This is a genomic window from Kluyvera genomosp. 2, assembly GCF_036759865.1.
GTDB classification, from domain to species: Bacteria; Pseudomonadota; Gammaproteobacteria; order Enterobacterales; family Enterobacteriaceae; genus Kluyvera; species Kluyvera ascorbata_B.
The window spans coordinates 115,343-173,013 of sequence record NZ_JAPKIA010000012.1 but is presented as its reverse complement, the minus strand read 5'-3'; the positions used below and the strand labels follow the sequence as shown (position 1 = coordinate 173,013).

Annotated in this window: 51 protein-coding genes and 1 riboswitch (2 of these 52 running past the window's edge); of the genes, 31 read left to right on the top strand and 20 right to left on the bottom strand. The window is 57.2% G+C overall.

The window, feature by feature from the left end; translation table 11 throughout:
• The 4 genes from polB to araB form a co-directional block, all read right to left on the bottom strand.
• A protein-coding gene (polB, locus tag V6942_RS14820) for a DNA polymerase II (RefSeq protein ID WP_333501405.1) crosses the window boundary here: on the bottom strand, positions 1-1,939 show its 5' portion. 431 nt of this gene lie to the left of the window's left edge; only the first 1,939 of its 2,370 coding nucleotides appear in the window; the start codon lies at positions 1,937-1,939; the stop codon falls past the left edge of the window.
• 150 nt (positions 1,940-2,089) lie between these two features.
• Positions 2,090-2,785 carry an L-ribulose-5-phosphate 4-epimerase gene (araD, locus tag V6942_RS14815; protein ID WP_106925353.1) on the bottom strand — a complete coding sequence of 232 codons (696 nt, stop codon included), beginning with the start codon at positions 2,783-2,785 and terminating at the stop codon, positions 2,090-2,092.
• A 109-nt stretch (positions 2,786-2,894) separates the two neighbouring features.
• Positions 2,895-4,397, bottom strand: a complete 1,503-nt coding sequence (gene araA, locus V6942_RS14810; protein WP_333501404.1) for an L-arabinose isomerase — start codon at positions 4,395-4,397, stop codon at positions 2,895-2,897.
• 11 nt (positions 4,398-4,408) lie between these two features.
• The gene (gene araB, locus V6942_RS14805) at positions 4,409-6,115 is read right to left on the bottom strand and encodes a ribulokinase (RefSeq protein ID WP_333501403.1); all 1,707 of its coding nucleotides are present in this window, start codon (positions 6,113-6,115) and stop codon (positions 4,409-4,411) included.
• 327 nt (positions 6,116-6,442) lie between these two features.
• Between araB and araC the strand changes: the two genes are divergently transcribed.
• Positions 6,443-7,288 carry an arabinose operon transcriptional regulator AraC gene (gene araC, locus V6942_RS14800; protein ID WP_106925359.1) on the top strand — a complete coding sequence of 282 codons (846 nt, stop codon included), beginning with the start codon at positions 6,443-6,445 and terminating at the stop codon, positions 7,286-7,288.
• Positions 7,289-7,417: 129 nt separating this feature from the next.
• Positions 7,418-8,185: a DedA family protein gene (locus tag V6942_RS14795; protein ID WP_106925361.1), complete on the top strand. Its 768-nt coding sequence runs from the start codon at positions 7,418-7,420 to the stop codon at positions 8,183-8,185.
• 44 nt (positions 8,186-8,229) lie between these two features.
• Here V6942_RS14795 and thiQ read toward each other — a convergent pair whose 3' ends face one another.
• The 4 genes from thiQ to sgrR form a co-directional block, all read right to left on the bottom strand.
• Positions 8,230-8,928, bottom strand: a complete 699-nt coding sequence (thiQ, locus tag V6942_RS14790) for a thiamine ABC transporter ATP-binding protein ThiQ (protein ID WP_182929477.1) — start codon at positions 8,926-8,928, stop codon at positions 8,230-8,232.
• Positions 8,912-10,522, bottom strand: coding sequence for a thiamine/thiamine pyrophosphate ABC transporter permease ThiP (gene thiP, locus V6942_RS14785; RefSeq protein ID WP_182966227.1), 1,611 nt, complete (start codon positions 10,520-10,522; stop codon positions 8,912-8,914). Before thiP ends, thiQ begins: the two co-directional genes overlap by 17 nt.
• Positions 10,498-11,481, bottom strand: coding sequence for a thiamine ABC transporter substrate binding subunit (gene thiB, locus V6942_RS14780; protein ID WP_182966229.1), 984 nt, complete (start codon positions 11,479-11,481; stop codon positions 10,498-10,500). The genes thiP and thiB overlap by 25 nt, the downstream gene beginning before the upstream one ends.
• A gap of 30 nt (positions 11,482-11,511) precedes the next feature.
• A riboswitch (TPP riboswitch) is annotated at positions 11,512-11,610 on the bottom strand.
• Positions 11,611-11,645: 35 nt separating this feature from the next.
• Complete coding sequence (sgrR, locus tag V6942_RS14775) at positions 11,646-13,301, bottom strand: HTH-type transcriptional regulator SgrR (protein ID WP_182929474.1); 1,656 nt, start codon at positions 13,299-13,301, stop codon at positions 11,646-11,648.
• Between the two features lie 87 nt (positions 13,302-13,388).
• On the opposite strand from sgrR, the gene sgrT reads away from it, so the two are divergent.
• The 5 genes from sgrT to idnR all read left to right on the top strand — a co-directional run bounded on the left by sgrT (position 13,389) and on the right by idnR (position 18,237).
• Complete coding sequence (gene sgrT, locus V6942_RS14770; RefSeq protein WP_106925369.1) at positions 13,389-13,541, top strand: glucose uptake inhibitor SgrT; 153 nt, start codon at positions 13,389-13,391, stop codon at positions 13,539-13,541.
• 90 nt (positions 13,542-13,631) lie between these two features.
• Entirely contained in the window at positions 13,632-14,810 is a 1,179-nt protein-coding gene (locus tag V6942_RS14765; protein WP_106925371.1) for a sugar efflux transporter, read from the top strand.
• 246 nt (positions 14,811-15,056) lie between these two features.
• Positions 15,057-15,821 carry a gluconate 5-dehydrogenase gene (gene idnO, locus V6942_RS14760; RefSeq protein WP_106925373.1) on the top strand — a complete coding sequence of 255 codons (765 nt, stop codon included), beginning with the start codon at positions 15,057-15,059 and terminating at the stop codon, positions 15,819-15,821.
• Positions 15,822-15,879: 58 nt separating this feature from the next.
• A complete protein-coding gene (locus tag V6942_RS14755; protein WP_333501402.1) occupies positions 15,880-17,163 on the top strand; it encodes an MFS transporter in 1,284 nt (427 codons plus the stop codon).
• An 81-nt stretch (positions 17,164-17,244) separates the two neighbouring features.
• Entirely contained in the window at positions 17,245-18,237 is a 993-nt protein-coding gene (gene idnR, locus V6942_RS14750; RefSeq protein WP_182929472.1) for a DNA-binding transcriptional regulator IdnR, read from the top strand.
• A gap of 46 nt (positions 18,238-18,283) precedes the next feature.
• Here the strand turns inward: idnR and leuD are convergent, their stop codons facing one another.
• From leuD to leuL, 5 genes are all read right to left on the bottom strand, one after another.
• Positions 18,284-18,889 (bottom strand): 3-isopropylmalate dehydratase small subunit, encoded by a 606-nt coding sequence (gene leuD / locus V6942_RS14745; RefSeq protein WP_106925377.1) that lies wholly within the window; start codon positions 18,887-18,889, stop codon positions 18,284-18,286.
• Positions 18,890-18,901: 12 nt separating this feature from the next.
• Positions 18,902-20,302: a 3-isopropylmalate dehydratase large subunit gene (gene leuC, locus V6942_RS14740; RefSeq protein ID WP_106925379.1), complete on the bottom strand. Its 1,401-nt coding sequence runs from the start codon at positions 20,300-20,302 to the stop codon at positions 18,902-18,904.
• A 2-nt stretch (positions 20,303-20,304) separates the two neighbouring features.
• Positions 20,305-21,396 (bottom strand): 3-isopropylmalate dehydrogenase, encoded by a 1,092-nt coding sequence (gene leuB, locus V6942_RS14735; RefSeq protein ID WP_182929471.1) that lies wholly within the window; start codon positions 21,394-21,396, stop codon positions 20,305-20,307.
• Positions 21,396-22,967 carry a 2-isopropylmalate synthase gene (gene leuA, locus V6942_RS14730; protein WP_106925383.1) on the bottom strand — a complete coding sequence of 524 codons (1,572 nt, stop codon included), beginning with the start codon at positions 22,965-22,967 and terminating at the stop codon, positions 21,396-21,398. The genes leuB and leuA overlap by 1 nt, the downstream gene beginning before the upstream one ends.
• 91 nt (positions 22,968-23,058) lie before the next feature.
• A complete protein-coding gene (gene leuL, locus V6942_RS14725) occupies positions 23,059-23,145 on the bottom strand; it encodes a leu operon leader peptide (RefSeq protein WP_106925637.1) in 87 nt (28 codons plus the stop codon).
• 603 nt (positions 23,146-23,748) lie between these two features.
• Here leuL and leuO point away from each other — a divergent pair.
• From leuO to mutT, 23 genes are all read left to right on the top strand, one after another.
• The gene (leuO, locus tag V6942_RS14720) at positions 23,749-24,720 is read left to right on the top strand and encodes a transcriptional regulator LeuO (protein WP_106925385.1); all 972 of its coding nucleotides are present in this window, start codon (positions 23,749-23,751) and stop codon (positions 24,718-24,720) included.
• A 387-nt stretch (positions 24,721-25,107) separates the two neighbouring features.
• Entirely contained in the window at positions 25,108-26,832 is a 1,725-nt protein-coding gene (gene ilvI, locus V6942_RS14715) for an acetolactate synthase 3 large subunit (RefSeq protein ID WP_182930668.1), read from the top strand.
• A 2-nt stretch (positions 26,833-26,834) separates the two neighbouring features.
• Positions 26,835-27,326 (top strand): acetolactate synthase small subunit, encoded by a 492-nt coding sequence (gene ilvN / locus V6942_RS14710; RefSeq protein WP_035893016.1) that lies wholly within the window; start codon positions 26,835-26,837, stop codon positions 27,324-27,326.
• A gap of 146 nt (positions 27,327-27,472) precedes the next feature.
• Positions 27,473-28,477, top strand: coding sequence for a catabolite repressor/activator (gene cra, locus V6942_RS14705; protein ID WP_106925388.1), 1,005 nt, complete (start codon positions 27,473-27,475; stop codon positions 28,475-28,477).
• A 599-nt stretch (positions 28,478-29,076) separates the two neighbouring features.
• Positions 29,077-29,535 (top strand): division/cell wall cluster transcriptional repressor MraZ, encoded by a 459-nt coding sequence (mraZ, locus tag V6942_RS14700; RefSeq protein WP_106925390.1) that lies wholly within the window; start codon positions 29,077-29,079, stop codon positions 29,533-29,535.
• 2 nt (positions 29,536-29,537) lie between these two features.
• Positions 29,538-30,479 carry a 16S rRNA (cytosine(1402)-N(4))-methyltransferase RsmH gene (gene rsmH / locus V6942_RS14695; RefSeq protein ID WP_182929469.1) on the top strand — a complete coding sequence of 314 codons (942 nt, stop codon included), beginning with the start codon at positions 29,538-29,540 and terminating at the stop codon, positions 30,477-30,479.
• Positions 30,476-30,841 carry a cell division protein FtsL gene (gene ftsL / locus V6942_RS14690; RefSeq protein ID WP_035893020.1) on the top strand — a complete coding sequence of 122 codons (366 nt, stop codon included), beginning with the start codon at positions 30,476-30,478 and terminating at the stop codon, positions 30,839-30,841. Before rsmH ends, ftsL begins: the two co-directional genes overlap by 4 nt.
• Positions 30,842-30,856: 15 nt before the next feature.
• Positions 30,857-32,623 carry a peptidoglycan glycosyltransferase FtsI gene (locus V6942_RS14685; RefSeq protein ID WP_106925394.1) on the top strand — a complete coding sequence of 589 codons (1,767 nt, stop codon included), beginning with the start codon at positions 30,857-30,859 and terminating at the stop codon, positions 32,621-32,623.
• Positions 32,610-34,097 (top strand): UDP-N-acetylmuramoyl-L-alanyl-D-glutamate--2,6-diaminopimelate ligase, encoded by a 1,488-nt coding sequence (murE, locus tag V6942_RS14680; protein ID WP_182929467.1) that lies wholly within the window; start codon positions 32,610-32,612, stop codon positions 34,095-34,097. Before V6942_RS14685 ends, murE begins: the two co-directional genes overlap by 14 nt.
• Positions 34,094-35,452: a UDP-N-acetylmuramoyl-tripeptide--D-alanyl-D-alanine ligase gene (gene murF / locus V6942_RS14675; protein WP_333501401.1), complete on the top strand. Its 1,359-nt coding sequence runs from the start codon at positions 34,094-34,096 to the stop codon at positions 35,450-35,452. The genes murE and murF overlap by 4 nt, the downstream gene beginning before the upstream one ends.
• Entirely contained in the window at positions 35,446-36,528 is a 1,083-nt protein-coding gene (gene mraY, locus V6942_RS14670) for a phospho-N-acetylmuramoyl-pentapeptide-transferase (RefSeq protein ID WP_106925400.1), read from the top strand. The genes murF and mraY overlap by 7 nt, the downstream gene beginning before the upstream one ends.
• Before the next feature lie 2 nt (positions 36,529-36,530).
• Complete coding sequence (gene murD / locus V6942_RS14665) at positions 36,531-37,847, top strand: UDP-N-acetylmuramoyl-L-alanine--D-glutamate ligase (protein WP_106925402.1); 1,317 nt, start codon at positions 36,531-36,533, stop codon at positions 37,845-37,847.
• Positions 37,847-39,118 carry a cell division protein FtsW gene (gene ftsW, locus V6942_RS14660; RefSeq protein ID WP_106925404.1) on the top strand — a complete coding sequence of 424 codons (1,272 nt, stop codon included), beginning with the start codon at positions 37,847-37,849 and terminating at the stop codon, positions 39,116-39,118. The genes murD and ftsW overlap by 1 nt, the downstream gene beginning before the upstream one ends.
• Positions 39,115-40,182, top strand: coding sequence for an undecaprenyldiphospho-muramoylpentapeptide beta-N-acetylglucosaminyltransferase (gene murG / locus V6942_RS14655; protein WP_106925406.1), 1,068 nt, complete (start codon positions 39,115-39,117; stop codon positions 40,180-40,182). The genes ftsW and murG overlap by 4 nt, the downstream gene beginning before the upstream one ends.
• A 53-nt stretch (positions 40,183-40,235) precedes the next feature.
• Positions 40,236-41,711: a UDP-N-acetylmuramate--L-alanine ligase gene (gene murC / locus V6942_RS14650; protein ID WP_106925408.1), complete on the top strand. Its 1,476-nt coding sequence runs from the start codon at positions 40,236-40,238 to the stop codon at positions 41,709-41,711.
• The gene (locus V6942_RS14645; protein WP_333501400.1) at positions 41,704-42,624 is read left to right on the top strand and encodes a D-alanine--D-alanine ligase; all 921 of its coding nucleotides are present in this window, start codon (positions 41,704-41,706) and stop codon (positions 42,622-42,624) included. Before murC ends, V6942_RS14645 begins: the two co-directional genes overlap by 8 nt.
• 1 nt (position 42,625) lies before the next feature.
• The gene (gene ftsQ / locus V6942_RS14640; RefSeq protein ID WP_106925412.1) at positions 42,626-43,459 is read left to right on the top strand and encodes a cell division protein FtsQ; all 834 of its coding nucleotides are present in this window, start codon (positions 42,626-42,628) and stop codon (positions 43,457-43,459) included.
• Complete coding sequence (gene ftsA, locus V6942_RS14635; RefSeq protein ID WP_035893041.1) at positions 43,456-44,718, top strand: cell division protein FtsA; 1,263 nt, start codon at positions 43,456-43,458, stop codon at positions 44,716-44,718. Before ftsQ ends, ftsA begins: the two co-directional genes overlap by 4 nt.
• A 62-nt stretch (positions 44,719-44,780) precedes the next feature.
• A complete protein-coding gene (ftsZ, locus tag V6942_RS14630; RefSeq protein WP_182928388.1) occupies positions 44,781-45,932 on the top strand; it encodes a cell division protein FtsZ in 1,152 nt (383 codons plus the stop codon).
• A 100-nt stretch (positions 45,933-46,032) separates the two neighbouring features.
• On the top strand, positions 46,033-46,950 hold the full coding sequence (lpxC, locus tag V6942_RS14625) for a UDP-3-O-acyl-N-acetylglucosamine deacetylase (RefSeq protein ID WP_106925417.1): 918 nt from the start codon (positions 46,033-46,035) through the stop codon (positions 46,948-46,950).
• Between the two features lie 251 nt (positions 46,951-47,201).
• A complete protein-coding gene (gene secM / locus V6942_RS14620; RefSeq protein ID WP_197974843.1) occupies positions 47,202-47,708 on the top strand; it encodes a secA translation cis-regulator SecM in 507 nt (168 codons plus the stop codon).
• A gap of 64 nt (positions 47,709-47,772) precedes the next feature.
• Positions 47,773-50,478, top strand: coding sequence for a preprotein translocase subunit SecA (secA, locus tag V6942_RS14615; protein WP_182929464.1), 2,706 nt, complete (start codon positions 47,773-47,775; stop codon positions 50,476-50,478).
• Between the two features lie 58 nt (positions 50,479-50,536).
• Positions 50,537-50,926, top strand: a complete 390-nt coding sequence (mutT, locus tag V6942_RS14610) for an 8-oxo-dGTP diphosphatase MutT (protein WP_106925423.1) — start codon at positions 50,537-50,539, stop codon at positions 50,924-50,926.
• Positions 50,927-51,008: 82 nt separating this feature from the next.
• Here the strand turns inward: mutT and yacG are convergent, their stop codons facing one another.
• From yacG to coaE, 3 genes are read right to left on the bottom strand one after another with little or no spacing between them, the layout of a single operon-like run.
• A complete protein-coding gene (gene yacG / locus V6942_RS14605; RefSeq protein WP_106925425.1) occupies positions 51,009-51,203 on the bottom strand; it encodes a DNA gyrase inhibitor YacG in 195 nt (64 codons plus the stop codon).
• A 9-nt stretch (positions 51,204-51,212) separates the two neighbouring features.
• Complete coding sequence (gene zapD, locus V6942_RS14600; RefSeq protein ID WP_106925427.1) at positions 51,213-51,956, bottom strand: cell division protein ZapD; 744 nt, start codon at positions 51,954-51,956, stop codon at positions 51,213-51,215.
• Positions 51,956-52,576, bottom strand: a complete 621-nt coding sequence (gene coaE, locus V6942_RS14595; protein ID WP_106925430.1) for a dephospho-CoA kinase — start codon at positions 52,574-52,576, stop codon at positions 51,956-51,958. The genes zapD and coaE overlap by 1 nt, the downstream gene beginning before the upstream one ends.
• Positions 52,577-52,801: 225 nt before the next feature.
• Here coaE and V6942_RS14590 point away from each other — a divergent pair, with 225 nt between their 5' ends.
• Positions 52,802-53,845 (top strand): GMP reductase, encoded by a 1,044-nt coding sequence (locus V6942_RS14590; RefSeq protein ID WP_106925432.1) that lies wholly within the window; start codon positions 52,802-52,804, stop codon positions 53,843-53,845.
• A gap of 159 nt (positions 53,846-54,004) precedes the next feature.
• Here the strand turns inward: V6942_RS14590 and hofC are convergent, their stop codons facing one another.
• The 4 genes from hofC to nadC form a co-directional block, all read right to left on the bottom strand.
• Positions 54,005-55,204: a protein transport protein HofC gene (hofC, locus tag V6942_RS14585; RefSeq protein ID WP_106925434.1), complete on the bottom strand. Its 1,200-nt coding sequence runs from the start codon at positions 55,202-55,204 to the stop codon at positions 54,005-54,007.
• Positions 55,197-56,582 carry a type II secretion system protein GspE gene (gspE, locus tag V6942_RS14580; protein WP_333501399.1) on the bottom strand — a complete coding sequence of 462 codons (1,386 nt, stop codon included), beginning with the start codon at positions 56,580-56,582 and terminating at the stop codon, positions 55,197-55,199. Before gspE ends, hofC begins: the two co-directional genes overlap by 8 nt.
• 14 nt (positions 56,583-56,596) lie before the next feature.
• Positions 56,597-57,034 carry a prepilin peptidase-dependent pilin gene (gene ppdD / locus V6942_RS14575; protein WP_106925438.1) on the bottom strand — a complete coding sequence of 146 codons (438 nt, stop codon included), beginning with the start codon at positions 57,032-57,034 and terminating at the stop codon, positions 56,597-56,599.
• 245 nt (positions 57,035-57,279) lie between these two features.
• Positions 57,280-57,671, bottom strand: partial view of a carboxylating nicotinate-nucleotide diphosphorylase gene (gene nadC / locus V6942_RS14570; RefSeq protein ID WP_106925440.1) — the final stretch only. It continues 502 nt past the right edge of the window; 392 of the gene's 894 nt are visible here — the last part of the coding sequence; the start codon falls outside the window, past its right edge; the stop codon is at positions 57,280-57,282.

The window sequence follows — 57,671 nt, the reverse complement described above, 5'->3', positions numbered from 1 at the left end:
AGTCGGTGCGTACGGTCTCCAGCCCTTTATAGAGCATTCGCTGCTCGTCACCGTCCTGAATCATCCCGGCATAGCGCTTCTTGCTGCCGGTATCGGCACCGCGAATGGTCGGCATCAGGAAGCGGCAGAAGTGGGTTTCAAACTCCAGCTCCAGCGCGCTGGTCAGGCCGCTTTTTTGCAGTTCATCGGCCCACCACTGGTTGACAAACGCCACCAGCTCACGGCCAATCGTCGCGGCCTCTTCTTCACCGTGGGCGCGTTTAAGCCAGACGAAGGTGGAGTCGGTATCGCCGTAAATCACGTCGTAGCCCTGCGATTCAATCAGCGCTTTGGTCTGACGCATGATCGCATGGCCACGCATGGTGATCGATGACGCCAGACGAGGATCGAAAAAGCGGCAGGCGCTGGTGCCGAGCACGCCATAAAAGGCGTTCATGATAATCTTTAGCGCCTGCGACAGCGGTTTGTTTTTATGGCGCTTGGCTTCGTCGCGGGCGTGCCAGATCTGGCTGACGATCCCCGGCAGACAGTGTTTCTCGCGTGAGAACCAGGCGTCGAGGAAGCCTTCAGTGCTGTGCACCGCATCCGGGTGCGCCATCCCTTCAATCAGGCCGACCGGATCGATCAGGAAAGAGCGGATGATCGATGGATACAGGCTTTTGTAGTCGAGTACCAGAACGGAGTCGTACAGCCCGGGGCGGGAGTCCATGACGTAGCCGCCGGGGCTGGCCTGCGGCGGGACTTCGCCGAGGTTGGGTGCCACGTAGCCCAGACGATGCATGCGCGGAAAATAGAGATGGCTGAAGGCCGCTACCGAGCCGCCGTGGCGGTCAACCGCCAGACCGTTGACCGTGGCGCGTTCCAGTAAGAACGGCATGATTTCGGTTTTGTGGAAGATGCGGGTGACCAGCTCACAGTCTTTGAGGTTATAGGTGGCCAGCGCGGGCTTATCTTCGGCGAAACGGCGGTCAATTTCATCCATCCTGTCCCATGGATTGTCAATCGCCTTACCTTCGCCCAGCAGCTCGCGGGCGACGTTCTCCAGCGAAAACGAGGTGAAGTTCCAGAAGGCGGACTTAAGCGCTTCAATGCCGTCGATAATGAGCCGCCCGGCGGCCTGAGCGAAGAATATACCGTTCTTGAAACCGTGCTCGCGCCACTCCAGCTCGCTGCCGCCGCGCCCAAGCCGCAGCGGTACCCGGTAGCGCTCGGCGCTTTTTTGCAGCACGCGCAGGTCGAACTGCACCACGTTCCAGCCGATCAGCACGTCCGGGTCGTGCTCGGCGAACCAGGCATTGAGTTTTTCCAGCAGCAGCGGTCGGCTGGCGACGTACTCCAGGTGAAAATCGACCTGCGGCGTCTGCTCGGGTGGGGTGCCGAGCATATAGACGGTGCGCTGGCCGCAGCCTTCCAGACCAATGCAGTACAGTTCGCCGTGGCGGCTGGTTTCGATATCCAGCGACACCCATTTTAGCGGCGGACGATAGTCGGGGTTAGGCTTCATGCGCGCGTTGCGAAGCCCTGCGGCGGTGGGTTCCCCTTCCACCCACACCGGCGCGGTGATAAACCGCTCCATCAGGAAACGTTCCGGTGGACGAATATCGGCTTCGTAAACGGTGATGCCGTTTTCACACAGCACTTTTTCCAGTTTCATCAGCTGGCGATGGCCGCGGCAGTAGAGGCCGAAAACCGGCTGGCGGTGAAAATCTTTGAGCGCGAGTGGGGCAAGGCGCAGGCCGCTTTCGCCCTGAAGCAACCGTTCAACCTGCGCGCGCTGGGCTTCGGGGATAAATGCTACCGATTCCTGCGGTGGCAAGGTAACCGACAGCGGGCCGCCATCGGTCGCCAACCAGAAGGTTAGCTCGGTGCCCAGAGGCGTGTCCCGCCAGTGACGGGTTAACAGAAAACCGGATTGTGGCTGCGTCACGCGCGTTCTCATCGACAAAAAACCAGGCTTGATTATAGCCTGGTTTGGATAAAGAAGCTGGTGTTTTATACAGGTGTTGCACGAGAGCGCAGGCCGGATAAGGCGCTACGCCGCCATCCGGCATGTGCATCGTTCCGCCTGATGGCGCTTCGCTTATCAGGCCTACTGCCCGTAATAGGCTTTGGCGCCGTGTTTGCGCAGGTAGTGTTTATCGAGCAGCGTCTGCTGCATGTCTGGAAGCTGCGGCGCCAGCTGGCGGCAGAAAATACCCATATAGGCAATTTCTTCCAGCACGATGGCGTTGTGCACCGCGTCCTCAGCATTTTTTCCCCATGCAAACGGGCCGTGAGAGTGCACCAGCACGCCGGGCATTTGCGCCGGATCGATCCCTTTTTCGCGGAACGTTTCGACGATCACCGCGCCGGTTTCCCATTCATACTCGCCGTTGATTTCAGCATCGGTCATCAGACGGGTGCAGGGCACCGGGCCGTAGAAGTAGTCGGCGTGGGTGGTGCCGGTGGCGGGGATGGACTGCCCCGCCTGTGCCCAGATGGTGGCGTGGCGCGAGTGGGTGTGCACGATGCCGCCCAGCGTCGGGAATGCCTGATACAGCAGGCGATGGGTGGGAGTATCGGAAGAGGGCTTTTTCGTTCCTTCAACCACCTCGCCGGTGTCGAGGCTGACCACCACCATATCGTTAGCGGTCATGGCGCTGTAGTCGACGCCGGACGGCTTAATCACCATCACGCCGCGCTCGCGGTCGACGGCGCTGACGTTGCCCCAGGTCAGGGTGACCAGATTGTGTTTGGGGAGTGCCAGATTGGCTTCCAGTACCTGGCGTTTAAGATCTTCTAACATGTTAACTCCTGAGTGCCGGATGGCGCTTCGCTTATCCGGCCTACAAACTGGATTTCCCTCACCCCGGCCCTCTTCCTGGGGGAGAAGGTTAGGGTGAGGGGAAAGCGGCTTAGCGTTTAAACCCGTAATACACTTCGTTCCAGCGCAGCGCGTCCTTGAATGCCGGCAGGTGCGTGTCGTTATCGATGACGGCAATTTCGATATCCTGCAGCTCGGCAAACTGGCGCATATCGTCCAGCGTCAGCGCATGGCTGAACACCGTGTGGTGCGCGCCGCCGGCGATGATCCACGCTTCAGACGCGGTTTCCAGATTCGGGTGTGCTTTCCACAGCGCATTGGCGACCGGCAGTTTCGGCAGGTCATGCGGGGTTTTCACGGTTTCGATGGTATTGACCAGCAGGCGATAGCGATCGCCGAGATCGATCAGGCTGGCGACAACCGCCGGACCGGTCTGGGTATTGAAGATCAGGCGCGCAGGATCGGCTTTGCCGCCGATGCCGAGGTGCTGAACGTCGAGCAGCGGTTTTTCTTCGACGGCAATCGACGGGCACACTTCCAGCATGTGCGAGCCGAGGACCAGATCGTTACCGCCGTTAAAGTGGTAGGTGTAATCTTCCATAAATGAGGTGCCGCCCTGTAGACCGGTCGACATCACTTTCATAATGCGAAGCAGGGCGGCGGTTTTCCAGTCGCCTTCGCCAGCAAAGCCGTAACCTTGCTGCATCAGGCGCTGCACGGCGAGACCCGGCAGCTGTTTCAGGCCGTGCAAATCTTCAAAAGTGGTGGTAAAGGCGTGGAAGCCGCCCTCTTCGAGGAAGCGCTTCATGCCCAGCTCAATACGCGCAGCGTCCAGCACGTTCTGGCGTTTATCGCCGTGGATCTGAGTGGCCGGCGTAAAGCGATAGCTGCTCTCGTATTCGTCGACCAGTGCGCTGATTTCACCGTCGGTCACCGCGTTAACCACCTGCACCAGGTCGCCGACGGCCCAGGTGTTGACGGAGAAACCGAACTTGATCTGCGCGGCGACTTTATCGCCGTCGGTCACCGCGACTTCACGCATATTGTCGCCGAAGCGGCACACTTTCAACTGGCGGGTATCCTGTTTGGATACTGCCTGACGCATCCAGGAACCAATGCGTTCCTGCGCGTGTTTGTCCTGCCAGTGGCCGGTGACCACGCTGTGCTGCTGGCGCATACGCGCGCCGATGAAGCCGAACTCGCGGCCGCCGTGCGCGGTCTGGTTCAGGTTCATAAAGTCCATATCGATGCTGTCCCACGGCAGGGAGGCGTTGAACTGCGTATGGAACTGCAGCAGCGGTTTATTGAGCTGAGTGAGGCCGTTGATCCACATCTTCGCCGGAGAGAAGGTATGCAGCCAGACGACCATCCCGGCGCACTTCTGGTCGTAGTTCGCGTCGCGACAGATTGCGGTGATTTCGTCCGGGCGCGTGCCCAGCGGTTTCAGCACCAGTTTACACGGCAGCTTCGCTTCGGCGTTTAAGGCATTGACCACGTGTTCGGCGTTTTGCGTCACCTGACGCAGCGTTTCCGGCCCATACAGGTGCTGGCTACCAATGACAAACCATACTTCGTAATTATCAAAAACGGTCATGTTCGTATCCTTTAATGAGTCAGAGCGGCGCGGCCAGCGGCGGTTTTTTCCGATGGCGCGGCAGGGAGATAGTGTTGTTCGGCCGTCACGGCCCACTGCAGGTAGCGCTGGTAGAGCTCTTCAAAGCGCTGCGCCTGCGCCGGACGCGGCTGTAAGGTGTGTTCGACGCGGCTGGCCATATGCTGCTGCGCGGCAGGAATATCACCGTAAACGCCCGCAGCGACGGCGGCAAAAATAGCGGCCCCCAGCGCACAGCACTGATCGGAGGCGACAATTTGCAGTGGACGGTTCAGAACATCGCAGCAGGCCTGCATGATGACGCGGTTTTTACGCGCGATACCGCCCAGGGCCATGACGTTGTTAACGGGAATTCCCTGCTCGGTGAAGCACTCCATAATGGCGCGCGCACCGAAGGCGGTGGCGGCAATCAGGCCGCCAAACAGCGCCGGCGCGTCGGTCGCGAGGTTGAGATCGGTAATGACGCCTTTCAGGCGCTGGTTCGCATTCGGCGTGCGGCGGCCGTTAAACCAGTCCAGCACCACCGGCAGATGATCCAGCGATGGGTTGGCGGCCCAGGCTTCCGTCAGCACGGGCAGCAGCTGTTTCTGGCTGGCCTTGATCTGTGCTTTCAGTTCCGGATGCTGCGCGGCAAGCTGTTCTAGCGGCCAGCCGAGCACGCGGCCAAACCAGGCGTAGATATCGCCAAACGCGGACTGGCCCGCTTCCATCCCGATGAAATTCGGCACGACGCTGCCATCGACCTGGCCGCAGATGCCTTTTACCGTGCGGCTGCCCACGCTTGCTTTATCGGCAATCAGGATGTCGCAGGTTGAGGTGCCAATGACTTTCACCAGCGCATTAGGCTGCGCGCCCGCGCCAACCGCCCCCATATGGCAGTCAAATGCGCCGCCGGAGATGGTGACCTGCGTGGACAGGCCCAGGCGCTGCGCCCATTCGGCGGTCAGCGTGCCCACCGGCACGTCGGCGGTCCAGGTTTCAGTAAACAGCGGGTGCGGCAGGTGCTGGTTGAGAATGGGGTCCAGTTCGTCAAAGAACGTGGCTGGCGGTAGACCGCCCCAGCTTTCGTGCCACAGAGATTTATGCCCGGCGCTGCAGCGCCCGCGGCGAATATCCTCTGGACGGGTGGTGCCGGAAAGCAGCGCCGGAATCCAGTCGCACAGCTCTACCCATGAAGCGGCAGCCTTCGCCACCGCTCGGTCTGCGCGGGTGACGTGAAGGATCTTGGCCCAGAACCATTCGCTGGAATAAATGCCGCCGATGTAGCGGGAGTAATCTTCTTTGCCCGGCTGATGGCACAGGCGGGTGATGGCTTCGGCTTCTTCAACCGCGGTGTGGTCTTTCCACAGCACGAACATAGCGTTCGGGTTGTCGGCGAATTCTTCTTTCAGCGCCAGAACGTTGCCGTCGGCATCAATCGGTGCCGGGGTCGAGCCGGTGCTGTCGACGCCGATACCGACGACGTCCGCGCGCTGCGCGCTGGAAAGCGCGGTCAGCGCGCCCTTCAGTGCGGCTTCCATGGATTCGATATAGTCGCGCGGGTGGTGGCGAAAACGGTTATTTGGCGCGTCGCAGAAACGCCCTTCCTGCCAGCGCGGATACCACTCGACGTGGGTAGCGATCTCCTCGCCCGTCGCGCAATCCACCGCCAGGGCGCGGACCGAGTCACTGCCAAAATCGAGGCCAATTGCGATTGCCATCGTGTTACTCCATCTCAAAGAAAACGTGATAGAGAAACAGTAGATATCCGCGAAAAAAAACGTCAGGCCGGAACCGCTAATCTTATGGATGATCTTGCTGTGACCTCTCAAAGTGTGACGCCGTGCAAATAATCAATGTGGACTTTTCTGTCGTCTTTATAGACACTTCTGTTGTGGCTGTAAGCCGGGCTATATTCCGTAAGTGCCTTGAAATAACGGGGTTGACAGCGGCGCTGGTTCTGTTATTGATGGCGTGCGGCGGCCGTACCGATAAAAAGTCGAATATGGATAATTGGTTTCTTCAGATATCAATGAGAGCGAGCAGAAATGGCTGAAATGCAAAACGATCCCCTGCTGCCTGGTTACTCCTTTAACGCCCACCTGGTGGCGGGGCTTACGCCGATTGAAGCCGGCGGCTATCTCGACTTTTTCATCGACCGCCCGCTGGGAATGAAAGGTTTCATTCTCAATCTGACGGTGCGTGGAGAAGGGGTGATTGAAAATCAGGGGAAACAGTTCGTCTGCCGTCAGGGGGACATGCTGCTGTTTCCGCCAGGCGAAATTCACCACTATGGCCGTCATCCCGACGCCAGCGAGTGGTATCACCAGTGGGTTTACTTCCGTCCTCGCGCCTACTGGCACGAGTGGCTTAACTGGCCTGCTATCGTGGCGCAAACCGGTTTTTATCGTCCGGATGAAGCGCACCAGGCTGAGGTTGCCGAGCTATTTGGCAAGATTATTGAAGCCGGTCAGGGCGTGGGGCGTTACTCTGAGCTGCTGGCGATTAACCTGCTGGAGCAGCTATTGCTGCGGCGGATGGAAGCGATCAACGAATCGCTGCACCCCCCGATGGATAACCGCGTGCGCGATGCCTGTCAGTACATCAGCGATCACCTTGCCGATAGCCAGTTTGATATTGCCAGCGTCGCGCAGCACGTTTGCCTGTCGCCATCCCGGCTGTCGCATTTGTTCCGCCAGCAGTTGGGCGTGAGCGTACTGAGCTGGCGTGAGGATCAGCGCATCAGCCAGGCCAAGCTGCTGCTGAGCACCACCCGTATGCCCATTGCCACCGTGGGGCGTAACGTGGGCTTTGAAGATCAGCTCTATTTTTCCCGGGTTTTTAAAAAATGTACCGGTGCCAGCCCCAGCGAATTTCGCGCCGGGTGTGAATAAAAAGTAAAGAAAAGGAAATGCGCTGTGTCGGCTTTTGTCTTTGCCAGTAAACTCTATAGACAATTGAAGGCTTGACGATGCGCTGGGTGCTCTGGAAAATCCCCGCTTCGTTTTCAAACCGGGCACTCTATGCAAGCATTTCTGGAACATTTTATTACGCAGTCCACGACCTACTCGCTGATTGCGGTGGCGCTGGTGGCGTTTCTGGAATCACTGGCGTTAGTGGGGCTTATTCTGCCGGGTACCGTAATGATGGCGGGGCTTGGCGCGCTTATTGGCAGCGGCGAAGTGAATTTCTGGCAGGCATGGCTGGTGGGCATTATCGGCTGCCTGCTGGGCGACTGGATCTCTTTCTGGCTGGGCTGGCGCTTTAAGAAGCCGCTGCACCGCTGGTCCTTTATGAAGAAAAATAAAGCGCTGCTCGATAAAACCGAACATGCGCTGCACCAGCACAGCATGTTTACCATTCTGATTGGGCGCTTCATTGGGCCGACGCGTCCGGTGGTCCCGATGGTGGCCGGGATGCTCGATCTGCCGGTTGCCAAGTTTATCCCGCCGAATATTATTGGCTGCCTGCTGTGGCCGCCGCTGTATTTCCTGCCGGGGATCCTTGCCGGTGCGGCGATCGATATTCCGGCCGATGAGAACAGCGCCAGCTTTAAGTGGCTGCTGCTGGCGGCAGCGCTGTTGCTGTGGCTGGGGGCCTGGCTAAGCTGGCGGCTGTGGCGCAGCGCCAAAGAGAACCACGATCGCCTGAGCGCGCTGCTGACGCGCCAGCGCTTGCTGATGCTGGCTCCGTTGATGCTGGGCGTTGGCGTGGTGGCGCTGGTCAGCGCGATTCGTCATCCGCTGATGCCGGTGTATATCGATATACTGCGCAAGGTGGTGGGGGTGTAGGCGTTATTTTGCCGGATAAGGCGCAGCCGCCATCCGGCAGAGCATCAACTCCCGATGCCCAACAGCGCAGAAGCCTCCACTTTACCGCTTAGCAATGCCTGCGTTTCCCCGTCCCAGGCAATCCGCCCCTCCGCGACGACTATCGCGCGCGTCGCAATCCGGGCCGCGTCTTCAATGCTGTGCGATACCATCAGCAGCGTCAGATTCTGGCGCTGGCAGACGTCATCCACCAGCTGCAACATTTCCTGGCGCAGCGCCGGATCGAGCGCAGAGAACGGTTCGTCCAGCAGCAGAATTGGCTGCTCGCGTACCAGACAGCGGGCCAACGCCGCGCGCTGGCGCTGGCCGCCAGAGAGTTCGCCCGGCAGCCTGTCCAGCATGGATGCAATCCCCATTTGCCCGGCAATGGTCTGCATTCGGCGCTGCTGGTCGGCGCTGAGCCTGAGGCGTGGGCTCATTCCCAGACTGATGTTCTGGCCTACCGTCAGATGGCTGAACAGGTTGTTTTCCTGAAACAGCATCGATACCGGCCGCTGCGACGGCGGGGAGTGGGTATGGTCGCGACCTTCCAGCATGATGGTGCCGCTGGCAGGCGTCAGAAAACCCGCAATCAGGTTGAGCAACGTGGATTTCCCCGCGCCGCTCGGGCCCAGCACCGCCACTTTTTCGCCCTGCGCAATGGTGGCGCTAAAGCGCATCGGCAGATGCTGGTACAGCCAGGTGACATCATTCAGTTTTAGCATGGCGTCCGGGTAATTTTTCAATAAGGGTAAACAGCAGGAAACACAGCAGCAGCAGAATCAGCGCGGTCGCCGCGCCGTCCTGGCTGCGGTAGGCGCCAATCTGCTGATAGAGATAAAACGGCAGCGTGCGGAAATTGTCATTACCAAACAGCGCCACCACGCCGAAATCGCCAATCGACAGTACGCAGGCAAAGGCCAGCGCCTGCGCTAAAGGGCGTTTGAGCGCGCGTAGCTCAACGATCCGCAGGCGGTGAATGCCGGACAGACCTAATGAAGCGCACAGCACGCTGTAGCGGGCGGTGATGTCACGCATTGGTGTTTCAAGCACCTTGAGCGCGTAGGGAACCGCCATCAGCGCGTTGGTGAAAATCACGATCCCGTCGGCGGCGTCGGGCAGGCCGACGGTATTATTGAGTAACAGGAAGAAGCCGGTCGCCAGCACGATGCCCGGCATAGCGAGGATCAGCATGCCGCTGAGCTCCATGGCCTGACCAGCGAGCGCTTGGTTACGCGCCCGCAGCTCGCGGCTGCTCCACAGCAGCATCATGGTGAGTACCACGCACAGCAGCCCGGCGGCGAGCGCGATCCGCAGCGAGGTGCCGATGGCCTGCCACAGGATCGGCTGGGCGAAAACGTTCAGCATCGAGGGTTGAAGGCCATCGACGACCACCGCCAGCAGCGGCGGCAGCATCAGCAGCAGCGTGAAGGCGATGAGCACGCCGTCGGTAATGCGGCTATGCCAGCGATCGTCCGGGTCCCGCCAGCCTTGGATCTGGCTAGCGCCAACGGCGATTGTCCGGCTCATTCTCTGACTCAATAACACCAGCGTCAGGCAGCAGGTCATTTGAATTAATGCCAGCATGGCCGCGCGCGCCGGGTCGTAGTCAAAATTCAGCGCCTGGTAGATGGCCAGCTCAATGGTGGTAGCGGAAGGGCCGCCGCCCAGCGACAGCACGGTGGCGAAGCTGGCGAAGCAGAGCATGAAAATCAGCGTGGCAATGGGCAGAATTTGCCGGCGCATCCACGGCCACTCGACGTAGCGGAAAAACGGATAGCCGCGCATGCCCAGTTGGGCGGCCAGCTGGCGCTGCTCGCCGGGGATCTGCTCCAGCGCTTGTAGCAGCAGACGGGTGGCCATGGGCATATTGAAAAAGACGTGCGCCAGCAGAATGCCCTGTAGGCCGTAAGGGGAAAATTGCCACTGCCAGCCGAGCCAGGCGAACAGCTGCGACAGCCAGCCCTGGCGGCCGTAAACGCTGAGGATACCAAACACCGCGACCAGCACCGGGAGAATGAGCGTCATTGCGCACAGCCGCAGCAGCAGCTGGCGGCCGGGAAAACGTCGTCGGTACAGCGCGCGGGCGAGAAAAATAGCGGGCAGCACCGACAACAGCGCCGAGAGAAACGCCTGCCAGAATGAAAAACGCACGACGTGCCACAGGTAGCTATCGCCGAGCAGCGTAGACCATGAGGTTTCCGGGGCGTTGAGCCACAGCGCCAGAAAGGCCGCCAGGGCGACGGCCACCATCAGCGCGGTGGCCGCGAGGCCCGGGTAGAGCCAGCCCGGAATTAGCGGCTGGCGGCGCGGAGCCATGTATTAACCCAGTTCTGGCGTTCGCTGGCGACCTGCTGCGGCGTGAATTCGAGCGCGGTCTGCGGTTTGACCAGACCGTTAAAGCCTTCCGGCAGGGCGACCTGAGTCACCGGGTACATCCAGTTACCGGTGGCGACGGTGTTCTGGAAGCCTGGCGAAACCATAAAGTTCAGGAATTCATCTGCCAGCTTTTGTTGTTTGCTGGCTGCGGTTTTGGCTGCCACCTCAACCTGCAAATAGTGGCCTTCGGCAAACGGCGCCGCCGCATAATTATCTTTCTTCTCTTCGATAATATGGTAGGCCGGCGAGGTGGTATAACTGAGCACCAGGTCGCTTTCCCCTTTCAGGAACAGGCCGTAGGCTTCGCTCCAGCCCTTGGTGACGGTGACGGTCTTCGCCGCCAGCTTGTGCCAGGCTTCCGGCGCTTTGTCGCCGTAGACTTTTTGCATCCACAGCAGCAGACCTAAGCCGGGCGTACTGGTGCGCGGGTCCTGGTAGATAACGCGCCACTTCTGGTCGCTTTCCACCAGTTCTTTCAGGCTCTTCGGCGGGTTTTTCAGCTTGTTTTTGTCGTAGACGAAGGCGAAGTAGCCATAGTCGAACGGCACGAAGGTGTCGTTGTTCCAGCCACCGGGAACCGTCACTGCGCTCGCCGGAACGTTGCTTTTGGCGAACAGTTTGGTGTCGGTGGCCGCCTGCAGCAGGTTGTTATCCAGCCCCAGCACCACGTCCGCTTTGCTGTTTTTGCCTTCCATTCGCAGACGGTTAAGCAGCGAAACGCCATCTTCCAGCGCCACGAACTTCAGCTCGCAGTGACAGTCGGCCTCAAAGGCTTTTTTCACCGCCGGGCCGGGGCCCCAATCGGCGGCAAAAGAGTCATAGGTGTAGACCGTCAGGACCGGTTTTGCGAACGCCGGTACGGCAACCAGCACTAACAGGGGGAGGAATTTCTTGAGCACTTTGCACCTCAGTAAATGGGTGGCAAAGGATTTTGAGTTAGCCTCAAATCCCTTCGCCGGGATTATCCGGATCAGGTTCGACGGGTATCTCTCAGCCACGCATCTGGCGCAGCACCCCGTTGAGAACGGCACATTGTAATGATTACGTGAATAAATCAAAAGCCCTATGGATTCGGCGGCGCAAACCAGGCGGATTTAAAGTCAAACCAGCCCAGGGTATTCATGCGTACGCCGCGCATACTGCGCTGGCCCTGGAGCATCAGCCAGTGATGGATCAGCGGTACCATGCGCTGATTGGCCAACAGCTGCTGGCACCAGTCGGCCTGTGGCAGGTTGCCCGCTCGCCAGCGTCGTGCGTCCTGTTCCCAGTCAATCGGGATGCAGTGGCGGATCAGCGGGACTTCATACAAATAGGCAAACAGTGAAAAATCGAGCGGCAGCGTAAAGTTAGCGCTGTTGAGCCAGATGTCGCTGACCCCTTCGCCGCGGTGCCATTCGTCGTAATCCACCTCCTGAATGTTAAGTTTGACCTGATGTTCGGCCAGCAGCGCCGCCATAATCAGGCTGATGGTGCGGTGCTCAACGTGTTCGCGGTAATAGGTGAGGGTCACCGATTCCAGCCCGGCGGGTTTTTCGCAGGGGCGACTGCGCGCATGGTGCCAGCGCGGTAACAGGCCGTAGGCCGGGAACCAATGGCTCTGGTGCTGCTCTCCTGCCCGATAAAGCAGATTATTGGGATGAAAGACATGGCTGAGCCACTGGCGCACCGCCGGGTTATTGCCGAGCGGGCTGCGGGCGTCGAACAGCAGATAATAGCAGCCTTCCTCAAGGCGGCTTTCGACCGCTTTTTCGCTCTCGGTGGAACCTTCCAGCGTCAGGCCGCCGTTTGGCTCTTCGCTGATTTCCTGAAGCACCCAGACGTTCACTTCATCAATCAGCGCCCGGAAGCCAAAATAATCATCAAAGGCGAGGATCTTCAGCTGGTTAAGATTGTTACGTGCGACCGCGTACGGCCCGGTGCCGACCGGCATCCGCGAGAAATTGGCCAGCGTTTGCCATTCGCGCGGCAGGATCATCGCCGACACCTGGCTTAATAGCCACGGCAGCCAGCGGTCGGCTTCGGCCAGGTGGACATCCAGCACCCAGGCGGTAGGGGAGTGGATGCGCGTGATGTTGGAAAACAGCGGTAGCGTCATGCTGCGCTCCAGAGAGGCGATCACATCCTCCATCTCCAGTTCACGCCCGTGATGGAAGTGAATGCCGGGGCGCACATAAAAACGCCAGTGCAGGGGGGTAATTTCCTGCCAATGGTGAGCAATATCGGCTTCCAGTTCCCCATTTGCCTCATTTACGCGGGTTAACGCATTGAAAATCTGACGGGCGATGTGGGTTTCCGAGCGGCGCAGCGCGGTACCGGGCAGCAGATTATGCATCGGGCGATAGTAAAGAACCCGTAAAATGTGCCGCCCCTGGCGGAAACTACGGCCCAGATGAGACACCAGCATCTGACGGACCGCCGCTTTGTCTCCGACCAACTGCACCAGCTGATCGATCCGATCCTGTTCCAGAAGATCTTCCGCGCGCTGTTGCTGTAATGCCAGCCCGGTATAAAGGAACGTGAGTCTGGAACGCTTGCCGCGTCCGGCCTCCGCCTCCCACGTCAGCCAGCCGCGCGCTTCCATGGTATTTAAGAGCGTGCGCATATGGCGGCGCGAACAGTTCAGCAGCGCGGCGAGATCGTTGAGCGTTGTCTCCTGCGATTTGCCTTCGCAGCACTGCCATAAACGGATGAACTGCTGTTGTAATCGACCTGAAGGCATAAAAGGGGAACTCCTGATAAAAACTCAGCAATTTATTAATCCCTATATTAGGCCAATAATGGATTTCGATGAAGCGAGGAGGTGTCTATGAAGGGGTCTACCATCCATCAGTTCTACCAGCGCTATTTTGCCGCGACGCAGAGTATTTCCTGGCTGGCCCGCCAGGCGACGGCGCAGCGGCTTGACGTTCTGAACGCGCTGATGCAGTGGGAAGTTACGAAACCGACCTCTGAACATTAATTCGCCTAATCATGTGTGACTGAGTATTTGCCAGCAGGTATCATCTGCTGGCTTTTTTTTATTCTTTCTCGCGTGCTTAAAGGATTTCTCATGCTCTGGTTAATGACGATGGGACGACGTCTCAACGGTGTGTACGCCGCTTTTATGCTGGTGGCATTTATGATGGGCGTTGCGGGGGCGCTACAGGCGCCGACGCTGAGCCTGTTTCTCAGTCGTGAAGTGGGGGTGCCGCCGTTCTGGGTTGGGCTGTTTTACACCGTTAACGCCATCGCTGGGATCGTTGTTAGCCTGGCGCTGGCAAGGCGATCCGACAGCCGGGGCGATCGGCGCAAGCTGATCATGTTTTGCTGCCTGATGGCCGTCGGCAACGCGCTGTTGTTCGCTTTCAATCGCCATTATTTGACGTTGATTACCTGCGGCGTGATGCTGGCCTCAATGGCGAACGCCGCGATGCCGCAGCTGTTTGCGCTGGCGCGCGAATATGCGGACAGCTCGGCGCGCGAAGTGGTGATGTTCAGCTCGGTCATGCGCGCGCAGCTATCGCTGGCGTGGGTGATTGGCCCGCCGCTGGCCTTTATGCTGGCGCTGAACTACGGCTTTACGGCCATGTTTTCTATTGCGGCGGTGATTTTTGCCATTAGCCTGATGCTGATTGCGCTCACGCTGCCTTCGGTGGCGCGGGTGGAGCAGCCCGCCGACGTGCTGGAGAAGCCCACAGGCGGCTGGAAGGACAGCAACGTACGTATTCTGTTTATTGCCTCCACGCTGATGTGGACGTGCAATACCATGTATATCATCGACATGCCGTTGTGGATCAGCAGCGATCTTGGCTTGCCGGATAGCCTGGCGGGCATCCTGATGGGGACGGCCGCGGGTCTGGAGATTCCGGCGATGATCATTGCGGGCTACTACGTGAAGCACTTCGGTAAGCGCCGGATGATGGTCACTGCGGTAGCCGCCGGTGTGCTGTTCTACGTCGGGCTTATCTTCTTCCACAGCCATACCGCGCTGCTGATATTACAGCTGTTTAACGCCGTCTTTATCGGCATTGTCGCCGGGATTGGCATGCTGTGGTTCCAGGACCTGATGCCAGGGCGCGCCGGTGCGGCCACCACGCTGTTTACCAACAGTATCTCTACCGGGGTTATTCTTGCCGGGATTGTACAGGGCGCGCTGGCGCAAAACTTTGGTCACTTTTCGGTGTATTGGGCGATCGCGGGGATCTCGCTGGTGACGCTGGCGATGACCGCGCGGGTGAAAGACGTTTAACGTGTGCCGGGGCGGCCCCGGCGCTTGCGTTTTGTTGGCCGGATAAGGCGCTTACGCCGCCATCCGGCACAATGCTTTGACGGTCTGGTGACGCAATGCGTATCAGGCCAACTCTTCTTTTTTTCATCTTGCACGCAAATGCAAACCTGATCACATAACGATCATTTTCTCCTTCCTGGATCTTCTATTTTCTACTGTTACGCGTATACAGTTACGCGTAACAGTTATTAAAAAAGGAGTTTTTTCATGAAAAATCTATTCGATCTTAGCGGCAAACGTGCGCTGATTACCGGCTCCGCGCAGGGGATCGGTAACCTGCTGGCCAGTGGCCTGGCGGCGCACGGGGCTGAAATTGTGATTAACGACATCACCCGCGAACGCGCGCAGGCGGCGGCCGACAAGCTGGTGGCGCAGGGGTATCGCGCCGTTGGCTACGGTTTTGACGTCACGCAGGGAGAGGCGGTGGAGCGCGCCATTGCGCAAATCGAAAAGGAGGTGGGGGCCATTGATATCTTAATTAACAACGCGGGTATTCAGCGCCGCTATCCCTTTACCGAGTTTCCGGAAGCGGAATGGGACAAAATTATCGATGTGAATCAGAAATCGGTCTTTCTGGTTTCACAGCAGGTTTCTCGCTATATGGTGCAACGCCGCCGCGGCAAGATTATTAACATCTGCTCGATGCAAAGCGAACTTGGGCGCAAAACGATCACGCCGTATGCCGCCTCAAAAGGCGCGGTCAAAATGTTAACCCGCGGAATGTGCGTAGAGCTGGCGGAATACAATATTCAGGTCAACGGCATCGCCCCCGGCTATTTTGCGACTGAAATGACCACCGCATTGGTTAACGATGATGCTTTCTCTGCCTGGTTATTCCAGCGCACGCCCGCCGCCCGCTGGGGCAAGCCGGAAGAGCTGATTGGTGCAGCCGTTTATCTGGCTGCCCCGGCCTCTGACTTTGTGAATGGACACCTTCTGTTTGTCGATGGCGGCATGCTGGCCGCGGTTTGATCGCTAACGAGGCCGCGGGAAGCGACCTCATCCTTTAATGATAATCCGAGGAGTGAGTATGAATATGCTCGCAAAACTGCCGGCGCGCCGCTGGTGGTATTTAATGCCGATTATTTTTATTACCTACAGCTTAGCCTACCTCGATCGCGCGAATTACGGCTTTGCCGCTGCCGCCGGTATCGAACACGATTTAGGGATCACCCAAGGCACGGCCTCGCTGATTGGCGCGCTCTTTTTCCTGGGATATTTCTTTTTCCAGGTGCCTGGCGCCATGTATGCCGTTAAACATAGCGTCCGTAAAATGATTTTTTGCAGCCTGATCCTCTGGGGATTTTGCGCCGCGGCAACCGGTTTTGTGAGCAATATTCCGACGCTGATGGCGATCCGCTTTATTCTCGGGATAGTCGAAGCGGCGGTGATGCCTGCGATGCTGATTTATATTAGCAACTGGTTTACTAAAACGGAGCGTTCACGCGCCAACACCTTTTTGATTCTCGGTAACCCGGTCACGGTCCTGTGGATGTCGATTGTCTCCGGCTATCTGATTGAAGCCTGGGGCTGGCGCGAAATGTTTATCATTGAAGGTATTCCTGCGGTCATTTGGGCATTCTGCTGGGTGATTCTGGTGCGCGATAAACCGGCTGATGCGGGTTGGTTAAGCGAGGAGGAAAAACGGGCGTTACAGCAGGCGATGGACCGCGAACAGCGCGATATCAAGCCGATGCGTAACTACGGTGAAGCCATGCGCTCACGTAGCGTCATTATGCTCTGTGCGGTGCATGCGCTGTGGAGCATTGGCGTATATGGCTTCATGATGTGGATGCCGTCAATCCTGAAAAATGCCGCGCGGATGGACATTGTGGCGGTGGGTTGGCTGGCGGCGGTACCGTACCTGGCGGCTATCTGTCTGATGCTAACCGTTTCCTGGCTATCCGATAAGTTTCAGAATCGTAAGCTGTTTATCTGGCCGCTGCTGCTGATTGCTGCTATTGCGTTCTTTGCCTCGTGGATGCTGGGCAACCAGTCCTTCTGGCTCTCTTACGCGCTGCTGGTCGTTGCCGCTGCCTGTATGTACGCGCCTTACGGGCCGTTCTTTGCGCTGATCCCCGAGCTGCTGCCGCGCAATGTGTCCGGCGTGTCGATGGGGATGATTAATAGCTTCGGCGCGTTGGGTGCCTTCCTCGGCGCGTGGCTGGTGGGCTACCTCAACGGCGTAACCGGTGGGCCGGGCGTTTCCTACACGTTTATGGCGATTGCCCTGCTGGCATCGGTCGTGCTGATGTACTGCGTTCGCGCGCAGAATGCCGTCACCGCACCGTCAGGTGAAATGGCCGCGCATTAAGTTGAGCGAGGAGTGCAGTCGCTAACTGGCTGTGATAAGGTTCTCTGCGAGCATATTGGGCTGTTGGTCGTAGAGAACCTCATGAAAAACAATCGGATGACATTACAGGATATCGCTGCGCTTGCCGGGCTGAATAAGATGACGGTCAGCCGTTATCTACGCGACCCGAATCAGGTGTCGCAGCGTAGCCGCGAATTGATTTCGAAAGTGATGGAAGAGAACAACTACATCCCCAATCGTGCGCCGGAAATATTGCTCAATGCGCGCAGTAAAACCATCGGCGTGCTGATCCCTTCTTTTCGTAACCAGATTTTTGCTGATGTGCTCGCGGGCATAGAGTCGGTGACCTCAGCATGCCAGTACCAGACGCTGATCGCGAACTATGAATATGATGCAGAACGCGAAGAACGGGAGGTGCTGAACCTGCTTTCTTACAACATCGACGGCCTGATCCTCACCGGAAAATTGCATACCGACAGGATGGTTCAGTACGTGCGCGCCAGCGGTATTCCGGTGGCGGAACTGATGGATATCAGCGGGCAGTATCTGGATATACAGGTCGGTTTCGATAACGAAAAAGCGGCCTTCGAGATGACCCAGGCGTTTATCGACAGTGGAAAACGTCACATTGCGTTCTTTGGGTCAATGGACGACCCTCGCGATTTGAGTCGTTACCGCGGTACCGAGAATGCGCTGGCTGCGCAGGGGCTGGAGGCGTATCACCTGGCGCCAAAAACCATCTCCTCGGTGGCGTTGGGGCGCAAGATGTTCCAACAGGCAATGGCTGAAAAGCCGGACACGGATGCGATTTTTTGCACCAACGATGATCTTGCGGTTGGCGTACTGCTGGAGTGTCAGGCGCAGCAGTACGACGTGCCGGGAAAAATGGCGATTGCCGGTTTCCACGGGCTGGAGATTGGCCGCGCGCGGTTGCAAAAAATGGCCAGCGTGATTACCCCGCGTTTTGAGATGGGTAAAACGGCAGCGGATATTTTGATTAAACGTCTTGGCGGGAAGGATGCGCCGGGCAGCGTCAATCTTGGCTACCAGATTTACTACGGCGACACGCTGTAAACAGGAAAGAATGGCCGGTCACCGTCCGATGACCAGCCAAAGGCGATTACTGCATAAATGCAGGCTGCTTATTCTCGTAGGCCGAAATGGCGTCTTCATGCTGTAAGGTCAGGCCGATGCTGTCCAGACCGTTCAGCATGCAGTGGCGGCGGAAGTCGTCGATTTTAAAGCTGTAGGACTTATCGCCCGCTTTCACCACCTGCGCTTCCAGATCCACTTCAAATTTAATGCCCGGGTTGGCCTGCACCAGCGCAAACAGTTCGTCGACCTGCGCGTCGCTCAGCGTGACCGGCAGCAGCTGGTTGTTGAAGCTGTTGCCGTAGAAAATATCGGCGAAGCTTGGGGCAATCACCACTTTAAAACCGTAGTCGGTCAGCGCCCACGGTGCGTGTTCGCGTGAGGAACCGCAGCCGAAGTTTTCGCGCGCCAGCAGAATGGAAGCACCTTTGAACTCAGGGAAGTTCAGCACGAACTCTGGGTTCGGCTGCTCGCCTTTGTCGTCGAGGAAGCGCCAGTCGTTGAACAGGTGCGCGCCAAAACCGGTGCGGGTCACTTTCTGCAAAAACTGCTTTGGAATGATGGCATCGGTATCGACGTTCGCGGCATCCAGCGGCACCACCAGTCCCGTATGTTGGGTAAATTTTTCAGCCATGATGGTGTTTCCTTATTTCAAGCTACGAATGTCGGCGAAATGACCGGTAACCGCGGCCGCTGCGGCCATAGCCGGGCTGACCAGATGAGTACGACCGCCGCGGCCCTGACGGCCTTCAAAGTTACGGTTGCTGGTAGAGGCACAGCGCTCGCCCGGGTTCAGACGGTCGTTGTTCATCGCCAGGCACATGGAGCAGCCCGGCAGACGCCATTCAAAACCGGCTTCGATAAAGATCTTATCCAGACCTTCCGCTTCCGCCTGCGCTTTCACCGGGCCGGAGCCAGGCACGACCAGCGCCTGTACGCCAGGGGCAACTTTACGGCCTTTGGCGATTTCCGCTGCCGCGCGTAAATCTTCGATACGCGAGTTGGTGCACGATCCGATAAACACTTTATCGATCGCGACGTCGGTCAGCGGGATCCCCGGTTTCAGGCCCATATAGGCTAACGCTTTCTCGGCGCTGGCGCGCTCAACCGGATCGTTGAAAGAGGCCGGATCCGGAATGTTGTCATTGACGGAAATGACCTGACCCGGGTTGGTGCCCCAGGTGACCTGCGGTGCGATGTCTTCGGCTTGCAGGGTCACAACGCTGTCGAACGTGGCACCATCATCGGTTTTCAGGGTTTTCCAGTAGGCGACCGCATCGTCGAAATCTTTGCCTTTCGGCGCATGCAGGCGACCTTCAACATAGTTAAACGTAGTGTCGTCCGGTGCGACCAGGCCCGCTTTTGCACCCAGCTCAATTGCCATGTTGCACAGGGTCATACGACCTTCCATGCTCAGATCGCGAATCGCCTGGCCGCAGAATTCGACCACGTGACCGGTACCGCCCGCGCTGCCGGTTTTACCGATAATTGCCAGCACGATGTCTTTAGCGGTGATGCCCGGTGCCGCTTTGCCGTTTACTTCAATCTTCATCGTTTTGGCGCGGCCCTGCTTCAGGGTCTGGGTTGCCAACACGTGTTCGACTTCGGAGGTACCAATACCGAACGCCAGCGCGCCAAATGCGCCGTGGGTGGCGGTGTGGGAGTCTCCGCAGACGATGGTCATGCCAGGCAGGGTCACGCCTTGCTCCGGCCCCATGACGTGCACGATGCCCTGATACGGGTGGTTCAGGTCATACAGCTCGACGCCGAATTCGTTGCAGTTCTTAATCAGCTCCTGCATCTGGATACGCGCCATCTCGCCGGAGGCGTTGATGTCTTTGGTCTGCGTAGAGACGTTGTGATCCATGGTGGCGAAGGTTTTGCCCGGCTGACGCACCGGACGGTTGTGCGCGCGCAGGCCGTCAAACGCCTGCGGCGAGGTCACCTCGTGCACCAGGTGACGGTCGATGTACAGCAGCGGCGTCTCGTTCGGCGCTTCGTAAACCACGTGAGCATCAAACAACTTCTCGTATAAGGTCTTCGCCATGATTACACCCCTTCGGCAACGTAGCGGGCAATGATATCGCCCATTTCATCTGTACTGACCGCCGCGCCGCCGCGGGCTAAGTCACCGGTACGTACGCCTTCTTCCAGCGCGCGGTTGATGGCGCTTTCAATAGCGGTAGCGGCATCGTTGGCATCCAGGCTGTAGCGCAGCAGCAGCGCCAGCGACAGGATCTGTGCGATGGGGTTCGCAATATTTTTACCGGCGATGTCCGGCGCGGAGCCGCCAGCAGGTTCGTACAGACCAAAGCCTTCTTCGTTCAGGCTGGCAGAGGGCAGCATGCCCATGGAGCCGGTGATCATCGCGCACTCATCGGAGAGAATGTCGCCGAACAGGTTAGAGCACAGCACCACGTCGAACTGTGACGGGTCTTTAATCAGCTGCATGGTGGCGTTGTCGATATACATATGTGCCAGCTCAACGTCGGCATACTCTTTGCCGATTTCGCTGACGATTTCGCGCCACAGAATGGATGACTGCAGTACGTTAGATTTATCAATGGAGGTCACTTTGTGACGACGTTTGCGTGCAGATTCAAACGCAATACGGGCAATACGTTCAATCTCAAAGCGGTGATACACCTCGGTATCAAACGCTTTTTCGTGCTGACCGCTGCCTTCACGGCCCTTCGGCTGACCGAAGTAGATACCGCCGGTCAGTTCGCGGACGCACAGGATATCGAAGCCGTTAGCGGCGATATCGGCGCGCAGCGGGCAGAACTCTTCCAGCCCCTGGTACAGCTTCGCTGGACGCAGGTTGCTGAACAGCTTGAAGTGTTTACGCAGCGGCAGCAGCGCGCCGCGCTCTGGCTGCTGGTTTGGCGGCAGGTTTTCCCATTTCGGGCCACCGACGGAGCCAAACAGAATGGCGTCGGCCTGGTCGCAGCCGTCTACCGTTGCCTGCGGCAGCGGTTCACCGTGGCGGTCAATCGCGATGCCGCCCACGTCGTAGTGGCTGGTGGTAATGCGAATATCAAAACGTTGACGCACGGCTTCCAGTACTTTCAATGCCTGTGTCATGACTTCAGGGCCAATACCGTCACCTGGTAACACAGCAATATGGTAATTCTTCGACATTACACGGTTTCCTTGTTGTTCTCGTTATTCTTAATTTTGCGTTGCAATTCTTTTTCGACTTCAGCGGCGCGCCAGATGTTGTTCAGCACGTGCACCATCGCTTTGGCGGAGGACTCGACGATATCCGTTGCCAGGCCAACGCCGTGGAAGCGGCGGCCATTGTGGGTGACCACGATATCGACCTGACCCAGCGCGTCTTTGCCCTGGCCTTTGGCGTTCAGATCGTATTTGACCAGCTCGACGTCATAGCCGGTGATGCGGTTAATCGCCTGGTAGATGGCATCAACCGGACCGTTACCATTCGCCGCTTCGGCCTTAGTTTCTTCACCGCAGGCCAGCTTCACGGACGCGGTGGCGATATCGCTGGAACCAGACTGCACGCTGAAGTAGTCCAGGCGGAAATGTTCCGGCTCTTCCTGCTGCTTGTTGATGAATGCCAGCGCTTCCAGGTCGTAGTCGAAGACCTGGCCTTTTTTGTCTGCCAGCTTCAGGAACGCGTCGTACAGGTGGTCCATGTTGTAGTCGGTATCTTTGTAGCCCATCTCTTCCATACGGTGTTTCACCGCCGCGCGGCCGGAGCGGGAGGTCAGGTTCAGCTGAACCTGGTTCAGGCCGATGGACTCCGGGGTCATGATTTCGTAGTTTTCGCGGTTCTTCAGCACGCCATCCTGGTGGATACCGGAAGAGTGGGCGAATGCGCCGGTACCGACGATAGCTTTGTTGGCCGGGATCGGCATGTTGCAGATCTGGCTGACGGTCTGGCTGGTACGCCAGATTTCGTTGTGGTTGATGGCGGTGTGCACGTTCATGATGTCTTTGCGCACCTTAATCGCCATGATGACTTCTTCCAGCGAGCAGTTACCCGCACGTTCGCCGATGCCGTTCATTGCGCCTTCAACCTGACGCGCGCCGGCGTGAACGGCTGCCAGCGAGTTGCCGACCGCCATCCCTAAATCATCGTGGGTGTGAACGGAGATAATCGCTTTATCAATGTTTGGAACGCGTTCATACAGGCCGGTAATGATGTTGGAGAACTCGAACGGCAGGGTATAGCCAACGGTGTCTGGAATATTGATGGTGGTAGCGCCCGCGTTAATCGCCGCTTCAACCACGCGCGCCAGCTGATCGATTGGGGTACGCCCGGCATCTTCACAGGAGAATTCGACGTCGTCAGTATAGTTACGCGCCCGTTTCACCATATAGACCGCGCGTTCGATCACCTCGTCCAGCGTGCTGCGCAGTTTGGTGGCGATGTGCATGGGTGACGTCGCAATAAAAGTATGAATACGGAACGCTTCAGCGACTTTTAATGACTCGGCGGCAACGTCGATATCCTGCTCTACGCAGCGTGCCAGCGCGCAGACGCGGCTGTTTTTAATGTTGCGGGCGATGGTCTGTACGGATTCGAAATCGCCCGGAGAAGAGACCGGAAACCCAACTTCCATTACGTCAACGCCCATACGCTCGAGGGCAAAGGCAATCTGCAGCTTCTCTTTCACGCTCAGGCTCGCCTGTAATGCCTGTTCACCATCACGTAAGGTCGTATCGAAAATAATGACTTGCTGGCTCATGGTTTAGGTCCTTGGTTAACTTGGGAGCGCCTTGCTACGAGCATAAAAAAACCCGCGCAATGGCGCGGGTTTAGAGTTCTACTGATGATGACTAACGCTGAACGTCGCACACCAGCCTACCGCGCACAGAAAAGGCGTTTAGTAGTAGTAGGCCGTTGAAGCGAGTGGTGCGGAACATGGTCATCATTCTCCAGATGAATTCGATATGCTTTTAGTGGTACTGGATATGCTTTCTGATGTCAACCCTGAAGACGGAAAAGGCGGTAAAGAAGGTCGTTAAGCGAGACGGTGAAATTAGCTAATTGTGCTGATGAATGTCTCATTTTATAGCGGATTGTCTTATGTCGGAATTCATGATTTTAATATTTTGACGCATATGAACATGATTCATCGTAATCGATCATGACTTTGTCATGATTAAGCGTTAATGCTATCGATATGATAATACTGGATTTATGTATTTTAACCGTCGGTCAGGTAAATGTAGTATCACTATTTCTGATGCGAAATTGTTAATGTTATTCATGGTAAGAATGGAACAATTTAATAAAACTTAATTCATTGTGTACTTTTTCGGCTGTTGTCTATTTATGTAATCTATGAGTAAACTATCAGTCATTAGCTTGGTGATATAAATTAAGGTTGGCTTTTCTTAGGGAAAGTCAATCTTCTGCATCTTTATATATTCCTATTTTTATTTATTTCTCTTTTTTGGATTTTATATGCATGGTAAATCATATAGCCTCAATATATTACTGCGATTCTGCAAAGGGAGTTTTGTATGACACTGGAGTCTGAGAGCGTTATTAGCGCGCCGGAGAAGCCGCGTGTGACCGCAAATGAAGGGAACAAACCGCAGCTACGGTTGGTGGATTTAAATTTACTGACCGTATTTGATGCGGTTATGCAGGAGCAAAATATTACCCGCGCGGCGCATATGCTGGGGATGTCGCAACCCGCGGTCAGCAACGCCGTGGCGCGGTTGAAGGTGATGTTTAATGATGAGCTGTTCGTTCGCTACGGTCGCGGCATTCAGCCCACCGCCCGTGCATTTCAGCTGTTTGGCTCGATTCGTCAGGCGCTTCAGCTGGTGCAAAATGAGCTACCGGGTTCCGGTTTTGAACCGCTAAGCAGTGAACGCGTATTTAATCTCTGCGTCTGTAGTCCGCTGGATAATTATCTGACCTCTATTATTTTGAATAAAGTGAATGAAGTCGCCCCACATATTCACATGGTGTTTAAGTCATCCTTAAATCAAAATACAGAACATCAGCTGCGCTATCAGGAAATTGAGTTTGTTCTTGGCTATGAAGAGTTTCGTCGTCCGGAATTCGCCTGCGTGCCGTTATTCAATGATGAAATGGTGATGGTCGCCAGTAAAAAACATCCGCGTATTAATGGCCCGGTTTCGGAGGAGGTGCTGTATCAAGAGGAACATGCGGTGGTTTCACTGGATCGTTATGCCTCTTTTAGCCAGCCGTGGTATGACACCCTTGATAAACAAAGCCGCATTGCTTATCAGGGGATGGCGCTGATTAGCGTATTAAACGTGGTTTCTCAAACTCATCTGGTGGCGATTGCGCCACGTCGCCTGGCAGACGAATTTGCTGAACAGATTGGCCTGCAGGTATTACCGCTGCCGATGAAGCTAAATAGCCGTACCTGTTACCTTTCCTGGCATGAAGCGGCGGGGCGCGATAAGGGCCATCAGTGGATGGAAGAGCTGCTGGTTAACGCCTGTCGGCAGCAATAAGATGGCGGCATAAACAGGATGCATATGCATCCTGTTTGTTTTGTATGTTCACGTAAAATTAAAATTTTATTCTGTTGTTAGCTGTCGCCGTCGGCGGTGAGAAAGTGAAAAATGCAGCTTTTGCTGTAATGGCTGCGTTCACCCGAGTATCTACGCTCTCCTTTTCTTATCGTTGAAGTATTCCTCCATCATTTTCCCTTTTCGCTTTATTTTTTCTCTTTTCATGATGGTATCTACGCGGGATGGGTGAATTGCCTGCCTGGTGGCGAGCGGTTATGTTAAGTCATGACCCAATTCAGCGTCGATGGATGGCAGACGCGCCGCCGACGCATGACCGCCGGGACAATGACGTCCCCGGTCATCAAGAAAAAAGCCGGGAGGCAAATCATGGAGATGTTGTCAGGAGCCGAGATGGTCGTCCGATCGTTAATCGATCAGGGCGTAAAGCAGGTGTTTGGCTATCCGGGGGGCGCGGTCCTCGATATATATGATGCGCTGCATACGGTCGGCGGCATTGACCACGTACTGGTCCGCCACGAGCAGGCGGCGGTACATATGGCTGACGGGCTGGCGCGTGCGACCGGTGAGGTTGGCGTCGTGCTGGTGACCTCGGGCCCGGGGGCGACCAACGCCATTACCGGGATTGCGACCGCTTATATGGATTCCATTCCTCTGGTGGTGATCTCCGGTCAGGTCGCGACCTCGCTGATTGGCTACGATGCCTTCCAGGAGTGCGACATGGTGGGGATCTCCCGGCCGGTCGTGAAGCACAGCTTTCTGGTGAAACAGACTGAGGATATTCCCGGCGTACTGAAGAAAGCGTTCTGGCTAGCGGCCAGCGGCCGCCCCGGACCGGTGGTGGTGGATCTGCCGAAAGATATTCTTAGCCCGGCGAACAAACTGCCGTACGTCTGGCCGGATACGGTCAGCATGCGTTCTTATAACCCGACCACCACGGGGCATAAGGGGCAGATTAAGCGTGCGTTACAGACCCTGATTGCCGCGAAAAAACCGGTCGTTTATGTCGGCGGTGGAGTGGTGAACGCCGAGTGCCACGCGCAGCTGCGCACGCTGATTGAAAAGCTGAATCTTCCCGTCACCTCATCGCTGATGGGGCTAGGTGGCTTCCCGGCGACGCATCGCCAGGCGCTGGGGATGCTAGGGATGCACGGTACTTATGAAGCCAATATGACCATGCACCATTCCGACGTCATCTTTGCCGTCGGCGTGCGCTTTGACGATCGCACGACCAATAATCTGGCGAAGTACTGCCCGGATGCGACGGTGCTGCATATTGATATCGATCCAACGTCGATCTCGAAAACCGTTCCGGCGGACATTCCGATCGTGGGCGACGCGGGGCTGGTGCTCGATCAAATGCTGGAGCTGCTGGATCAAGAAAGCGCCGCGCAGCCGTTGGATGATATTCGCGACTGGTGGCAGCAGATTGAACAGTGGCGCGCCCGCCAGTGCCTGAAGTATGACGAAAAAAGTGAACAGATTAAGCCGCAGGCGGTCATTGAGGCCATCTGGAGGCTGACCCACGGCGATGCTTATGTGACCTCCGACGTTGGCCAGCATCAGATGTTCGCCGCGCTGTACTATCCGTTTGATAAACCACGCCGCTGGATCAACTCCGGTGGTCTGGGCACCATGGGCTTTGGCCTGCCCGCTGCGCTGGGCGTCAAAATGGCGTTTCCTGAGGAAACGGTGGTTTGCGTTACCGGCGACGGCAGTATTCAGATGAACATCCAGGAGCTGTCGACCGCACAGCAGTATCAACTGCCGGTGCTGGTGCTGAACCTGAACAACGGTTATCTGGGGATGGTCAAGCAATGGCAGGACATGATTTATTCTGGCCGCCACTCCCAATCTTATATGCAGTCGCTGCCGGACTTTGTCCGCCTGGCGGAAGCCTATGGCCACGTGGGTATCCGCATTACTCGCCCGGATGAGCTGGAAAGCAAGCTGAGCGAGGCGCTGGAACATGTGCGCAATAAACGACTGGTGTTCGTTGACGTCGCCGTCGACGGTAGCGAGCACGTCTACCCCATGCATATTCGCGGTGGGGCAATGGACGAGATGTGGTTGAGCAAAACGGAGAGAACCTGATTATGCGCCGGATATTATCTGTACTGCTGGAAAACGAGTCCGGCGCGCTGTCGCGCGTCATTGGGCTTTTCTCTCAACGCGGCTACAACATTGAGAGCCTGACCGTGGCGCCGACCGACGACCCGACGCTGTCGCGAATGACCATTCAGACGGTTGGCGATGAGAAGACCATCGAACAGATCGAAAAGCAGCTGCATAAGCTGGTGGACGTGCTGCGGGTTAACGAGCTGGGGCAGGGGGCGCACGTTGAGCGCGAAATCATGCTGGTGAAAGTGCAGGCCAGCGGCTACGGCCGCGACGAGGTGAAACGCAACACGGAAATCTTCCGCGGGCAGATCATCGACGTCACGCCGTCGCTGTATACCGTCCAGCTGGCGGGCACCAGCGATAAGCTGGATGCGTTCCTCGCGTCGCTGCGCGATGTCGCCAGAATTGTTGAGGTTGCCCGCTCCGGGGTGGTCGGTCTGTCGCGCGGCGACAAGATTATGCGCTAGCCTGGATCTCATCGCTTTATCGTAGCCCGGCCAGACGTCGGGCTTTTTTTTGCGAAATCAGCAATAAGTGGGAACAAAAGCTATTGCCGATCGGATCATTCTGCGTTTAGATGTTACGGATTATACTTATAAAGCAAGGGGCAATTGTGAAACTGGATGAAATCGCCCGGCTTGCCGGTGTTTCCCGAACCACCGCCAGCTATGTGATTAACGGCAAAGCGAAGCAGTACCGCGTTAGCGACAAAACTGTTGAGAAAGTGATGGCCGTCGTGCGCGAGCATAACTACCATCCCAACGCGGTTGCCGCCGGGCTGCGTGCAGGACGCACGCGTTCTATCGGGCTTGTTATCCCGGATCTGGAAAATACCAGCTATACCCGCATCGCCAACTACCTCGAACGTCAGGCCCGCCAGCGTGGTTACCAGCTGCTGATTGCCTGTTCCGAAGATCAGCCGGATAACGAAATGCGCTGCATTGAGCATCTGCTGCAGCGCCAGGTGGACGCGATCATTGTTTCTACCTCGTTACCGCCGGAGCATCCGTTCTATCAGCGTTGGGCTAACGATTCGTTCCCGATTGTCGCGCTGGACCGTGCGCTGGACCGCGAACATTTCACCAGCGTCGTGGGGGCTGACCAGGACGATGCAGAAATGCTGGCTGCCGAACTGCGTACCTTCCCGGCGGAAACCGTGCTTTACCTTGGCGCACTGCCGGAGCTGTCGGTTAGCTACCTGCGTGAACAAGGCTTCCGTACGGCCTGGAAAGACGATCCGCGCGAAGTGCACTTCCTGTACGCCAACAGCTATGAGCGCGAAGCCGCAGCGCAGCTGTTTGAGAAATGGCTGGAAACGCACCCGATGCCGCAGGCGCTGTTTACCACATCGTTTGCGCTGCTGCAGGGCGTAATGGACGTTACGCTGCGCCGTGAAGGCAAGCTGCCGACCGATCTGGCGATCGCCACCTTCGGCGATAACGAATTGCTCGATTTCCTGCAGTGCCCGGTGCTGGCCGTGGCTCAGCGCCACCGCGACGTTGCCGAGCGCGTACTGGAGATTGTGCTGGCAAGCCTGGACGAGCCGCGTAAGCCAAAACCGGGTCTGAGCCGTATTCGTCGTAATCTCTACCGTCGCGGTAGTCTGAGTCGTCGATAATCTTCCTCGCGATAGGGGCGGCCAAAAAAAGTCGCCTTTATCGCCTAAAACATTATTCTGGTGTGGATATTCAGATAATTCCTCATTTTGATTAGCTTTCTATTTAATAACGCTCATTTCGTTTCCCTTTCCCGTTTATTATTGTGAACACAAAGTAAAAATATATTATTTGTGAATTATTTTGTTACATTCGCACTGCGGATTGCCGAAATAACAAACACTTCTTTAGCCCCCTACCAGAATGGGCGAGCTGTCGGGCTTGAATTCCTCTCCGGGGCGCGCCACGGGGGACTGTTAACGGGCCGCAGAATGTCCTAAAATGCCGCTCGCGTCGCAAACTGACACTTTATATATTCTTTTGATGATATTTAGTCGCGTTAACGTGATGTGAATCCCTTTGTATTTTTCTTGCGGGTATTCATGACGTTAATTTGCCTCGTCTGTTGGATAATTTTTAATCAGAGCTATTGTCGGCCTTAAATAGCGGTATTTTGGGCTCTGTTGGCATTCATGCTGGCTTGACAAGCTTTTCCTCTGCTCCGTAAACTCCTTTGAGTGGGAATTTGTGGGTTAAAGTGGTAATAAGGGGGGAGGCTGGCATGTTCCGAGGGGCAACGTTAGTCAATCTCGACAGCAAAGGGCGTTTAGCCGTCCCTGTCCGATATCGGGACCTGCTGATCGAGAGCGCTACCGGTCAAATGGTTTGTACCATTGACATCCATCACCCCTGCCTGCTGCTTTATCCTCTGCCCGAATGGGAAATTATCGAGCAAAAGCTATCGCGTTTGTCGAGCATGAACCCGGTTGAGCGCCGCGTGCAGCGGCTGCTGTTAGGGCATGCCAGTGAATGTCAGATGGATAGCGCCGGGCGGTTATTGATCGCGCCGGTTTTACGGCAGCACGCCGGATTGACCAAAGAAGTGATGCTGGTCGGGCAGTTTAACAAGTTTGAACTGTGGGATGAGACGGCCTGGTATCAACGGGTCAAGGAAGATATCGACGCTGAGCAATCTGCTTCAGGGGCGCTGTCGGAGCGATTGCAGGATTTGTCCTTATAAATATGATGGAAAATTTTAAACACACTACGGTACTGCTGGACGAGGCGGTTAACGGCCTGAATATTCGCCCGGATGGTATCTATATTGATGGCACCTTTGGCCGCGGCGGACACTCGCGTCTGATCCTCTCGCAGCTTGGCGAGCAGGGGCGCCTGATCGCGATCGATCGCGATCCCGAGGCGATTGCGGTGGCAAAGACCATCGATGACCCTCGCTTTTCCATCGTTCATGGTCCTTTCTCTGCGCTGGCGGACTACGTCGCCGAGCGCGATCTCGTTGGCAAGATCGACGGTATCCTTCTCGATCTTGGCGTTTCTTCACCGCAGCTGGATGACGCTGAGCGCGGCTTTTCGTTTATGCGCGATGGCCCGCTGGACATGCGTATGGACCCGACTCGCGGTCAGTCTGCCGCCGAATGGCTGCAAACGGCAGAAGAGGCGGATATCGCCTGGGTGATTAAAACCTTTGGTGAAGAGCGCTTTGGTAAACGTATTGCCCGAGCCATCGTTGAACGCAACCGCGTTGAGCCGATGACCCGCACCAAAGAGCTGGCGGAAGTGATTTCCGCCGCCATGCCGGTGAAAGACAAATTCAAACACCCCGCAACCCGTACCTTCCAGGCGGTGCGCATTTGGGTGAACAGTGAGCTGGAGGAGATAGAGCTGGCGCTAAAAAGCTCGCTTGGCGTGCTGGCCCCGGGTGGCCGGCTGTCGATCATCAGCTTCCACTCGCTGGAAGACCGCATTGTGAAACGCTTTATGCGCGAACAGAGCCGCGGTCCGCAGGTTCCGGCGGGGATCCCGATGACCGAAGAGCAACTCAAGAAACTGGGTGGCCGTCATTTACGAGCGTTAGGCAAGTTGATGCCGGGCGAAGAAGAAGTGGCTGAGAACCCACGCGCTCGTAGTTCAGTTCTGCGTATTGCAGAGAGGACGAACGCATGATCGGCAGAGTGACAGAGGCCCTAAGCAAAGTCACCGGGTCGTTAGGAAATGGCGAACGTCATGCCTTGCCTGGCGTTATTCGCGACGACCTTTTGCAGTTCGGGAAACTGCCACTCTGTCTGTTCATTTGCATTATTGTTACGGCGGTGACGGTGGTGACGACGGCGCACCATACTCGCCTGTTAACGGCCCAACGAGAACAGTTGGTGCTGGAGCGTGATGCGTTGGACATCGAATGGCGCAACCTGATCCTCGAAGAGAATGCTCTCGGCGATCATAGCCGCGTCGAACGTATCGCTACAGAAAAGTTGCAGATGCAACATGTTGATCCATCAAAAGAAAACATTGTTGTTCAGAAATAAGGATTATTGCAACGCATGAAACCGGCGGCAAAAACGCTTAAGCCAAAACGTCAGGAAGAACAGGCCAACTTTATCAGTTGGCGTTTTGCGTTGCTCTGCGGCTGTATTTTTATGGCGCTCGCGTTTCTGCTTGGGCGCGCGGCCTGGTTGCAAATTATTGCGCCTGATAAGCTGGTACGCGAAGGCGACATGCGTTCCTTACGCGTTCAGCAGGTGTCAACTTCGCGCGGGATGATTACCGATCGCTCTGGCCGTCCGCTGGCGGTGAGCGTGCCGGTGAAAGCCATCTGGGCCGACCCGAAAGAGCTGCACGATGCGGGCGGCGTGGTGCTCAACAACCGCTGGAAGGCGCTGGCCGATGCGCTGAACATGCCGCTCGATCAGCTGGCAAACCGCATTAACACCAACCCGCGCATGCGCTTTATCTACCTGGCCCGTCAGGTTAACCCTGATATGGCTGACTACATCAAAAAACTTAAGCTGCCGGGGATTTATCTGCGCGAAGAGTCCCGTCGTTACTACCCGTCAGGGGAAGTGACTGCTCACCTTATTGGCTTTACTAACGTTGACAGCCAGGGGATTGAAGGGGTTGAGAAAAGCTTCGACAAGTGGTTAACCGGCCAGCCGGGCGAGCGCATCGTGCGTAAGGACCGCTATGGCCGGGTGATTGAAGATATCTCCTCCACCGACAGCCAGGCGGCACACAACCTGGCGCTGAGCATTGATGAACGTCTGCAGGCGCTGGTCTACCGTGAACTGAACAACGCCGTGGCGTTTAACAAAGCGGAATCCGGCAGCGCCGTGCTGGTCGACGTAAGCACCGGTGAAGTGCTGGCGATGGCCAACAGCCCGTCCTACAACCCGAACAACTTTACCGGCACGGCCAAAGACACCATGCGTAACCGGGCGATCACCGACGTGTTTGAACCGGGTTCGACGGTGAAACCGATGGTGGTGATGACCGCGCTACAACGCGGCGTGGTGCGCGAAAACACCGTGCTGAATACCATTCCCTACCGAATTAACGGCCACGAAATCAAAGACGTGGCGCGCTACAGCGAATTGACCCTGACCGGGGTACTACAGAAGTCGAGTAACGTCGGTGTTTCCAAGCTGGCGTTAGCGATGCCGTCCTCAGCGTTAGTAGAGACTTACTCACGTTTTGGGCTGGGAAAAGCGACCAATTTGGGGTTGGTCGGAGAACGCAGTGGCTTATATCCTCAAAAACAACGGTGGTCTGACATAGAGAGGGCCACCTTCTCTTTCGGCTACGGGCTAATGGTAACGCCGTTACAGTTAGCGCGAGTCTACGCAACGATTGGCAGCTATGGCATTTATCGCCCGCTGTCGATAACCAAAGTTGACCCGCCGGTTCCCGGCGAACGCGTCTTCCCGGAGTCTATCGTCCGCACCGTGGTGCACATGATGGAAAGCGTGGCGCTGCCCGGCGGCGGCGGCGTGAAGGCGGCGATCAAAGGCTACCGTATTGCGATTAAAACCGGTACGGCGAAAAAGGTCGGCCCGGACGGGCGCTACATCAACAAATACATTGCTTACACCGCGGGCGTTGCGCCAGCCAGCCAGCCGCGCTTTGCGCTGGTGGTGGTCATCAACGATCCGCAGGCGGGTAAATACTACGGTGGCGCCGTTTCCGCGCCGGTGTTTGGTGCCATCATGGGCGGCGTACTGCGCACGATGAACATTGAACCGGATGCGCTGGCAACGGGCGATAAGAGTGAATTTGTGACAAATCAAGGCGAGGGTTCAGGTGGCAGATCGTAATTTGCGCGACCTTCTTGCTCCGTGGGTGCCGAATGCACCGGAGCGAGCACTGCGAGAGATGACGCTCGACAGCCGTGTGGCTGCATCGGGCGATCTGTTCGTGGCAGTAGTAGGTCATCAGGCGGACGGGCGTCGTTATATCCCGCAGGCAATTGCGCAAGGTGTTGCTGCCATTGTCGCCGAGGCAAAAGATGAAGCGACCGACGGTGAAATTCGTGAAGTTCACGGCGTGCCGGTTATTTACCTCAGTCAGTTAAACGAACGACTGTCGGCGCTGGCCGGGCGTTTTTACCATGAGCCGTCCGAACGCCTGCATCTGGTTGGCGTGACCGGCACTAACGGCAAAACCACCACCACGCAGCTGATTGCGCAGTGGTGCCAGCTGCTGGGCGAAACCAGCGCGGTGATGGGCACCGTAGGCAACGGCCTGCTGGGGAAAGTGATCCCGACGGAAAACACCACCGGTTCTGCCGTTGATGTCCAGCACGTGCTCGCAGGCCTGGTGGCTGAAGGCGCGACGATGGCGGCGATGGAAGTCTCTTCCCACGGCCTGGTGCAGCACCGCGTCGCGGCGCTCAAGTTTGCCGCCTCGGTCTTCACCAACCTGAGCCGCGATCACCTGGATTACCATGGCGATATGGAGCACTACGAAGCGGCGAAATGGCTGCTCTACTCCACTCACCACTGCGGTCAGGCGATTGTGAACGCCGATGACGAAGTGGGCCGTCGCTGGCTTGGCCGCCTGCCGGATGCGGTGGCGGTGTCCATGGAAGACCATATCAACCCGAACTGCCACGGCCGCTGGCTGAAAGCCACTGCCGTTAACTATCACGACAGCGGCGCCACGATTCGCTTCGACTCCAGCTGGGGTGAAGGCGAGATCGAAAGCCGCCTGATGGGCGCCTTTAACGTCAGCAACCTGCTGCTGGCGCTGGCAACGCTGCTGGCGCTGGACTATTCGCTCAGCGATCTGTTGAACACCGCGGCCCGCTTACAGCCGGTCTGCGGCCGAATGGAAGTGTTCAGCGCGCCGGGCAAACCGACGGTGGTGGTCGATTACGCCCATACGCCGGATGCGCTGGAAAAAGCGCTGCAGGCCGCACGTCTGCACTGCACGGGCACGCTGTGGTGCGTCTTTGGCTGCGGCGGTGACCGTGATAAAGGCAAGCGTCCGCTGATGGGCGCGATCGCCGAAGAATTCGCCGATATTGCCGTTGTCACCGATGACAACCCGCGTACCGAAGAGCCGCGCGCCATTATCAACGACATTCTGGCCGGGATGGTCGATGCCGGGCATGCGAAGGTGATGGAAGGCCGCGCGGAAGCGGTCACCAGCGCCATCATGCAGGCGCAAGAAAATGACGTGGTGCTGCTGGCTGGCAAGGGCCATGAAGATTATCAGATTGTCGGTAATCGCCGTCTGGATTACTCCGACCGCGTGACCGCAGCGCGTCTGCTGGGAGTCGTAGCATGATTAGCGTTACCTTGAGTCAGTTGGCCGACACGCTGCGCGGCGAACTGCACGGCGACGATCGCCAGATTACCGACGTTACTACCGACACCCGCAAATTAACCGCAGGCTGCCTGTTTGTGGCGCTAAAGGGTGAGCGTTTTGACGCGCATGATTTTGCGCAAACGGCAAAAGACGGCGGCGCAGGCGCGCTGCTGGTCAGCCGTAAGCTGGACATCGACCTTCCGCAGCTGGTGGTGAGAGATACCCGCCAGGCGTTTGGTGAGCTGGCAGCCTGGGTTCGCCAGCAGGTACCGGCGCGCGTGGTCGCGCTGACCGGCTCCTCCGGTAAAACCTCGGTCAAAGAGATGACCGCTGCCATTTTGAGCCAGTGCGGCAACACGCTGTATACCGCGGGCAATCTCAATAATGACATCGGCGTGCCGATGACACTACTGCGCCTGACCGCAGAGCATCAGTATGCGGTGATTGAGTTAGGCGCTAACCATCAGGGCGAAATCGCCTGGACCGTGAGCCTGACCCGCCCGGAAGCGGCGCTGGTCAATAACCTGGCGGCCGCGCATTTAGAAGGCTTTGGTTCACTGGCGGGCGTGGCGAAAGCCAAAGGCGAAATTTTTACCGGCCTATCGGAAAACGGCATTGCGATTCTCAACGCCGACAACAACGACTGGCCTAACTGGCAGAAGGCGATCGGCGATCGCACCGTATGGCGCTTCTCGCCAAATACAGCGGGCAGCGACTTTGGCGCTGAAAACGTGCGTATTACCGCTCAGGGCACCGAATTTACTCTGCGTACGCCGAAGGGCAGCGTAGAGGTCCTGCTGCCGCTGCCGGGTCGGCATAATATCGCCAATGCGCTGGCGGCTACCGCGCTGGCGACGGCGGTGGGTGCAGAATTAAGCGCGGTGAAAGCCGGTCTGGCGCAGCTGAAAGCGGTGCCGGGGCGTCTGTTCCCGATTCAGTTGGCAGATAACCAGCTGCTGCTGGACGACTCCTATAACGCCAACGTCGGTTCGATGACGGCCGCCGTGCAGGTGCTGGCTGAAATGCCGGGCTACCGCGTGCTGGTGGTAGGCGATATGGGTGAGCTGGGTGTTGAGAGCGAAGCCTGTCACACCCAGGTTGGCGAGGCGGCCAAAACCGCCGGTATTGACCGCGTGCTGAGCGTTGGCAAATTAAGCCAGGCGATCAGCGAGGCGAGCGGGGCAGGGGAGCACTTCACCGAGAAATCGGCAGTGGTTGCGCGTCTGAAATCGCTGATTAATGAACATAAAACGATCACCATTCTGGTGAAAGGATCACGCAGTGCCGCCATGGAACAGGTCGTACGCGCTTTACAGGAGAACGGGACATGTTAGTGTGGCTGGCCGAACATCTGGTCAAATATTATTCCGGCTTTAACGTCTTTTCCTATCTGACGTTTCGCGCCATCGTCAGCCTGCTGACCGCGCTGTTCATCTCTTTGTGGATGGGCCCGCGCATGATTGCCCGCTTACAAAAAATGTCCTTCGGCCAGGTTGTTCGTAACGACGGTCCGGAATCGCACTTTAGCAAACGCGGTACTCCCACCATGGGCGGGATCATGATCCTGACCGCGATTACGGTTTCCGTACTGCTGTGGGCCTATCCGTCTAACCCGTACGTTTGGTGCGTGCTGACGGTGCTTATCGGCTACGGCATTATCGGTTTTGTCGATGACTACCGCAAAGTGGTGCGTAAAGACACCAAGGGCCTGATCGCCCGCTGGAAATATTTCTGGATGTCGGTGATTGCGCTGGGCGTGGCCTTTGCGCTGTACCTGGCCGGTAAAGATACGCCGGCGACCGAGCTGGTGGTGCCGTTCTTTAAAGACGTGATGCCGCAGCTGGGCCTGTTCTACATCCTGCTGGCCTACTTCGTCATCGTGGGTACCGGCAACGCGGTCAACCTGACCGACGGTCTTGATGGCCTGGCGATTATGCCGACCGTGTTCGTGGCGGCGGGCTTTGCGCTGGTGGCGTGGGCGACCGGTAACATGAACTTTGCCAGCTATCTGCACATCCCTTATCTGCGTCACGCGGGTGAGCTGGTGATCGTCTGTACGGCGATCGTCGGCGCGGGCTTAGGCTTCCTGTGGTTCAACACCTATCCGGCGCAGGTCTTTATGGGCGACGTCGGTTCACTGGCGCTGGGCGGCGCGCTGGGCATTATTGCCGTGCTGCTGCGCCAGGAGTTCCTGCTGGTGATCATGGGCGGCGTCTTCGTGGTGGAAACCCTGTCGGTGATTCTGCAGGTCGGTTCCTTCAAGCTGCGCGGTCAGCGCATCTTCCGTATGGCGCCAATTCACCACCACTATGAACTCAAAGGCTGGCCGGAACCGCGCGTTATCGTGCGCTTCTGGATTATTTCGCTGATGCTGGTGCTGATTGGCCTGGCAACGCTGAAGGTACGTTAATCATGGCAGATTACCAGGGTAAAAACGTCGTCATCATTGGTCTTGGACTGACCGGGCTGTCCTGCGTGGATTTCTTCCTCGCGCAGAGCGTCACGCCGCGCGTAATGGATACCCGAGCGACGCCGCCCGGTCTGGATAAACTGCCGGAATCGGTCGAGCGGTATGTTGGCGGTCTGAACGAAGACTGGCTGATGGCAGCCGACCTGATCGTTGCCAGCCCTGGTATCGCGCTGGCGCATCCGGCGCTGAGTCGGGCCGCGGATGCCGGGATTGAAATCGTTGGCGATATCGAACTGTTTTGCCGTGAAGCACAGGCGCCGATTGTTGCCATCACCGGTTCCAACGGGAAAAGCACCGTTACCACGCTGGTGGGTGAAATGGCAAAAGCGGCGGGCGTTAACGTCGGCGTCGGCGGGAATATCGGCCTGCCTGCGCTGATGCTGCTCGATCCGTCCCGCGAGCTGTACGTGCTTGAGCTTTCCAGCTTCCAGCTGGAAACCACCTCCAGTCTGCACGCGGTGGCGGCAACCATTCTCAACGTGACCGAAGATCACATGGACCGCTACCCGCTGGGTATGCAGCAGTATCGCGCTGCGAAGCTGCGGGTGTATGAACATGCCAACGTGTGCGTGGTGAATGCCGACGATGGCCTGACCATGCCGGTGCGCGGTGCCGATGAACGCTGCGTGAGCTTTGGCGTTGACGTTGGCGACTATCACCTTAACCGCCAGCAGGGCGAAACCTGGCTGCGCGTGAAGGGCGAAAAGGTCCTCAACGTGAAAGAAATGCCGCTAACCGGGCAGCATAACTACAGCAATGCCCTGGCGGCGCTGGCGCTGGCGGATGCCGCCGGTCTGCCGCGTGCAACCAGCCTCAAAGCGCTGACCACCTTTACCGGCCTGGCCCATCGTTTCCAGATTGTGCTGGATCATAACGGTGTGCGCTGGATTAACGATTCAAAAGCGACCAACGTCGGCAGTACCGAAGCGGCCTTAAATGGCCTGCACGTTGCCGGGACGCTTTACCTGCTGCTGGGCGGCGATGGTAAATCGGCCGACTTTATGCCGCTGCAGCGCTACCTCACCGGCGACAATATTCGTCTGTTCTGCTTTGGCCGCGACGGCGGCGAGCTGGCCGCGCTGCGTCCGGAAATCGCCACCCAGACGGAAACGATGGAGCAGGCAATGCGCCTGATTGCGCCGCAGGTCAAAGCGGGCGATATGGTGCTGCTGTCGCCCGCGTGCGCCAGCCTCGATCAGTTTAAGAGTTTTGAGCAGCGCGGCGACGTGTTTGCTCGTCTTGCCAGGGAGTTAGGTTGATGCGTTTGTCTCTCCCGCGCCTGAGACTGCCGCGGCTACGCCTGCCGCGTGTGCCGGGTATGCGCGCGTTCGCGTGGCTATTCGGCTGGATGTTCGCGGCGCTGAAGGGTTGGGTGATGGGCTCCCGGGAGAAAGATACCGACAGCCTGATTATGTACGACCGCACGCTGCTGTGGCTGACGCTTGGCCTGGCGGCGATTGGTTTCATTATGGTGACCTCGGCGTCGATGCCGGTGGGCCAGCGTCTGGCGAACGACCCGTTCCTGTTCGCTAAGCGTGACGGCCTTTATATTCTGCTGGCGTTTGTGCTGGCGCTGGTGACGCTGCGACTGCCGATGTCGTTCTGGCAGAAGCACAGTACGTTCATGCTGATCGCCTCTATCGGGATGCTGCTGATTGTACTGGTGGTGGGGAGCTCGGTTAACGGGGCATCGCGCTGGATTGCCTTTGGCCCGCTGCGTATTCAGCCTGCCGAGCTGACCAAGCTGTCGCTGTTCTGCTATATCGCCAACTATCTGGTGCGTAAAGCTGACGAGGTGCGCAACAACCTGCGCGGCTTCTTAAAGCCAATGGGCGTGATTTTCGTACTGGCGATTTTACTGCTGGCGCAGCCTGACCTGGGTACCGTGGTGGTGCTGTTTGTGACCACCCTGGCGATGCTGTTCCTGGCGGGCGCCAAGCTGTGGCAGTTCATCGCCATCATCGGCATGGGGATCTCCGCGGTCGTACTGCTGATCCTCGCCGAACCGTATCGTATTCGCCGTGTGACCTCCTTCTGGAACCCGTGGGAAGACCCGTTCGGCAGCGGCTACCAGCTGACTCAATCCCTGATGGCCTTCGGCCGTGGCGAGATGTGGGGGCAGGGGTTAGGTAACTCGGTACAGAAACTGGAGTACCTGCCTGAGGCGCACACCGACTTCATCTTCGCCATCATCGGCGAGGAATTGGGTTATATCGGTGTGGTACTGGCACTTTTAATGGTATTCTTCGTCGCTTTCCGCGCCATGTCCATCGGTCGCAAAGCGCTGGAGATTAACCAACGTTTTTCTGGCTTCCTGGCTTGCGCAATCGGCGTATGGTTCAGTTTCCAGGCGTTGGTGAACGTAGGGGCGGCGGCCGGTATGCTGCCGACGAAAGGCCTGACGCTGCCTCTGATCAGCTACGGCGGCTCCAGTCTTCTGATTATGTCGACTGCCATTATGTTCTTGTTACGAATTGATTATGAAACTCGCCTGGAGAAAGCACAGGCGTTTACCCGAGGTTCTCGATGAGCGGTCAAACAAAGCGGCTAATGGTGATGGCGGGCGGTACCGGCGGACACGTGTTCCCCGGGCTGGCGGTTGCGCACCATTTAATGGATCAGGGCTGGCAGGTTCGCTGGCTGGGAACCGCCGATCGTATGGAAGCCGACCTCGTACCGAAGCACGGCATTGAGATTGATTTTATCCATATTTCCGGGCTGCGCGGTAAAGGCCTGAAGGCCCTGCTGCTGGCGCCGATGCGTATCTTCAACGCCTGGCGCCAGGCGCGGGCTATCATGAAGCGCTTTAAGCCGGACGTGGTGCTGGGCATGGGCGGCTATGTATCCGGCCCAGGCGGTCTGGCTGCGTGGTCGCTGGGCATCCCGGTGGTCCTGCACGAACAGAACGGTATTGCCGGGCTGACGAACAAATGGCTGGCGAAAATTGCCAGCAAAGTGATGCAAGCTTTCCCTGGGGCATTCCCGGATGCCGAAGTGGTAGGTAACCCGGTACGCGTTGACGTACTGGCGCTGCCGCTGCCGGAGCAGCGCCTGGTGGGCCGCGAGGGTCCGATCCGCGTTCTGGTGGTTGGCGGCTCTCAGGGCGCGCGCATCCTGAATCAGACCATGCCGCAGGTGGCGCAGCGTCTGGGCGATGCGGTCACCCTCTGGCATCAGAGCGGCAAGGGCGCTCAGCAGACCGTTGAGCAGGCTTACGTCGATGCCGGTCAGCCGCAGCACAAAGTGACTGAATTTATTGACGACATGGCGGCTGCGTACGCGTGGGCCGACGTGGTGGTGTGCCGTTCCGGCGCGCTGACGGTCAGCGAAATCGCGGCAGCCGGTCTGCCGGCCATTTTCGTCCCGTTCCAGCATAAAGACCGCCAGCAGTACTGGAATGCGCTGCCGCTGGAAAAAGCCGGCGCGGCGAAGATCTACGAGCAGCCGCAGTTCACGGCGCAAGCGGTGGCCGAGACCCTGGCAAGCTGGGATCGCACCACCTTATTAGAGATGGCCGAACGCGCGCGCGCGGCGGCTATCCCGGATGCTACCGAGCGGGTAGCAAAAGAAGTCAGCCTGGCAGCAAAGGCTTAATCATCGCGGCGCAATGGCGTCGCCCGAATTTTTGAAGTGATGGCGTTTAGAGAATGAATACACAACAACTGGCGAAACTGCGTTCTATCGTGCCCGAGATGCGTCGCGTCCGGCACATTCACTTTGTTGGCATCGGCGGCGCCGGTATGGGCGGTATTGCCGAAGTACTGGCCAACGAAGGGTATCAGATCAGCGGTTCCGACCTGGCGCCGAACCCGGTGACCCAGCAGTTGAGTAAACTGGGCGCCACCATTTATTTCAACCATCGCCCGGAAAACGTGCGCGATGCGAGTGTTGTTGTGGTGTCAACGGCGATCTCTGCCGATAACCCTGAGATTGTGGCGGCTCGTGAGTCACGTATTCCGGTGATTCGCCGCGCCGAGATGCTGGCGGAGCTGATGCGTTTTCGTCACGGCATCGCGATTGCCGGGACGCACGGTAAAACCACCACCACCGCAATGGTAGCGAGCATTTATGCGGAAGCCGGGCTGGACCCGACCTTCGTTAACGGCGGTCTGGTGAAAGCGGCGGGCGTGCACGCGCGCCTGGGCAATAGCCGTTACCTGATTGCGGAAGCGGATGAGAGCGATGCGTCGTTCCTGCATTTGCAGCCGATGGTGGCCATTGTCACCAATATTGAAGCCGACCATATGGATACCTACCAGGGCGACTTCGAAAATTTAAAGCAGACGTTTATTAACTTCCTGCACAACCTGCCGTTTTATGGCCGCGCGGTGATGTGCGTAGACGACCCGGTGATTCGCGAACTGCTGCCGCGCGTGGGCCGTCAGACGACGACCTATGGCTTCAGCGATGACGCCGACGTGCGCGTTGAAGGTTACCAGCAGATTGGCCCGCAGGGGCACTTCACGCTGGTGCGTCAGGATAAAGACAACCTGCGTGTAACGCTCAACGCCCCGGGGCGCCATAACGCCCTGAATGCGGCGGCGGCGGTTGCGGTAGCCACCGAAGAGGGTATCGAAGACGATGCGATTCTGCGCGCGCTGGAAAGTTTCCAGGGTACCGGTCGCCGCTTTGATTTCCTCGGTGAATTCCCGCTGGCGGAAGTCAACGGCAAAGAAGGTTCAGCCATGCTGGTGGATGACTATGGTCATCACCCGACGGAAGTGGATGCGACGATTAAAGCCGCGCGCGCTGGCTGGCCGGATAAAAAACTGGTGATGGTATTCCAGCCGCACCGTTATACCCGTACGCGCGACCTGTACGATGATTTCGCGCACGTATTGACCCAGGTTGACGCGCTGCTGATGCTCGATGTTTACCCGGCGGGTGAAGCGCCGATTCCGGGGGCCGACAGCCGCTCGCTGTGTCGTACCATCCGCGGGCGCGGCAAAGTGGACCCGATTCTGGTCTCCGATCCGGCTCAGGTTGCGGAAATGCTGGCTTCTGTGCTGACGGGTAATGATCTCGTGCTAATTCAAGGCGCGGGAAATATTGGTAAAATCGCGCGTAACTTAGCTGAAATCAAACTGAAGCCGCAAACTCAGGAGGAACCGCGCCATGGCTGATAAAATCGCGGTTCTTCTCGGCGGGACCTCCGCCGAGCGCGAGGTATCGCTGAATTCCGGCGCGGCGGTGCTGGCGGGGCTGCGTGAGGCTGGCGTCGATGCTCATGCGGTTGACCCAAAAGAGACCGATGTTACCCAGTTGAAAAACATGGGTTTTCAGAAAGTGTTTATTGCGCTGCACGGCCGCGGCGGGGAAGATGGCACGCTGCAGGGTCTGCTGGATCTGCTTCAGCTGCCTTATACCGGCAGCGGGGTGATGGCATCGGCTATCTCCATGGACAAATTGCGCAGCAAATTGCTGTGGCAGGGCGCCGGGCTGCCGGTTGCTCCGTGGGTGGCCGTTGACCGCGCGGCGTTTGAAAACGGGCTGTCGGATGAGGTGCTCACGCAGCTCGCCGGGCTGGGGTTGCCGCTGATCGTCAAGCCCAGCCGCGAAGGTTCCAGCGTCGGCATGTCGAAAGTGACCGAGAGTGCGCAGCTGGCGCCGGCATTAGCGCAGGCGTTTCAACATGATGACGAAGTTCTGGTAGAAAAATGGCTCAGTGGGCCTGAGTTTACGGTGGCGGTGCTCGGTGAAGAAATTTTACCGTCAGTTCGCATCCAACCAGCCGGAACCTTCTATGATTATGAGGCGAAGTATCTCTCTGATGAGACGAAATATTTCTGCCCTGGCTGTGAGGAACCTGCCCAGGAAGCCGCAATGCAATCTCTGGTGCTGAAAGCCTGGAAAGTGTTAGGTTGCCAGGGGTGGGGGCGGATTGATGTCATGCAGGACAGTGACGGGCAGTATTATCTACTGGAAGCGAACACGTCTCCGGGGATGACCAGCCACAGTCTGGTGCCGATGGCGGCGCGACAGGCGGGAATCAGTTTCTCGCAGCTGGTAGTACGAATTCTGGACCTGGCGGGGTGATATGTCGCAGGCTGCGCTGAATACGCGGAACCGTGAAGAAGAAGAGTATGCCGCTTCACGGCGCAATAATGGAACGCGTTTAGCGGGGATCCTGTTCCTGCTGGCGGTGCTGTGTACCGTGTTTGTGAGCGGCTGGGTCGTGCTGGGCTGGATGGAAGATGCGCAACGTTTGCCCATCTCAAAACTGGTGGTGACCGGCGAGCGCCACTACACGCGTAACGATGATATTCGTCAGTCCATCCTGGCGCTGGGATCGCCGGGAACCTTTATGACTCAGGACGTGAATATCGTTCAGGGCCAGATTGAACGCCTGCCGTGGATTAAGCAGGCAAGCGTAAGAAAGCAGTGGCCGGACGAATTGAAGATTCATCTGGTTGAATATGTGCCAATTGCGCGTTGGAATGATCAGCACATGGTAGATGCAGAAGGCACGGCCTTCAGCGTCCCGGCCGATCGCACCAGCAAGCAGAATTTGCCTATGCTCTATGGCCCGGAAGGCAGCGCAAGCGAAGTCTTGCAGGGCTATCACGACATGGGAGCGGTGCTCGCGAAAGGGAAGTTCACGTTGAAGGTTGCGGCGATGACCGCGCGCCGTTCGTGGCAGCTGACGCTTGATAACGGTATCAAGCTGAATCTGGGGCGGGGCGATACGATGAAGCGGCTGGCGCGTTTCCTGGAACTGTATCCGGTTCTGGAACAGCAGGCGCAAACAGAGGGTAATCGGATTAGCTATGTTGATTTGCGTTATGACTCGGGGGCGGCAGTAGGCTGGGAACCTGCTCCTGCGGCGGATACTAATCAACAACAGAATCAGGCACAGGCAGAACAACAATGATCAAGGCGACGGACAGAAAACTGGTAGTTGGACTGGAGATTGGCACTGCAAAAGTGGCCGCTTTAGTAGGGGAAGTTCTGCCCGACGGAGTGATTAATATCATTGGGGTCGGCAGTTGCCCATCCCGGGGTATGGATAAAGGCGGAGTTAACGACCTGGAATCGGTAGTAAAATGCGTACAGCGCGCTATCGATCAGGCTGAGCTGATGGCGGATTGCCAGATCTCTTCTGTATATCTGGCGCTTTCCGGCAAACACATTAGCTGTCAAAATGAAATTGGTATGGTGCCCATCTCTGAAGAAGAGGTGACGCTGGAAGACGTTGAGAACGTGGTGCACACGGCGAAGTCGGTTCGCGTGCGCGATGAACATCGTGTTCTGCACGTGATTCCGCAGGAATACGCCATTGATTACCAGGAAGGGATCAAGAACCCGGTCGGCTTGTCCGGCGTGCGTATGCAGGCCAAGGTACATTTGATTACCTGCCACAACGATATGGCGAAGAATATCGTCAAAGCGGTAGAGCGCTGTGGGCTGAAGGTCGATCAGCTGATTTTCGCCGGGCTGGCGTCAAGTTATTCCGTATTGACGGAAGACGAACGTGAGCTGGGCGTCTGTGTCGTGGATATCGGTGGCGGTACAATGGATATCGCCGTGTATACTGGCGGCGCGCTGCGCCACACGAAAGTGATCCCGTATGCGGGTAACGTGGTGACCAGCGATATCGCTTATGCATTCGGCACGCCGCCGAGCGACGCCGAAGCGATTAAAGTGCGCCACGGCTGCGCGTTGGGCTCGATCGTGGGCAAAGATGAGAGCGTTGAAGTGCCGAGCGTGGGCGGACGTCCGCCGCGCAGTCTGCAGCGCCAGACATTGGCAGAGGTCATTGAGCCGCGTTATACCGAGCTGCTGAACCTCGTCAATGAAGAGATTTTACAGTTACAGGAACAGCTTCGTCAGCAGGGGGTTAAACATCACCTCGCGGCGGGGATTGTGTTGACCGGTGGCGCAGCGCAGATTGAAGGTTTAGCCGCCTGCGCGCAGCGCGTGTTCCATACGCAGGTGCGTATTGGTGCGCCGCTGAACATTACCGGTCTGACAGACTATGCCCAGGAGCCGTACTATTCAACGGCGGTGGGCCTGCTGCACTATGGGAAAGAGTCCCATCTGAGCGGTGAAGCAGAAGTAGAAAAGCGCGTCACGGCATCGGTCGGATCGTGGATCAAACGACTGAATAGCTGGTTACGCAAAGAGTTTTAATTTTTAAAGAGACCGACGCACATTCACGGTCTCGGGCGACAGGCACAAAACGGAGAGAAACTATGTTTGAACCTATGGAACTGACCAACGACGCGGTGATTAAAGTCATCGGCGTCGGTGGCGGCGGCGGTAATGCCGTTGAACACATGGTGCGCGAGCGCATCGAAGGCGTTGAATTCTTCGCCGTTAACACCGACGCACAGGCACTGCGTAAAACGGCTGTTGGCCAGACTATCCAGATCGGTAGCGGTATTACCAAAGGTCTGGGCGCAGGGGCCAACCCGGAAGTGGGCCGTAACGCGGCCGACGAAGACCGCGAAGCGCTGCGCGCAGCGTTAGACGGTGCAGACATGGTGTTTATCGCAGCCGGCATGGGTGGCGGTACCGGTACCGGTGCAGCGCCAGTGGTTGCGGAAGTGGCTAAAGATTTAGGTATCCTGACCGTTGCCGTTGTGACCAAGCCTTTCAACTTTGAAGGCAAGAAGCGTATGGCATTCGCGGAGCAGGGTATCACCGAGCTGTCCAAGCACGTGGACTCCCTGATCACCATCCCGAACGACAAGCTGCTGAAAGTGCTGGGTCGTGGTATCTCTCTGCTCGACGCGTTTGGCGCGGCGAACGACGTGCTGAAAGGCGCAGTGCAGGGTATCGCTGAGCTGATCACTCGTCCGGGCCTGATGAACGTCGACTTTGCAGACGTGCGCACCGTGATGTCCGAAATGGGCTATGCGATGATGGGTTCCGGCGTGGCGAGCGGTGAAGACCGTGCGGAAGAAGCGGCTGAAATGGCTATCTCTTCTCCGCTGCTGGAAGACATCGACCTGTCCGGCGCACGCGGCGTGCTGGTCAACATTACTGCGGGCTTCGACCTGCGTCTGGATGAGTTCGAAACCGTGGGTAACACCATCCGTGCGTTCGCCTCTGACAATGCGACCGTGGTTATCGGTACTTCCCTTGACCCGGACATGAACGACGAACTGCGCGTGACCGTCGTTGCCACCGGTATCGGTATGGACAAACGTCCGGAGATTACCCTGGTCACCAACAAGCAGACGCCGCAGCCGGCGCTGGATCGCTATCAGCAGCACGGTATGGCGCCGCTGACCCAAGAGCAGAAACCGGCAGCAAAAGTGGTCAACGACAATACGCCGCAGACCACCAAAGAACCGGATTATCTGGATATCCCGGCCTTCCTGCGTAAGCAAGCTGACTAAGAATTAGCTGGAAGTTGGGAATCAGCGCTCTTTGTGCTAAACTGGCCCACCGAATGTGTAGTACACTTCGGTTGGATAGTTAATTTGGCGAGATTATACGATGATCAAACAAAGGACTCTTAAACGTATCGTTCAGGCGACTGGCGTCGGTTTACATACCGGCAAAAAAGTCACGCTGACGCTACGCCCTGCGCCGGCAAATACCGGGGTCATCTATCGTCGCACCGACTTGAATCCACCGGTAGATTTTCCGGCCGATGCCAAATCTGTGCGTGATACTATGCTCTGTACTTGCCTGGTCAACGAGCATGACGTGCGGATTTCTACCGTAGAGCACCTGAACGCTGCGCTGGCGGGCCTGGGTATCGACAACATCGTTGTTGAAGTCGATGCGCCAGAAATCCCGATTATGGACGGGAGCGCCGCACCGTTCGTTTATCTGCTGCTGGATGCCGGCATCGATGAACTGAACTGCGCGAAGAAATTCGTCCGCATTAAAGACACGGTTCGCGTGGAAGATGGCGATAAGTGGGCTGAATTCAAACCGTATAATGGTTTCTCGTTGGACTTTACCATCGATTTTAACCATCCGGCTATTGATGCCAGCACGCAGCGTTATGCCATGAACTTCTCCGCAGACGCGTTCATGCGACAGATTAGCCGTGCTCGTACTTTCGGTTTCATGCGTGATATCGAATATCTGCAGTCCCGTGGCCTGGCCTTGGGCGGCAGCTTCGATTGTGCCATCGTTGTTGACGATTATCGCGTACTGAACGAAGACGGCCTGCGTTTTGAAGATGAATTCGTTCGTCACAAAATGCTGGATGCAATCGGCGACCTGTTCATGTGTGGTCACAACATTATCGGTGCATTTACCGCGTATAAATCCGGTCATGCGCTGAACAACAAACTTCTGCAGGCGGTCCTGGCAAAACAGGAAGCTTGGGAATTTGTGACCTTCGAGGACGACGCAGAACTGCCGATGGCGTTCAAAGCACCGTCAATGGTTCTGGCATAAGCCCGACCATAGCGTAAATTCGACTGGCAACCTGGCACTCTCTCCGGTCAGGGAACCAGTCGTTTTTTCTTTTTGCTCCTGCCATTTTCTTTTCCCCTGCCAATAAAGATCACACGGCTGCACAACCGCTGCATTCTTAACCCGTTTTTCGCGGCTGTTTTCGTCATTCCTGCTGCTGTCACGCGGCATTAATGGTAATATCCTCGAGCTAAAATAGAATAACGGTACTTAAACCGAAGGTGGAACATTACGTGAGTGGAATGCTGACGCGTTGGCGACAGTTTGGTAGACGCTACTTCTGGCCGCATCTCCTGTTGGGGATGGTTGCTGCCGGTTTTGGTCTGCCTGCGCTTGCGAACAACGCCGAACCGGCTTCCCCCGCCCGCGCAACAACCAGTAACCATAATCCGGCGCAGAGAATTGACTTCTCGCAGCTGGCGCGGCTGGAAAGCAATCGTCGCCCCTCCTTCAGCGTAGACTACTGGCATCAGCATGCTATTCGCACCGTTATTCGCCACCTTTCTTTTGCCATGGCGCCAACCGCCTCTCCGGTTGCCGAGCCGACGTCGCCACTGCAGGCGGCACAGCACCTGGCGCTGCTCGATACCCTGAATGCGCTGCTCAACGTCGAGAGCCAGCCGTCGATTGTGATTGCTCAGGGGGCGGCATTACCCGCCTTCTCACCTCCGGTTTTTAGCATTCCTGCCTGGGTAAGCCAGGTGCAGGGTATTCGCGCCGGGCCGCAGCGCCTCGTCTGAAAATAACCGTGTTAACTCCTTTATTTTTATGACTCCGCGATGGCGGGGCGTTTGAGATTTTATTATGTTAATCAAATTATTGACCAAAGTTTTTGGTAGTCGTAACGATCGTACCCTGCGCCGTATGCGCAAAACCGTCGCTGTTATCAACGCGATGGAGCCAGAAATGGAAAAGCTCTCCGATGACGAGTTGAAGGCTAAAACAAACGAATTTCGTGCCCGTATTGAAAAAGGGGAAACCGTTGAAAGCCTGATCCCGGAAGCGTTTGCCGTGGTACGTGAAGCCAGCAAACGTGTATTCGGTATGCGCCACTTCGACGTCCAGCTGTTGGGTGGGATGGTCCTGAACGATCGCTGCATCGCGGAAATGCGTACCGGTGAAGGTAAAACCCTGACCGCGACCCTGCCGGCTTACCTGAACGCGCTGTCCGGTAAGGGCGTGCACGTTGTGACCGTCAACGATTACCTGGCTCAGCGTGACGCCGAAAACAACCGTCCGCTGTTCGAATTCCTCGGCATGACCGTGGGCGTCAACATGTCTGGTCTGCCGGCGCCTGCTAAGCGCGAAGCCTACAATGCCGACATTACCTACGGTACTAACAACGAATACGGCTTTGACTACCTGCGCGACAACATGGCGTTCAGCCCGGAAGAACGCGTACAGCGTAAACTGCACTATGCGCTGGTGGATGAGGTCGACTCCATCCTGATCGATGAAGCGCGTACCCCGCTTATCATCTCCGGCCCGGCAGAAGACAGCTCGGAAATGTACAAGCGCGTTAACAAAATCATTCCTCACCTGGTGCGTCAGGAGAAAGAAGACTCCGACACCTTCCAGGGTGAAGGCCACTTCTCCGTAGATGAAAAAGCCCGTCAGGTTAACCTGACCGAACGCGGTCTGGTGCTGATTGAAGAGCTGCTGGTTAAAGAAGGCATCATGGACGAAGGTGAGTCGCTCTACTCGCCGGGCAACATTATGCTGATGCACCACGTTACTGCCGCGCTGCGCGCTCACGTGCTGTTCACCCGTGACGTCGACTACATCGTGAAAGACGGCGAAGTTATCATCGTCGATGAACACACCGGTCGTACCATGCAGGGACGTCGCTGGTCCGATGGCCTGCACCAGGCCGTGGAAGCGAAAGAAGGCGTTGAAATCCAGAACGAAAACCAGACGCTGGCATCCATCACCTTCCAGAACTACTTCCGTCTGTACGAAAAACTGGCCGGTATGACCGGTACTGCAGATACCGAAGCGTTCGAATTCAGCTCTATCTACAAGCTGGACACCGTGGTTGTTCCGACCAACCGTCCGATGATCCGTAAAGACATGCCGGACCTGGTCTACATGACCGAAGCGGAAAAAATTCAGGCGATCATCGAAGATATTAAAGAGCGTACTGCGGCAGGCCAACCGGTGCTGGTCGGTACTATCTCTATCGAAAAATCTGAAGTGGTTTCCCATGAGCTGACCAAAGCGGGTATCAAGCACAACGTGCTGAACGCCAAGTTCCACGCTAGCGAAGCGGATATCGTTGCACAGGCGGGTTACCCTTCTGCCGTGACCATCGCCACCAACATGGCAGGTCGTGGTACCGATATTATGCTGGGCGGTAGCTGGCAGGCAGAAGTCGCGCAGCTGGAAGACCCAACCCCGGAACAAATTGCGCAGATCAAAGCCGATTGGCAGGTTCGTCACGACGCCGTGCTGGCGGCTGGCGGTCTGCATATCATTGGTACTGAACGTCACGAATCTCGTCGTATCGATAACCAGCTGCGCGGCCGTTCCGGTCGTCAGGGTGACGCGGGTTCTTCCCGTTTCTACCTGTCGATGGAAGATGCCCTGATGCGTATCTTTGCCTCTGACCGCGTGTCCGGCATGATGCGTAAACTGGGGATGAAACCGGGCGAAGCGATTGAACACCCGTGGGTTACCAAGGCAATTGCTAACGCGCAGCGTAAAGTGGAAAGCCGCAACTTCGATATTCGTAAGCAGCTGCTGGAATACGATGACGTTGCCAACGACCAGCGCCGTGCGATCTACACCCAGCGTAATGAACTGCTGGACGTGAGCGACGTTAGCGAAACCATCAACAGCATCCGCGAAGACGTGTTTAAAGCTACCATCGATGCGCACATTCCGCCGCAGTCGCTGGAAGAAATGTGGGATATCCCTGGCCTGCAGGAACGTCTGAAAAACGACTTCGACCTCGATCTGCCTATCTCTGAGTGGCTGGATAAAGAGCCTGAACTGCACGAAGAGACGCTGCGCGAGCGTATTCTGGAAAGCGCCGTTGAGGTGTACAAACGTAAGGAAGAAGTGGTCGGCGCTGAGATGATGCGTCACTTTGAAAAAGGCGTGATGCTGCAAACGCTGGATTCTCTGTGGAAAGAGCACCTGGCCGCGATGGACTACCTGCGTCAGGGGATCCACTTGCGTGGCTATGCGCAGAAAGATCCGAAGCAGGAGTACAAACGTGAATCCTTCTCTATGTTTGCCGCCATGCTGGAGTCGCTGAAGTATGAAGTGATCAGCACCCTGAGCAAAGTGCAGGTGCGCATGCCGGAGGAAGTTGAAGCGATGGAACTGCAGCGTCGTGAAGAAGCCGAGCGTCTGGCACAGATGCAGCAGTTGAGCCATCAGAGCGATGACGAAGCCGCCGCGCAGGATCTGGCCGCGCAGACCGGCGAACGTAAAGTGGGCCGTAATGACCCATGCCCTTGCGGTTCCGGTAAAAAATACAAACAGTGCCACGGCCGTCTGAGCTAAGGTCATTATAAAAAATAAAAGGCGCAGACTTCTGCGCCTTTTTTATGGGTAAGACAAAATGAAAATACTGCAAATATCCGTCGGCATCATTCGCAATGTCAGTGGCGAAATCTATATCACTCAGCGCGCTGCCGATGCGCACATGGCGCATAAGTGGGAGTTTCCAGGCGGCAAAATTGAGTCCGGAGAGTCGCCGCAGGAAGCGGTAATCCGCGAGCTGGAAGAAGAGGTTGGGATTGTGGTTACCTCGCTGCAACCGTTTGATAAGCTGGAATATCAGTTTCCCGATCGTCACATAACGCTGTGGTTCTGGCTGGTTGATAGCTGGGAAGGGGCGCCGTGGGGGAAAGAAGGGCAGCCGGGGCGCTGGGTTGCGCAACGTGATTTAGTGGCGGACGAATTTCCGCCAGCGAACGCGCCGGTGATTGAAAAGCTCATTGCGGGGTAGGCCTGATAAGCGGAGCGCCATCAGGCTAAATGGTGCAGGTTGCCGGATGGCGGCGTAGCGCCTCATCCGGCCCTACGCGACATTACTGTTGTTCTTCGCTCCAGTCGTCGCTGTCGGAGAGATCGCCGCTGCTCGGAATGCGTTTCTCTTCCGCCGCCCACTCTCCGAGATCGATAAGCTGGCAGCGCTTAGAACAGAATGGACGATAAGGACTTTGTTCGCCCCAAATAACCGGCTTATTGCAGGTTGGACAGTTTACCGTTGTCACCTCAGTCATTCTCTCTCCTTAGCAGCATGCCAGTTCAAAATCCAGTCGCTCCGGCACCACGCCGTGCTCGCTGTCCAGCGGCATAAAGCGAATGGCGAAACGGCTCTTATGGCCGGAGATTTGCGGGTAAAGCTGAGACGTTAGCTCAAGCTTCAGACGCAGCAGGTCCGCATCGTCGCCGTTATCCTGATAGAAGCCGTTCAGGCTGGTTTGCTTGCGGAACTGCGCGGAGTTGCGAACCAGATCGAGAATCAGCGACAGCGCCTGATTCAGCGGCTCAAGGCTGGCAAGCCATGATTCGACCTGGGCGTCGCGCTGATGCTGTTTTGAATGCAGCCAGATGTGCAGCGTCGGCAAATCGAAGCTGCAGCAGCCGCCCGGGATACTTAGACGCTGACGAACCAGCGCGATCAGGCGATCTTCGCGCAGGAACTGCCCGATGCGTGGTGCCGCCATCAGAATAGTGCTGCTGTTTTTCAGCTGCTGACGCAGGGCGTCAATGCGGCTGAGATCGACGCCCTGAACTTCGCTCCAGGCGTTGAGTTTGCGCTGCTGGCGCTCCAGCTCTTTTAGCAGCTCCGTGCGGATATCGCCGCGTTCGAACACATCCAGTAAATCCCCGACGTTGCGAAAAAAGTGCAGCGCGCTGGCGTGATCCCTGATGGGTAAATTGGCATTCAATTGCTCAGTCAGAAATTCAATACGCAGCCAGGTACGCATTTTTTCATTTAGCGGATGCTCAAAAAGGATGTGGGTGTGCATTACGATTTTTCCTGTGATACAGCCTGTGCCGCGAGCTCAAGGTAGTGCGCGTGAAGGCGAGCGACATCCGATGCAATAGCATCTGGTGTGCCGTTGTTATTAATAATGTCATCAGCAACCGCCAGGCGCGCTTCACGCGTGGCCTGAGCAGCAAGAATGTTTTCGGCATGCTCACGCGATACGTGGTCGCGCTGCATGGTACGAAGCAGCTGGGTTTCTCGCGATACATCAACGACCAGGACGCGATCGGCCCGCTGATAAAGCTTGTTTTCCACCAGCAGGGGAACAACCCACAGTACGTAAGGCGAAGTGGCCTGCCGTAGCTGACGCTGCGTTTCCTGCTGAATCAATGGGTGTAAGAGGGCGTTTAGCCAGGCTTTTTCCTCAGGATGAGCAAAGATGCGCTCGCGCAGCCCCCGGCGATCTAATTCGCCTTCTGCGGTGAGGATATGAGAACCAAAACGATCGGCGATGGCGGCGAGCGCCGGCGTACCGGGTTCGACAACCTGACGGGCGAGAATATCGGCATCAATCACGTTAATTCCCAGGTGAGCAAAGGCCTCTGCGACCGTACTTTTGCCGCTGCCGATGCCGCCTGTTAACGCCACTGTGTAAGTCATACCGCTAAGCCCTGGATTTTTTGCATGAAAATCATTTGGTTAAAAAACTGGCAGCCCTGTGCGAGTGAATCAATGATGCACTGTACTATTCGCCAGGTAAATTTATGGGATTGTAGCTTAAAAAAAGTGAAAATCGCAGTCTTGCGAAGCCCTGATTAGTGCGTATGATTGCATTACTGGAGTTGTGCTCTCAATTTAATTGCCATTAACCCCAGGAATTCGCACATGCGTATCGAAGAAGATCTGAAGTTAGGTTTTAAAGACGTTCTTATCCGCCCTAAGCGCTCTACTCTTAAAAGCCGTTCCGATGTTGAACTGGAACGCGAATTCACCTTTAAACATTCAGGCCAACGCTGGTCAGGCGTGCCGATTATCGCTGCGAATATGGACTCCGTGGGTACTTTCGGGATGGCAAAAGCACTCGCCTCTTTCGGTATCCTGACGGCCGTACACAAACATTACACCGTTGAAGAGTGGCAGACGTTTGTCCAGAACGAGTCCGCAGACGTGCTTAAGCACGTGATGGTGTCTACCGGCACCTCCGACGCAGACTTCGAAAAAACGCAGCAGATCCTTAAGCTGAGCCCGGCGCTGAACTTCGTGTGCATTGATGTGGCGAATGGTTACTCCGAGCATTTTGTGCAGTTCGTAGCGAAAGCGCGCGAAGCCTGGCCGACCAAGACGATTTGTGCAGGTAACGTCGTGACCGGTGAAATGTGCGAAGAGCTGATTCTGTCCGGCGCGGATATTGTGAAAGTGGGTATCGGCCCTGGCTCGGTGTGCACCACTCGCGTGAAAACTGGCGTTGGCTATCCGCAGCTCTCCGCGGTGATCGAGTGCGCCGATGCAGCGCACGGTCTGGGTGGCCAGATTGTCAGCGACGGCGGCTGCACCATGCCGGGCGACGTGGCCAAAGCCTTTGGCGGCGGCGCGGACTTCGTGATGTTGGGCGGCATGCTGGCCGGTCACGATGAAAGCGGCGGCGTGATTGTTGAAGAGAACGGCGAGAAATTTATGCTGTTCTACGGTATGAGCTCTGAGTCCGCGATGAAACGTCACGTGGGCGGTGTTGCACAATACCGCGCGGCGGAAGGTAAAACGGTTAAGCTGCCGCTGCGTGGCCCGGTAGATAACACCGCGCGCGACATCCTCGGCGGCCTGCGTTCGGCGTGCACCTACGTCGGCGCATCACGTCTGAAAGAGCTGACTAAACGCACGACCTTCATCCGGGTGCAGGAACAAGAGAACCGCGTGTTCAATAGCCTGTAATCCTCCTCATGCAGGCGTAATGCCTAAATTCGTAGGCCGGATAAGCAAAAGCGCTATCCGGCACACTGCGCACGGATTGCCGGATGGCGGCGTAAACGCCTTATCCGGCATACCGTTCCTGCTCCTGGCTTCTGAATTCAACGCCTTAACTGACCCGCGTTACCCTGTTCCGCCGATCGCATCTCCCAGATGAAAAATCGGCAGATACATCGCGACGACCAGCGTGCCAATAATGAGTCCTGTCACAATCAGTAGCAGCGGTTCCAGCGTTGCCGTCAGGCTTTCTGCCAGATTCTGCGTGCTTTCATCGTGGTGTCGCGCCAGGTTTTCCAGCATTTCATCCAGCGCCCCGGACGCTTCTCCGGTTCTGACCAGTTGTAAGCACAGCGGCGTAAACTCATGGCAGTTTTCCATGGCTTGCCAGATAGCGCTGCCCTGTGACACCTGCTGGCGCAGGCTGGCAATGACCTCGCGCCACCATGGGCTGTTCAATGTCTCTTCCACGGTTTCCAGCCCCTGTAAAAAGGCAATGCCGGCTCGTTGAGTCAACGACAGTACGGTAAAAATCTGGCTGAGCATCTGGCCGCGAGCGAGCGTGCCCATAACCGGTAAGGCGAGTAGCAGCTGCTGGCGAAGGCGCTGCCACGGCGGATGATCTTTAAACCCGACGCTAAGCCCGGTGGCCAGTAGCACCAGGCTACAGAGCGGAAGCCATGCGCTTGCCACCGCGTCTGCACTGGCCATAACGGCCAGCGTAAGGGCGGGCAGCGGCGTGTTGAAGGTGCGATAGATGGCGGTAAATTCAGGCAAAACAAAGCTGACCATTGCCGCCACGACCAGCGCCGCCAGGGTTAAAATAATCAGCGGGTAGCGCAGCGCCTTTTTCACTTTTGCCGTTAATAGCAGCTGCGCTTTTTGCTGCCGCGCGAGCGCCTGGCAGCAATGCTCCAGCCTGCCTGTTATTTCGCCGGTACGGATCATCGCCTGATACAGCGGTGGAAAAGCCTCCGGCCACGGCCTTAAACCCTCCGATAGCGAGACACCCTCGGCGAGCCGGGAGGCCAACGTTTCCAGCAGAGCGCGCCACTGCGGTATCGGATGCTGTTGGCTGAGCAGTGCCAAACTCTCTGAGAGGGTTAACCCGGCCTGCAATAGCGTAGCCAGCTGGCTTATCACCGCGCAGCTGTGCTGTGCTCGCCATAGTGATCGGTTCACCGTGCGACGCTTGAGTGATAGGACGATAATATTCTGCTGAGCCAGCGCTATCAGCGCCGCGGGCCGATGGCTAGCCCACAGCGCGCCACGACGTTCGGCTCCGCTGGCATCGACACCCCGCCAGTGCCACAGCTGTTCACACATCGTGAGGCAACCCCAGTACGCGTAGCAGCTCTTCCTGCGTCGTCAGCCCCTGTTCAACGGCCAGGCAGCCGTTCTCAAACAGCGTCGCCATGCCGGCCTCCCGCGCATGCTGCATCAGCTGTTCCGGGCTAAGTCCGCTGGCGATGCCCTGCCGCAGTGCAGGCGCGATCGGCAGCAGTTCAAACAGCGCGAGACGGCCCTGGTAGCCATGATAGCAGTACGAGCAGCCGGAGGCCGTCCAGCGTGGCAGTGGGCGAGGCCATAGCGTACGCGGCAGCGGCTGCTCTCCTGGCAGCATCTGGCGACAGTGCGGGCATAGACGACGGACCAGACGCTGTGCTACCACCATTAATAGCGCCGATGACACCATCCAGCGCGCGACGCCCATCTGTTCAAGGCGCACCAGCGTTTCAACCGTCGAATTGGTGTGCAGCGTTGAGAGTACAAGGTGACCGGTTTGCGCGGCCTTAATGGCGATTTCCGCTGTTTCACCGTCGCGTATTTCGCCGACCATCACGATATCTGGATCCTGGCGCAGCAGGGCGCGCAGGATGTTCTGGAACGTCAGCCCGGCGCGAGGGCTGACCTGCGTCTGGTTCAGTCCGTCCAGAGGGATCTCTATGGGATCTTCGACGCTACAGATATTGACGTCGCAACGGTTACGGTTTTGCAGTGCGCTGTAAAGCGTGACGGTTTTGCCGCTGCCCGTTGGTCCGGTGACCAGAATCAGCCCCTGAGGCTGATTCAACGCGGATTGCAGCTGCGCAAGTGCGTCGGCGGAAAGCCCCAGACTATGCAGATCCAGCGCCTGCTCGACTTTATGCAGCAGCCGGAGCACGGCTTTTTCACCGTATCGGCAGGGCAGGGTTGAAAGGCGAAAAGAGAGTGGGGTGTCGTCAATCTCTACCGTGAACTGCCCGTCCTGCGGCAGGCGTCGCTCGGCGATGTCCAGCCCTGCGAGCACCTTAAGCCTGGCGATCAGCGGGGCCATCAGCGTCAGCGCGACGGGCGTGAGCGCATGCAGCACGCCGTCTACCCGCAGCCGTATGCGTAGCGCACGCTCTGTTGGCTCAAAATGAATATCGGAGGCGCGTTGCACGAGCGCCTGCTTGAGCAAATGGTTAAGCAGATCTACTGCGTTGTCACTCTCCTGGTGTATTGAAGGCTGCGCGAGTGGGGCTAGCCGCTGGAGGTGCTTGTCCATTCTCTCCTGCTCCCAGCACTCGATATCAATGCGTTTTTGGGTGGCGAAGCGGAGTGAGTCCATGAGTTCTGTGGGCGGAGTGCCGACGACGGCAATGCTCAGTTCATCTTGCGCATTGTTGAGCAGCACCGCGCGATGGCGCTGACACAGCGTGAAGAGTTGCTCCTGTTTCATGATTGCCGCCCCGCTTATTGCGCATCAAAGCGGAAGACGTCTTCGCACGCTTGCTGGAGCGCGCCGTCGTTCTGGATATCGCAGGTTCGCTGCCAGCCGGTGATGCCATTGGCGTTGTCCCAGCCGGGAACGAGGGTCACGGTCAGGCCGTTAAGGCTTTCCTGGCCGGTCAGAATAACCGTTCCTTGTGCGACGCTCATGGCCGACACGTAGCGCGTGGTGGTGGGGGACGGGATGCCGTTGCTGCCCGCATCGCAGTTGTCTACCCCGCCGCGGTCGAGCGCGCACAGCTCAATGGCGGTACGGTAAGGGACAAAGGTTTGTAGCATATCGGTCAGTGCGGCTTTGCGCAGGTAGTTCTGATAGGCGGGAATGCCGATGGCGCTGAGGATAGCAATAATGCCGATAACGACCATCAGTTCGATAAGGGTAAAGCCCCGTTGTCTGTTCATGTTGTGCTCCTTGCTGAAACTGGCGCTACTTTGGCAGAGCGTCGAAACGACAGCGAGGGGCGAAAAGGCATTCAGGATAGGGCCTTCCAGTTTTTTTCCGGCGGTTGCAGAAGTGAACGTGGAAAATGGAAGGCGGGTCGAAAAACGTCTTCGAGGAGGATCTGTGGGCCGGATGGCGGCGTAAACGCCTTATCCGGCCTACAACATTATGATCGGTCTAGTTCGCAGGGAAGGCCTTTCCTGGCTTAGCGGAAGCGCATCGACAGGTCGAGGGCGCGAACGTGTTTGGTCAGCGCGCCGACGGAGATAAAGTCGACGCCGGTTTCGGCAAACTCGCGGAGGGTGTCGAAAGTGACGTTGCCGGAGACTTCCAGCTGCGCCTGACCCTGGGTGATCTTCACCGCTTCGCGCATCTGTTCGGTGTCAAAGTTATCGAGCATGATAATGTCGGCGCCGGCCTTCAGCGCTTCACGCAGCTCCTGCAGGGTTTCCACTTCCACTTCCACCGGTACGTCAGGGTGCAGCCAGAAGGCTTTTTCTACCGCCTGGCGTACGGATCCGGAAGCAATAATGTGATTTTCTTTAATCAGGAAGGCGTCGGATAATCCCAGGCGGTGGTTGGCGCCGCCACCGCACA

Excerpts from the sequence above, each read along its gene's own strand:
- araD (WP_106925353.1), bottom strand. The coding sequence starts at position 2,785 with ATGTTAGAAGATCTTAAACGCCAGGTACTGGAAGCCAATCTGGCACTC.
- araA (WP_333501404.1), bottom strand. The coding sequence starts at position 4,397 with ATGACCGTTTTTGATAATTACGAAGTATGGTTTGTCATTGGTAGCCAG.
- araB (WP_333501403.1), bottom strand. The coding sequence starts at position 6,115 with ATGGCAATCGCAATTGGCCTCGATTTTGGCAGTGACTCGGTCCGCGCC.
- araC (WP_106925359.1), top strand. The coding sequence starts at position 6,443 with ATGGCTGAAATGCAAAACGATCCCCTGCTGCCTGGTTACTCCTTTAAC.
- V6942_RS14795 (WP_106925361.1), top strand. The coding sequence starts at position 7,418 with ATGCAAGCATTTCTGGAACATTTTATTACGCAGTCCACGACCTACTCG.
- thiQ (WP_182929477.1), bottom strand. The coding sequence starts at position 8,928 with ATGCTAAAACTGAATGATGTCACCTGGCTGTACCAGCATCTGCCGATG.
- thiP (WP_182966227.1), bottom strand. The coding sequence starts at position 10,522 with ATGGCTCCGCGCCGCCAGCCGCTAATTCCGGGCTGGCTCTACCCGGGC.
- sgrR (WP_182929474.1), bottom strand. The coding sequence starts at position 13,301 with ATGCCTTCAGGTCGATTACAACAGCAGTTCATCCGTTTATGGCAGTGC.
- sgrT (WP_106925369.1), top strand. The coding sequence starts at position 13,389 with ATGAAGGGGTCTACCATCCATCAGTTCTACCAGCGCTATTTTGCCGCG.
- V6942_RS14765 (WP_106925371.1), top strand. The coding sequence starts at position 13,632 with ATGCTCTGGTTAATGACGATGGGACGACGTCTCAACGGTGTGTACGCC.
- idnO (WP_106925373.1), top strand. The coding sequence starts at position 15,057 with ATGAAAAATCTATTCGATCTTAGCGGCAAACGTGCGCTGATTACCGGC.
- V6942_RS14755 (WP_333501402.1), top strand. The coding sequence starts at position 15,880 with ATGAATATGCTCGCAAAACTGCCGGCGCGCCGCTGGTGGTATTTAATG.
- idnR (WP_182929472.1), top strand. The coding sequence starts at position 17,245 with ATGAAAAACAATCGGATGACATTACAGGATATCGCTGCGCTTGCCGGG.
- leuD (WP_106925377.1), bottom strand. The coding sequence starts at position 18,889 with ATGGCTGAAAAATTTACCCAACATACGGGACTGGTGGTGCCGCTGGAT.
- leuC (WP_106925379.1), bottom strand. The coding sequence starts at position 20,302 with ATGGCGAAGACCTTATACGAGAAGTTGTTTGATGCTCACGTGGTTTAC.
- leuB (WP_182929471.1), bottom strand. The coding sequence starts at position 21,396 with ATGTCGAAGAATTACCATATTGCTGTGTTACCAGGTGACGGTATTGGC.
- leuA (WP_106925383.1), bottom strand. The coding sequence starts at position 22,967 with ATGAGCCAGCAAGTCATTATTTTCGATACGACCTTACGTGATGGTGAA.
- leuL (WP_106925637.1), bottom strand. The coding sequence starts at position 23,145 with ATGTTCCGCACCACTCGCTTCAACGGCCTACTACTACTAAACGCCTTT.
- leuO (WP_106925385.1), top strand. The coding sequence starts at position 23,749 with ATGACACTGGAGTCTGAGAGCGTTATTAGCGCGCCGGAGAAGCCGCGT.
- ilvI (WP_182930668.1), top strand. The coding sequence starts at position 25,108 with ATGGAGATGTTGTCAGGAGCCGAGATGGTCGTCCGATCGTTAATCGAT.
- ilvN (WP_035893016.1), top strand. The coding sequence starts at position 26,835 with ATGCGCCGGATATTATCTGTACTGCTGGAAAACGAGTCCGGCGCGCTG.
- mraZ (WP_106925390.1), top strand. The coding sequence starts at position 29,077 with ATGTTCCGAGGGGCAACGTTAGTCAATCTCGACAGCAAAGGGCGTTTA.
- rsmH (WP_182929469.1), top strand. The coding sequence starts at position 29,538 with ATGATGGAAAATTTTAAACACACTACGGTACTGCTGGACGAGGCGGTT.
- ftsL (WP_035893020.1), top strand. The coding sequence starts at position 30,476 with ATGATCGGCAGAGTGACAGAGGCCCTAAGCAAAGTCACCGGGTCGTTA.
- V6942_RS14685 (WP_106925394.1), top strand. The coding sequence starts at position 30,857 with ATGAAACCGGCGGCAAAAACGCTTAAGCCAAAACGTCAGGAAGAACAG.
- murF (WP_333501401.1), top strand. The coding sequence starts at position 34,094 with ATGATTAGCGTTACCTTGAGTCAGTTGGCCGACACGCTGCGCGGCGAA.
- mraY (WP_106925400.1), top strand. The coding sequence starts at position 35,446 with ATGTTAGTGTGGCTGGCCGAACATCTGGTCAAATATTATTCCGGCTTT.
- murD (WP_106925402.1), top strand. The coding sequence starts at position 36,531 with ATGGCAGATTACCAGGGTAAAAACGTCGTCATCATTGGTCTTGGACTG.
- ftsW (WP_106925404.1), top strand. The coding sequence starts at position 37,847 with ATGCGTTTGTCTCTCCCGCGCCTGAGACTGCCGCGGCTACGCCTGCCG.
- murG (WP_106925406.1), top strand. The coding sequence starts at position 39,115 with ATGAGCGGTCAAACAAAGCGGCTAATGGTGATGGCGGGCGGTACCGGC.
- murC (WP_106925408.1), top strand. The coding sequence starts at position 40,236 with ATGAATACACAACAACTGGCGAAACTGCGTTCTATCGTGCCCGAGATG.
- V6942_RS14645 (WP_333501400.1), top strand. The coding sequence starts at position 41,704 with ATGGCTGATAAAATCGCGGTTCTTCTCGGCGGGACCTCCGCCGAGCGC.
- ftsQ (WP_106925412.1), top strand. The coding sequence starts at position 42,626 with ATGTCGCAGGCTGCGCTGAATACGCGGAACCGTGAAGAAGAAGAGTAT.
- ftsA (WP_035893041.1), top strand. The coding sequence starts at position 43,456 with ATGATCAAGGCGACGGACAGAAAACTGGTAGTTGGACTGGAGATTGGC.
- ftsZ (WP_182928388.1), top strand. The coding sequence starts at position 44,781 with ATGTTTGAACCTATGGAACTGACCAACGACGCGGTGATTAAAGTCATC.
- lpxC (WP_106925417.1), top strand. The coding sequence starts at position 46,033 with ATGATCAAACAAAGGACTCTTAAACGTATCGTTCAGGCGACTGGCGTC.
- secA (WP_182929464.1), top strand. The coding sequence starts at position 47,773 with ATGTTAATCAAATTATTGACCAAAGTTTTTGGTAGTCGTAACGATCGT.
- mutT (WP_106925423.1), top strand. The coding sequence starts at position 50,537 with ATGAAAATACTGCAAATATCCGTCGGCATCATTCGCAATGTCAGTGGC.
- yacG (WP_106925425.1), bottom strand. The coding sequence starts at position 51,203 with ATGACTGAGGTGACAACGGTAAACTGTCCAACCTGCAATAAGCCGGTT.
- zapD (WP_106925427.1), bottom strand. The coding sequence starts at position 51,956 with ATGCACACCCACATCCTTTTTGAGCATCCGCTAAATGAAAAAATGCGT.
- coaE (WP_106925430.1), bottom strand. The coding sequence starts at position 52,576 with ATGACTTACACAGTGGCGTTAACAGGCGGCATCGGCAGCGGCAAAAGT.
- V6942_RS14590 (WP_106925432.1), top strand. The coding sequence starts at position 52,802 with ATGCGTATCGAAGAAGATCTGAAGTTAGGTTTTAAAGACGTTCTTATC.
- hofC (WP_106925434.1), bottom strand. The coding sequence starts at position 55,204 with ATGTGTGAACAGCTGTGGCACTGGCGGGGTGTCGATGCCAGCGGAGCC.
- gspE (WP_333501399.1), bottom strand. The coding sequence starts at position 56,582 with ATGAAACAGGAGCAACTCTTCACGCTGTGTCAGCGCCATCGCGCGGTG.
- ppdD (WP_106925438.1), bottom strand. The coding sequence starts at position 57,034 with ATGAACAGACAACGGGGCTTTACCCTTATCGAACTGATGGTCGTTATC.